Consider the following 48,022-nt stretch of genomic DNA (forward strand, 5'->3'; position numbering starts at 1 on the left):
TCGGCAGCAATTCTCAGCCGACGCCAGACCATCGGACTGACTCCATGAACTGCTATTTTGATGACGTAGATCTTCATAGTCAGCAGGTATTGTTATGAAATGATGGTGGTTATTTTAACCCCTGTAGATGGCATCATTCGATGGCTGCCCCGAGGTTTTTCATGCTCTCCTGATTAAAGGTAACTTGTGCGCAGAAGGTCAGGTGTGTGGTGGTTAGTACAGACTAGTGAATGTTGTAACTAAACTATATTTTTATTAAAGGCCGGAGGTGGTGTTCCTCCGGCCTTAATTACGTTTCCGTGTTCATTAGTCGATGAACTGGCGGATCAGTTCCAGAATGGCAATCAGCGCGTTTGCAAGCGCCGCTACCGCCCTCAGAACGATGATTAACAGGTTAATCATCCGTTTTCTCCATAAATGGAGTAAAGACACCGTGGCTTGCTCTTACACTGCCTGTCACCACGGCTTCTCTTCGTCTTGTCAGTTGTAGAGAGTCTCACTCCTGCCAGAGCACAGATAACCAGCACCACCTGTATTACCTGTCAGGACTTTGAACCTGTTCATGCCGCATTTAGCGGAATGCAGGGAGAGACTCACCACAGAGCTAACCCTCTGATTATACGTTTATCTAGCGTTCAGGCAAACCGTTAACGCACAGTCACTGCCCGTCATATTGCATAATCAGGCTTCACGGATTATCATACTATTGTCAGTTGTAGAGAGTTTCCCTTCCGGGCTGAGTTACCAGCTCGCACCGGAACCGTAAAAAAGCCGACCTCACCAGTCGGTTTTTTTACGTCTGCGGTTTCCCGCTTCGTTTAAATCTATTTTAAATGAATAAATTGTTCTGCGGCAAACCCAACAACATAAGGACGTTAGGGTTGATGGTTGCCGAAATCGCGGTGCGTTACGTGAATTCTGAGGTTTTGCGAGGGGGATTGGGCGCGAGAATTTACGAGAGAGCGCCGGAACAATGCCGGGATCACAAACCATCACCCGTGAAAGAAATCTTCCGGCATTGCCCGGTCAGGTAGTATGACATTCATTGTCAACGGCCATCAATTTATAAGCTGCTTTGCACTTCATAAAAGATCACCACCAGGGCTGCTAAAACAGTACCGATAGCCAGCACGTTAAAAAGTACGTCCTTCATCTTTACGAACGACATACTGATTTGCGTCCTTTCCCTTTTGTCAGCCTTCTCTATCATCCAGCGTTGGTATGAATCACTGTTACTTTTTCTGTCCATGTTCCCCCCAATTCATCAATGAGCACCAGGCGGCCACCAGGCTTCTTGCCAACAAAGTAACGGCCTCGCGGCAGACGTTCGCCAGTCTTCAGCCGTTCGATCCAGTCCTGAAATGCAGGGCGCGGTTTATAGCTGTAGCGGCCAAAATCAGCTAAAGACTGCGTGACCATGACTGTTTGGCAGCCATGCTTTCTCATATCACGAAACGTATTTTCCAGTGCAGCCAGTGTATTCATTTGCACGTTCTCTCTGCTTTTCCCATGAGGATATTAACGACACTCAAAACTAACACCGTTGGCATGATCACGGCAGCATAGCCGACAGCAACGGCCTGATATATGGTCAATGAGTAGTCGGGCTGTTTATACAATACGACTGAAAAAATGCTCCCCAAACAAGCAAGCAGAGTTAAAAACAAGTAATCGACAAATCTGTTTTTATAGATAACCCATGCAACGATGCAGGGATATGACACCAGGCACAGGATAATCGCATTTGTGGTATGCACGTTTCGCTCCTTGTTATTTAAGGGTTGTCAGCCAGATCAAACAGATTGTTCAGGCTGGAACGGAATTGTTTTACCGATGATACCAGCTCCTGACTTCGCGCTTTTTCCTGCGCCAGTTCACGCCGTAGCTGCGCCATCTCGTCTCTGTTACGCTGAAGCTCAAGGATAGCCGTCATAAAGGTTTTGCTGGCTGATGCCTGTCCGGTCGCTTCCTGCGCCTTTTTAATGGCCTGATCTTCGTCGTCATTCGTTCTGATTGTGTAATGCCCCATGATACCCCTCTTTTGCTGTCATTTTTGCGCTGCCGGCGCGAACCCGGGAAGAAACTTTGCTGGCAAAAAACACTGACCAACAGCTGTGACCGGGAAAATTTGCTGGCAATTAATTTTCGATGAAAGCCAGCTCGCAATCGCCGCATTCAATATTCAGTCCGGCTTTGCCCCACACGGCAGCGCCACACCCGCGACACTGATATTTAACTTTATTTCGTTTTGGCTTGTCCTCAAATGCTGCAACTGACAAATCATTGTCATTGCTCCCGGCCATATCATCTGAATGGCTCCCGTTCTGCGGTGACACTGACGGCAGCAGAGCCATAGAAAGCACCGCTTCTATATCAATCCCGGCCTCAGCATTTTGATGCGCCAGAGCAAGCGTTTCGCGCCATTGCTCTATTACGGCGGTCATATCTTTTTGTTGTTCGACCTGGACAGGGAAGCGATCAAACCAGCTCAAAGCAAATTGCCCCTGGAACAGTTCCAGTGTGACGCGCTGGAAGCGGCCACCAGGGATCGGATAGTCATTAATCTTCTGGCCGACTTTCGCACCACCAGGTCTCCCGGTGGAGGAGGGCATAAGTCCGATACTTTCCATTTTTGCCGCCCACTGCGCATTGTGGTACGTCTTACGCGACGGGTTGCCGTAGTGGTACTGCCACATATGGCACTGCTCATGAACCAGCGTTTGCATGACTTCAATAAGCGGGTACACCGGGAAGTATTCAGGATTGAGGGCGATTTCATCAATCATCCTGCCGCTGCCGTCAGCAGCAACAAAGCGCCTGTAACTGAAATAGCCCATTGTGTTCTTGCCGCGCTGGAACGTAATCAGACAGTCAGGGAGTTCGCCGTCAAAAAGGCGCTGGTTATAGAAATCAAACGCCTGTTGTAGCTCGCTGTAAGCGCGTTCCGTGGCTCTTGTCATGCTGAAGTTCGCTTAGCGGCGTTCCGATATTCCTGTAACTCTGCAACAATAGCAGGGAACACATCAGCGCAACGCTGTGCCAGCTTAACCGCCTTTGAACAAACGCCCATACCATGTGCTCTTTTGAGCGCCTCCAACAAATCTGCCAGTTCCTCGTCAGTGATTTTTTCAGTCATCTATTAAGCTTCTCCATTATCTGTATCGTACGATACAGATAATATAAACCACACCTTTGCTAGCGGCAATCTTTTTTGCTGGCAATTTCAAGCCCAAGGCGGGTATCGAGTGAGTAAGATTGCTGGCAAAAATCAACGGCCAAACCGGCTGCAGGAAACTGGTTTGCTGGCAAGCGTGATTTACTGCTGGGCTTGATACCTTGCCATTGAATGACGCTTGTTTTAGTGTCAAAAGAACAACCAGCGCGAGAAGAATAAAGGAAGCAAAAGCAATGGATATCAAACCTAACTCAGTGATCCACCTGGAGCCAGGCGATACATTACCCGGCCATACCAATCTGAAACCCGTACCTGATAAGTATCTCGATGAGTTAAAGGCACTCATAAATAAACTCAATACTCAATCAGGTAATATTTACCTCAAGTTAAAACAGATGTACGCCTTTTTGGATCGTTTTAACAAAGAATTTGTGAGCACGTTTACCTCCTGTCAAAAGGGGTGCTCTTCGTGCTGTAAAATCGATGTTCATTTAACCGCGCTTGAGGCAACACATATTGCACAAGCAAGTAAACTCACTGCCAGAGACAACCCGCTTACGACCGGGCATGAGTCAAAATGTCCGTTTTTGTCTGAGAAGGGAACATGCTCAATCTACAATTACCGCCCGCTGTTATGCAGGACATATCATGTACTCACTCCGCCGGAAATGTGTAACGACCCGGATGCACAAGTCATGCAGTATGGTTCTCAAAGTGCGAACATGGGAAATCACATCTACAAAACAATAGCTGAGTGGATCTATTTTCAGACGTATCACTGCACTGGTAAGTTAGAAACCAAAGATATCAGAGACTACTTCCCTTATCCCCGCGAAGATATCCAAAGATTTCTTCACCATAACCCCCCGCGCCCTTTTTGCTAAAAAAAAGCCTCCGACGCAGTGTCAGAGGCTTGTTAGATTACTGTTCGTCACCAACAGAGCTGGAAGCGTCTTTTTTGATGAGAAACTCATCAAGAGAACGGCCAGCTTTTAATGCTTCGTCGATTGGTTTTGGTGTCCGGCCACGGCCAGACCAGTATTTCGTTTCGCCGTTTTCGTCAAACTGATATTTAGGCGGCGCTTTTGGCAACGTCTTTTTCCGTGTTTTTGGCGCATCTTCGGACAGGCCAAGCAGTTCTTCCGGTGAAAAACCTTCTCCGGCGATCAGCTGGAGCAGCTCCTGGCGCTTTCTTTCGCGTTCTGCGCGTTCTGCTGCCTCACGCTCTGCTTCTTCACGGCGTTCTTCGATCACGGCATTAAGCTTTTCCTGCATTTCCAGCAGTTGTTCAAAGCTGGTTTCTCGCGCAAAAACACGAACAGAGCGAATATTCAGGAGTAGCTTTCGTGTTGCATCAAATGTTTCATTTTCACTCATCGCGTTAATCCTTATTTTTTACTGAACTGAAACCCAAGTTTACCCGTAGCTTTATCCTGCAAAACAATTGCAGCGTCAAACTTTTTCCCGGTTTTATTACTGGTAAAGCCTTTAATCTCTCCGGTTTTACCTTTTTTGATTAATGTTTCAACCTGATTTTGTGTCAGTTTTTTTCCTGACACTTCAGACCAGATTTTAAACTCGCACCCGGAACAGAAAAAGCCTTTAGGCCGGATAATAATTTCTTTACTACATGAAGGGCAGGGGGCTTCGAGCCGGGACATGGAACCTTCTGATCTGGATTTTGCTTCCATATCCGGCTTGCCGTCTTTGTCCGGGAATGTTGTCTTGCATTCAGGATAGCAGGAGCATCCCCAGAAAAAGCCATTTTGCCCCTTACGTTTACGCAGGAAACCGTTGTTACAGACCGGGCAGGACGTGGCATTTGAAGAAATCGAAATTCCGTTCCTGTCCAGCTCGTCGATTAACCCCTGGACATACTCATCATTTTCCTTAATAAACTCCTCAACCGTCAGCTCTCCGGCTTTGATCTGAGACTGCTTTTCAGCCCACAGAGCGGAGATATCCGGTTTAGTGATTTCAGGAGGCAGTGCAGCGCAAAACTCCTGGCCTTGTTTTGTGGTTTTCCATACCAGCTCCGAATACCCCTTTTCTTTTTCGATGGAGATAAGCCCGGTATTTGCCGCCAGTTTCTCAAGAATGCCCGCGCGAGTGGCTTCCGTTCCGATACTGCCACGATCACTGCTGCCCTCGTCTTTCGCTTCCAGCGCCTTTCTGAGAGCCGGATCATCAATGAATTTTGCTGCACTCGTCATGGCGGCCAGTAAGGTTGACTCTGTGAAATAGCGAGGTGGTGTAGTCTTTTTCTTGTCCACGTCTGCCGATTCACACAGGCCGCTGTCATTAAATTTCAGCAATGAAAGATCAAAACCATCCGTTCCGGCATCTTCGGTTTCGTCCTCATCATCACTATCCTTACCTAGCGCCTCCCAGCCCTTTTGTACCAGAACGCTCTGTGTGGCCGTAAAAGTATCCCCCTTAATATCAAAGTGGATTTTCGTCTTGTTGCGGATCGCATCCGGGTAGAACAGCCCGATAAAGTAGACGGACACCAGGTTATAAACGTTCCGCTCTTTTTCATTAAGCTGAATACCGGCTCCGCTTTTTGTCGTCGGGATGATGGCGTGGTGCGCCTCAATCTTGCTGGCATTAAAGGCTTTGTGCTTCTGGCCTTTATCCATATCTGCGATCGCAGACGCCAGTTCGGGTACGGTGGCCGCTATCGCGGCAGCAATATCTCCGGCCTGGTAGTAATGCTCATCTGAAAGATAGCGATTGTCAGAACGTGGATAGGTCAGAAGCTTGTGAGTTTCATACAACCCCTGCATCACATCGAGCGTATCTTTTGCAGAATAACCAAATCGCTTTGCGCATAGCTGCTGTAGCGTGGAAAGGTTAAGCGGCAACGGTGGTTTCGTGTTTTCCGGCTTTGTCGTCGCGATAGTAACAATAGCGTCCTTACCCGTAACCCGCCCGGCAATATGCTCGGCCTGAGCTTCGGAAATCAGGCGTTTTTTCTCGTCTATCTGATCGTCGTCTGTTGTCTGATATTTCGCCTTAATCTGATGCCCGTTCATCGACAGACTGGCAAATACATCGTAATAAAAGCTTTCTGTGTGGTTCTGGTTCGCCAGCGTGCGCATGTTCACCAGGCCAAGAACAGCACTTTGTACCCGACCAACGTTCAGAACGCCGTCATAGCCCTTCTCACGGCCTTTTAATGTACATCCCCGCGTCATGTTATAGCCAAAACCCTGATCACACAGGGAACGCGCCAGGGCGCTTAACGTCATACCGCGAAATTTATCGTTAGGCTGTAAATTAGCCAGCGATTTTTGCACTGGCGCAAGGTTGAGGTCGGCAACAAGCAGCCGCTGGACGGGTTTCTTGTTTCCGGCATAACCTAAAATCTCATCGACCAGCAAACATCCTTCATCATCGGGGTCGCCAGAATGAACGATACTGTCGGCTTTATCGATAAGAGACAAAATGATGCGGGTCTGTACTTCGGATTCTGGCTTGATTTTATACTGAGGCGGGTAAACCGATTTAATCGGTAAATCACCAAAGCTCCACCTGGAATATTTTTCGTCATAATCCTCCGGGTCGTAAAGCTCCAGCATATGACCATAACACCAGGTAACGACATCAGAGCCATGTTCAAAGTAGCCGTTTTTCTTTTCCGTATTTGGGTTACCACCCAGCCCTTCAAAAATCGCTTTTGCTAAAGAGGGTTTTTCTGCAATAAAAAGTCTCATAATTAGCCCTTAGTCAAATCAATAGTGCTTTCAAAAGATGGCAGTCGCTCAAAAAGAGAATGTTGCGTATTTAGTCGCTCTGACTGAATAGTATGCAGTAACAGACTTTCCTCTCTGCTCTTAAGAAAATCACCCCATTCATACTCAATCCACACATCATGGGTATTTTCTCCTGGCTGATTGAGAAATGACTCCATCTTTGGCTGAATTTTCACCGGAGCAAGATTTTCATAAGCTGAATGAACCCGACGATCCCATGAATCAAAACCGCCATTTAACATTATATCGTGTGAGACCATATCAAAATCGTTATCTTCGATGTAGGTTGTCACACGATGATTGATCATACCCATATTTTCTATATTCCACTGGTAATCAGTGGTAAACCACTTAAGATGCTTATCAGTCTTTAGTAAAAGTCCATTTATGGCTTTTCTGCCTTTCCTCATACCAACCCAGATATTTTTATTCGGGTAGGGTCTTCCCGTTGACAGTGCATCACCTTCGATTATGAAATCAAGTTCAGGAATGGTTATTGATTCAAGATGGCATTTATTTGCCATCAGATGAAACAATCTTGGAACAAGGTGCAGGTACATGATTACTCTCCAACATCAGAGTTGTGGGTTCCTGGGAAACTAATAAGAAACTCATCCGTTCTTCCTTTACCATGATTGAAGAGAGGTTTTAAAGCATTCTCCCTACCGAATTCAGCAACGAATGATTCAACATCACGAATAAAACATGACATGTACTGATAACTGTCAGTCTGGAACAACTCCTGTAAATCTTCTCCATGCATAACCGCATACTGGCAAAGACGGTCATACAAATTTTGTAAGGATCGATAATCAGAATCAGGAACGACTATATCAACTTCTGCCGCGCTTTCTGTCATAAGAGAAGAAACAAAAATATCTGCACTGACGCGAACTTCCCTTACACTCACTCTGTTATTAAAACGTTCTTTTTCGATTTCGTTAAACATGATAGTTTTCACCACTTATGACTACGTACATATGCCATACAGAGCTGTAACGGAAGATTATGTTTAACCGACATGAACTCTGCACATTGTTCATCATCAAAAACTCGCATGCCATCAGATATTCTAATAAAATGAGGGTTTTCCTTTCTTTCTTTTTCCAGTGTGTTTATATCGAACAACCCACTGGATGTTATATCCACTAAATCCATGTAATGCCATTGAGCCGTTTCTAATTCATCAAGAGTCCTTGCCTGATCTTTCATTTTAGAAAGCAATCTTTCCAGTTCACGCAAAGCCTTTTCTTTATTCATCATTCCCTCGCTCAATCATCATCATAAGTTACAGAGAAAATTTCCTCCATCAACCAAAAATCAATAACGGATTTATCTTTTTCAGCGAGGTGTTTGTATGTCTTTGAATACTTGCGCGCCATTTTCAAAAGATCAGGACTGTTAGCAATAAATTCCTTTTCGTGAAGATTGATTTCACGGAGGACTTTTAAGTATTCGGTATTAGGATGATAAAAGGCATTTTCTCCTAACTCTGCTTCCTCTTGTTTAATCCAGTCACCCAGATTAACGCTAAACTGTTCTGTTTTATCAGGAAGCCAGTCATTCGAATTTAGCTCAATCGGGACTAACGGCTCTGCTCTTTTGTGACATACAAGACAAACATGAATATTTTTATCTTTATCAAAACGCATAGCCTTGCATTTGCCGCAATCACACCATCCATCTAATTGCTCTGGACATTTCATAATGAAAACCCTCTTATTTTTTATGCCGCCATTCCCACGGGGGAACAGGTTGATTATCAGCCCACAGGCCGCGCTTCTGTGTCTGTGCTTCCCGTTGCAGAGCCGGTAATGAGTTATCGGTGTTGTACCTGTCATAAACCCATGCAGCCCCTTTTAGCACTTGCTGGCGGTTAGCCTCAGTGCCGTTCGCTGTTATCACTCGTCCCAGGATTCGCCCGTAGCGATCTGTTTGTGTATAAGAGACGGTAACGGATTGTCCTGCAAGAATGGCTTTAAGTTGATTAGTTGACCAGCGTCCAAAGGGTTGTTTCTTTTCCGGGGCATCGATATTCAGGAGACGAACCCTGACAGGTTGTTGCTCCTGCAATACTTCAATGGTGTCACCATCAAGTACACGAATAACCTTCCCCTGAATCTGAGCAGCACACAATGTAGCTGGCAACAGGGCAACAGCAAAGGAAAGAGCATTAAGAAAATGTCTCATTGCTTTCTTCCCTCCCATATTGATGAGAGTCGTTTAAAAATGGATAAAACGACAATTAAAGCCACTGCGATAACAGCCAGTGAAGGAAGTACATAGCTGTATAACTCAACCATGAAATTAATAAACTCCATGAGCGATTGCGGCTTTAAGGAAGCATCCCACAAAGCGATAACAACACGATAAAGCCCATAGACAATTGCCGGAAACCAGACCATAAACAACAAGATTTCAGTAAAAACAGAAGCGACCGCTTTGGCACTATCGATAATTTCAATTCCGGCGATCCGTACACTTCTTGCATCAGGTGCATTAATAATTTTCATCCTTCCCCCCTGTAAAAAATGTTCGCAAGTTCCAGTATCACCCCTGAAACTTGCGTATTCACATCAGAATTAAACCATAACAGACTTAAAAGTTTTTCAATCGACCAAAGCTTGAAATAATTTTGTTTACTGTACCTGCATCAGCCGAAGGACATTCATTTAGCTTTTTCTTCCTGGCATCTGCCGTGTGATTGGGTAAAAAACCATGTTTATTTTTTTTCCTGATTGACATAAAACTTTTATACATCGGGTCACACTCTGCCGGACTACTTCCGTCAAGTTTTCCGGCAAGGCATAACACCATTGCACATGGATCGTTCGGGTCGGCCTTTTCCTCAGCATGAGCAGTTCCGGCAGCGAACGCACAAAGCAGCACTGCCGTTGTTACGGTCTTTTTCATATACACCTCATGGATAACGGGCAACTAACGCCCTGCGGTTGTTCAACCCCGGCTCAATAAAATTGCAGAAATTTTATTAATCCGGCGTTATCGGGATAAATAAACACTGGTAGTCCGGCAAGAAAGACAGTTCATTTTATAACGATACTGTATGACACCGTTTGCACCATTCGCCCTCAACCAGTTTTTAGCTGTGAAAAAGTCTTTTCCATTACTGGTTTCAACAATCACTGAATCAGAATGTGCAACAGAATAAAAAACAGCATCATCATAAAGGCGGTTTTCAGGTCTGAAATCATGGATAACCTTAACCCACGATGAATTAACCTTATCTGATTTAATGACTGAATATGTCGGTTGCCAGTCCATTAATTGTGCATTCACCGTTTCGGGATTCTGTTTCCAGTCAACCTGTGGCGGTTCCGGTGGAGAGGAACAGGCAGAGAGAAAAAGGACACTGACCATTAACATTTTTTTCATAGTAAAACCTCTGACTCCAGCTCACCGACGGAGAGCATTTTTTCTTTAGAAGGATATTTAAGCCCTTTAACACCCAATACTTTTTTAGTCTTATTCAGGGAGGCGGTTAACTCGGTAAGTTTAGGGCTTACCATCATCAGCCTGTCCATAAAATACGGGTCGAGGAAGTAGAGAGCTTTCTCTGCTTTAACCGGGTTTTCACCTTTAAGAATGATAAATTCTTCTTTAAAATCCAGCGTTCCCAGCTCCTGCGGGAGCACAAGGGCGCGCTGCGCCTCACTTTCTGAACTACTTTTCGACGTCGAGCGTCCGCTTGTCTTACTTGATCCCGTCGATTTAGTGGTGATATAGCCCAGCTTTTCCGAAATCTTTTTAGCGTCATCTTCTTCACTGACAGCATAGATAATCCGGCAGGGATGCGCACTCATCAGCGTTTTGGCACCTTCAACACCATAGATTTCATTAAGCTGACTGATATTCTGATAAATCGTCAGAAGTTTGAGTTTAAACCCGGCAATATAACCCGAACCTTTTTTAATGATTGGCATGTAACCAATAGACGGAAACTCATCCAGGAACATCAGACAGTCATGTTTCAGGGTCGGGTCAAAGTCAGGGTTTTCACGTAACGTGACTTCCACAACGAAATTAAAGAACAGGTTGAGGAAGTCATAGGCCAGTGACATATCTTCAGCATTAACGCCAACATAAACAGTGATATCTTCCCGGCGCAACTGGCGAAGGTCAAAATCATTTCCGTCTGTGCATTTACGGACAGTCGGAAGATAAAACAGACTCATTTTCTTACGAAACGAACCATCAATACTCGAACGTTGTTCATCCTCTGTTTCGTGATACTCCCTGATTTTGGTCAGTGCATCGCGCAGATGATACAGTGCGTTTTCATCAAGTCCTTTCGTTCCCTCCAGGTCTTCTCGCTTACTGAGTATCAGTTCCCGGTCAATGTTGCTGTACAAATCGACTACAGAACCAATTGAGAAAACAGGTTTAAGCCCGAACTCACCAAGCCAGGAAGGGTCGTAGTTAATAAAGAAATGAAGCAGTTTTGCCAGCCCCGTCCAGTACTGCCCCGCGAGGTTATTAAAGTGAGCTTCCGCTCCGGTCAGACCGTAAGACGGGAACAGGATCTCAATCAGCTTCAGCAGGTCTTTAGCCCCGCTCTCTGCTTTTAAATCAATATAGAAAAGCGGGTTAAACTGATGCGTTTTACTGTTGAAAGGGTCAAGAAGATAGACTTTATTACCCAGCAGTTTTTCACGTACCTTACTGGTGATTTTCCACAGTTCCTGTTTTGGATCTAATGCAATCAGGGAATGTTTCCTGACCAGCAGGTTTGGAATACCGATTGCAGCCCCTTTACCTGCTCGGGTTCCTGCGCCAAGTGATACAAAATCTGGTGCGGTATACCACAGGTATTTACCTTTATACGCCCCGACCAGAATATCAGTATCGTTTTCTTTCTCCCATTTCAGAAGCTTCGATTTCCTTAAATCATTATCACTGGCAAACTTCGCGTCACCATAAAGAGCAACATCCGTTTTATTCAGTTGCCAGATTATAAAAACAGGCACAAAGAGAGATGAAACCATACCTGATAAAAGAGAGGGGATAGCGGTTAATCTGATATCTGTCCGTATATTACTCTCTGTTATTATCCGCCACAGCAACATGGAATCAAAATTCTTCCATATATAAAGCGGCGTTTTTCCGTTCAGGAAGTAAACAGCAACTGAGCCAGTATAATACGTCACAAGACACATAACCAGACCAATAAAAGCCCACTGGCCTTTATCGGGTAGTTTTAGAGACATAATCACTCCTTCAGCTTTTCAAAGTATTCCTGAAAATGAATATCACGATAGTAAATACCCGATGCAAATCGGCGATCCTCTTCATCAATGTACTTAATACTCATAATCACATCGACGTTGCTTAACACCCTCCGCAATATAATGTTGTAGGGTAAATTCTGACATTCAGGGTTCATATAACACCGCTGAACCAGCCCAAGCACAGCATCTTCAGGAGTGCTCTCATGGACGGTTGTAAGGTTCCCTGCATGGCCTGAACTTGAGCCTTTGAGAAAATCCCAGGCTTCCGCACCGCGAACCTCAGTCATGAGGATTCTGTCCGGGTTCATACGAAAACCAGAACGTAAAAGAGAAGCGGAGCTGACAGTGCTACTTTCCCCTTCTGACGGGTAATACAATTTCACATGATTTTTGTGAAACCTGAACTTTGCTTCATCTGTATCTTCGATTGAAATACATCGTAAATGATGGGGTATGTACTGAAGACAGGCATTTGCAAAGGTTGTTTTACCCGCCCCCGTTCCTGCACAAAAGACCATCGTTTTACCCTTAACCAGACATTCAGGGACAAATCGTTCAAAACAATTATCTTTAAACATTAAAGATAATTCATCTTCTTTATCCCTGAATTCAACACCTTGATTTAGCCTTGAGTAAAACCCCTGTTTAACAAAGGTATCATGGTCGATAAACACACTGGACGGCTTACGAATTGTAATAGACACCGTTTCCCGTTCCGTTGCCGGGGGAATGACTATTTGTACACGCTCCCCTCCGGGGAGCGTAACAGAACGTAAGGGATATTCTGGTGTAACCGACCCACCATCATGATAATCAGAAATCGCTCCTGCAAATGACATACAATCTTTAAAATCCATTTTTAATTCATGCTGCTGCCATTTCCCACTCACTTTAACAAAAAGTTCATCAGGCCGATTTACCGCGATTTCAGTTAAACCATCAACTTCATTAAGCCAGTGGTGGAAGTATTCATCTATTATTTCGTAAACAATATGTCTGTTCTCTGCATCCTTCATAATCCACCTTTTCTTTTAAGATCTTCAATAAAACGCATGACTTCTTCGTAATTAAATCGGTGCGTTTTGAATTGTTTCAGTGGTTTGGGGAAAGGAACGCCATTTATTGGTATGCCCTTACGAATATGATGGTATATTTCGCTTTCCCTTATTCCTGACAGCATTGAAAACTCTTTGATATCCAGCGTTATCAAATTACCTCCGGGAACCCACCATTTTTAATTTGTAGATGCTGGAGAAATCCAGATCCTGACCAACAATCAGAGTAATGATTTCCCCCTGGTTTTTATAAAGCGTTGGCGGGATATTCACACTGTTTGCAAACGCTTCGCGTGCTATATCAGCAAAAGCCTGGCGACTGTTAGCTGTATAATCGGTCTGATTGTCTTTATTACTTTTGGCTGCTCCGCTTGCCGCCTGTGCCACATCGGGGATCATGCCAACCATCATCGCGCCCATAAAGCGATCTGCAAAATGTGTGTCAATCCAGCCTGAAGCCCCGGCCTCACCCAGCGCTCCCGCCGCCTGCGTATCAATCAGCGGAATATCAATGAAAGGTTCCTTGCGTGTTCTCAGCTTCGTAGCAGCGATAAACACGGCTCCCTGACCATGATTGAACGTTCCCGTTTTATACATCAGATATGCGGCAGTTCCCTTTTCAATTAGTTTTACATTCCTGTTTGCACTGTATACGTCCTCATTAATCGTACAGACCAGCTTGCCAGCCAGATCAGAGATAAATCGTCTGTCCAGCGAGCACTTAATCGCGGTATTTTCAGGAATGAAAAGGTTAGGGTCATAAGGAACGCGTGTAATTTTTGAAAGCTGCGCGGGTTGCCCTGAGTTAACAGGCTGAACCTCGGCCTGTTTGTCACTGCCGTTCTCCTCGTTCCTTGTATTGCTGGCCGATGAAGAACTCCCACCGGAACCTGAGGAAGCAGAGCTGCTTCCTCCATAGGCCACATCCAGCGCACGACTGAAGTTCTGTTGTACTTTTTCCGTTGGCATTTCCGCTTTGTCGCTGCTTTCCTTCCGCTCATCCGTCTTAGCCGGTTCTGCCCTGGTGTTGAATGGATCAACATCATCGCTGAGACCTGTCGCGCGTTTTACTGAACCAGTAGATACCGCATTACTGGCTGGCTTTTCGTCACCGCTGGACATTGCACGGATAATCGACGGGATATAGTAGACCGACACCCCGGCGGCCAGCAGAAGAAATGCAGCGATAATAATCACCAGCCCCTTACGCGATTTTTTAAGCTTCTCGATACCCAGGCGTTTAACTGGTTGTCCTTCACTTTCTCCGTTATCCGTTTTATCGTTTTGCTCATTATCTTTCTGAAGTCTCTCCCGTAGTGCCTGTTCAATTTCTACTGCGGTCGGGATTTTATTTTCCTGTTCGCTCACTGGATCACCTCTTTCTCAACGTTCGGGGAAACGGTATCTCCTGCCGGAAGCCGGACTTTGCCAAAGCCCCGGTTTTCAACCCCAACAACCTGATTTCCCATACGCAATACAAAACGCTGGTCTACAGGAACACCAACAACGGTGAAACTGCCGCTGTTTTTGACTACCGGGTTAGTCAGCGTTTCCTGTTCGCCACTCATAACAAAGACGCTGGGGATTTTTTTCAGGGGGCTGAAGCCAAACCAGGTATAGCGGCCATCGTCATACGCATAATCCGGGCTGATTGACTGACTGCCGTCAGCTACCCGCTTCCAGTAATCCCAGTTCCGGGGGGACTTCGCGTTTTCAAGAGAACGGTTGATTGCCTGTTCTTCCTGCCGCTTGTTGAGAGCCTCAATCCGTTTCTTCTCGATTTCGGCCTGTTCCTTCCGGCGTTCCTGCGGGTACTGGTAATTAACAACAAAAGCGATCTTGTCCGGCTGCCGGAACGTTCGGGCGTTCAGCTCCATGCTGTAATTACGTTTTGTTGTGCGAACAAACAGGTTTGTTCGCCAGCGTTCCAGGTCGTTTTCAGGATCAAGAGCAACACTGACCACCTCTGAAGACTGGTTGCCACTGTCATCGGTACTGTTCTTCTGTACTGTCTGTTTGACGGGCTTTACTTCCAGATACACCAGGTTATCTTCTTTGTTCACTTCCCAGCCCTGGGGAAAGCCGGTTCTGGCACTGATTACCGTTTCATCCTCGTCAAATACCAGTGTGGTTGTATAGCCGACCGCACTGTTTATAACAGTCGTGTTTTGCGGGTTATAACTGACAATCTGATTACGGGGGTCGAAACGGCTGGCTGCTGGCGTAACGGCTGCATGGCAGACGTGCGACACCAACAGAAGCGCCACAATTAGCGCTCCTTTATTCATTTTCATAGTTTTCACCCTTTCACTTCTTTATCGCGTACATAGCTCGTTACAACGAATTTAAGCGGGTTATTATTTCGGTCACCCGATGCCATTTCGACCTGTGGTTCAATACGGTAGGTCAGTCTGACGTTCCAGTATTCATAATCATCCTGGCCTGTCGCGACATTTCGAATGGTTAATTTAAACCTGACATATGCCCCCATATCCTTATCATCGCGCCGTGATGACGGACTGATAATCACGGAGGGATTATCCTGAACGGATGCTGTTTTTTCCGCTTTATTATAAATAACCTTTGGTGACTGGTTGCTGTTGATTAAAGCGTTGTAATCCGTCGCAACATTCTCAGCGCTGTATAACAGAACATAATCATAATCATGCTGGAGACTGAAATAGTTATACCCTTCACGACGCTTCACATACTGAGTAATAAAGTATTTCGCCAGTGCTTCATTTTCAGAGAGGTTTTCTTTTTTAACGGAAGTCAGCCTTTCAGCAACACCAGTGACACCATTAATAAGATAAGCTTCGACAACCGTACTCTTTAACGGCAGCGCCCCATTCAGAGCCAGCAGAGACAATACACCTACGGCCATCCCTGCAATACCACCGAATTTATAAATGCGGTTCATTTTCTCCTGCATCAATACATTTTTCTCTTCAAAAGTAGTTGAAGAGTCCGTTACTTCTTTTTTCTTGTTAAAACCAGGCAGTTTTAATTCTGAAAGATTAAACCCCATTGCGCATTACCTCTGCTGAATTAACAGGTTCGCTTTTCCCGGACACCGGGGGTTGTTTATGTGACGCCTGGCATCCGACGAGGCAAAGCGTCACGATAGCCGTGATAAGTAGTTTCATATTGATATTACCTAAACAAAGGAATGAATATATAGTCAGATGCTTGAGATTATCGTAATCAAAAGAAGGATAATAAGAATACACAACCCTGTATTAAGAGCATCCATGTAAATTATCCTCCGTATTTCTTTTTCGCCATATCAATAGCAGCCTGTCGAAGTCTCTTGGCACCAATGTTAACTCCCTGTCCGGTCAGATTCCCCAGCTTGCCAGAAACACCAGGCGACTGGCTAAAACCATTATCCTGACGGCGAACACCTTTCCATGCTCCTATCCCTGCATTTTTACCCATGCCAAGCATATTGCGCCCCATACGGGAAGCACCGAACACGCCAGCACCAATCCCCATTGCGGCTGCCCCCTGCATCGCGCCTTCAACACCTACCCCTGCGAGCTGGGAAGCATAGGTTTTGGCTTGCCAGATAATCCAGGCCATGAATACTCCAGCGACTCCAGCTTGAGCACCTGCTGATATCAAATTCACGATATCAATGTTTGATAGTGAAACAGATAGAACACCATTCAGGAATGTCATCCCCGCTTTGATAGCCAATCCACCAAACAGGAATATGAAGCATGAGCTAAATATTAACTGAAGCCAGCTATTAAACATTTGCCGGAGAAAACCAAAAGACAAACTAACAATAAACAATGGTGCTGTAACAGTAAGTATTTTTAACGTCACCTCTGCTGCAAGATATACAATCGAAGTGACCAGCATCGCTAATATTCCACCTGCATAAGTTAATAAGGCAGCAATAGCACCGTCAGTTTTCACATAAGTTGATGTGTCTTTCGACATGAGGAACTTTGCAACCTGTATTATTTTTGCCCATAGTTGGTCTAACCATTTCCACGGATCACCACCTGCGAATGTTTCCTTTAGACCGTCTATTGCCTGAGTTGCACTATCTAACCACCCTCCCATATTTCTAACAAAAACGAGAATCAGCCAGAATCGACACAAGTTCCATATAAAATCCTGAACTGCCGACTTTTGCTTCCCAACTATTGTGGTATATGCATACCATAATATATAGATGGAAATCCCATATTTACCCAATTGATATGCTATTGAAGAGAAAGAATCAAGCTGACCAGCCAAAGACTGGTCAAGAACATCAATAATCACATCACGGGCTGATTCGAAGAAATCAGAATTAGCCATAAAGACTCCCGCTATTTTTTATCCTTAACAATCCCCTTAAACGCATCTTTAAAGGAAGGTTCAACGGCATGTAACTGTTTATATCTAAACAATCCCTCTTTAGCATTTCTACAATTATCACTATCACTGCCGGAAGCTTTACACTCTGCAACTTTTTTTTCGGCCTCTGCATGATGTTCCTGCCACCAATCGGCAGATTTAACATCCTCGCATCCCGATAAAAGTAATATAGCCCCAGCAATAACAGTAAATTTCACTATTTTCATAAAATCCCTCAATTCATCCGATAGTCATTCATAGAAAATGCTTCCTTAAATGAAGGTTCTTCCGCATTAAGCTGTTTCTCCTGATATGCGGCCTGTAACATTTTCTCCTTGTATTCTGCAAGATCGCGCTGCTTATCGCGATACATTTCATACTGAAATTTGAGCTTGTTAAATTTCAGGCTTGCCAGAGATACAGCGTTTGTCGCGTCCTGCGTGGCTTTCGTGTCCTGGGCGTTCTTCACCTGGTCGATAAGATCGGCCATCTCCTGATTATCTTCACGCAGTTTACTTTCCAGCTTATTGCCGTACTCGATCCCCGCCAGTTGGGACAGGAACGAGGCTTCACAGCCCCGCACAAGGTCACCTGTATAACCAAGTCCTTTACAGGTGTTTGTCACCTTATAATCGGCCAGCAGTGATCTGGCTTGATCAGACAGGGCGGCCTCCGGGTTCTTAATGTAATCATCAATGAAGGAGTTCCCCTGGTCGTAAATCTTCTCCAGCTCCTTACTGACAGATTGCGCAGACTGCACCAGTCCCTGAACATCACGAATGCCCGTTTTGGTCAGCAGCTCCTGCTTATAGGCATTGATCTGTTTCTGGTAGTGGCTCACCGTGTCCTGCCACTGTTTGAGACGTTCTGTCCAGCGCTGCGCTTCGACAGCCCATTCAGGGTTTGCATCAATGGCAACGGGAATACCAGCCTGAGCACCAGAAATAACCGTAACAGAGGCGATAAGTGCCGCAACGATATGCTTTTTCATAGGGATTCCTTAAATCAGGTTTGCACGTTCCAGATAGGTATCAAGCCATTCTTCCGGCTTCATACCCTCTTTCCAGATTTCATCGAACAGTTCAAGCTGGGGTTTCGATGCGCTGAGAACCGGTAGGTAATACGCCGCTTTCCCTAAATCCAGTCTTGCAAAAGCCGCAAAATCATCACTTTCCCCCTTCCTCTGTGGGTTTTTAACGACCAGGAACTGACGAGAGAGCGGGTCAATGGCTTTAATTTTGTCAAAATAAAGCTCTTTGACTTGCAGCTCGTCCACATACTCATTACGTTTCCCTTTGGGGTTCGCCAGATAAATATGTGTTGCGCATTGCTCACGAACGGCAGCCGCGATAGGTGATTTAATGAGTTCATCCGGCGATTGTGTCGCTACGACAAGCACCATATCCAGCTTACGAGCGGTTTTGAGTTTGTTATAAACAAAATCCCTGAACGCTTCGTTGTTAATCCATTGCCAGAACTCATCCATGTAGATAAGGAGTCGGCGGCCATCGGCCAGCATGGTGACACGGTAGATCAGGTAGAATGAAGCAACGCTGGAAAGTACCTTATTATCCAGGAACTCCGTTCCATCAATACCGAACACATCCAGATTATCCACATCAAACGTATCTTCAGGGTTATCGATCACCCAGCCAAATTCCTCTCCCTGAGTCCAGGGCTTCAGACGGGCTTTAAGCCCATGCCGCCGGGTTTCAGTATCATCAGGCTCCAGAATAAGTGGTCGCAACTTACTGATTGGATAAGAGCGATCTGACCTTTGCATAAGGCGCTCAACGGCATCAGAAATCAGGCGGTTCTGGTAGTCGTCAAGCGGCTCACTGTTTAGCGAACAAATTAACCTCACCAGGTCTTTCATAAAGGAAATATTACGTTTAGTGGGGGGCAAAGCCGCAGGGTTCCAGCCTGTCGGCTCTCCTTCTTTTACCCGATAGTAAGCACCTCCCATTGAACGTATACCGGGTTCCGCTGCCCGGTCTTTATCGAACCATACGGTAGTAAGTTTCTTGTGTTTCCTTTCAGGAGGGAAAGACTCCGGCGTACCGAACTGCTGGGCGGCAAAAGCCTTAGCCATCATCACTACCGTTTTACCCACGTTTGACGTACCAAGAATTTCGGTATGCCCCAGCGTGGGGTTTTTACCGAAGTAATTTTGATGCTCGGTAGTCATGTGATAGTTGAGGTGATAAATATCATTGCCTGATCCCCCCAGAGTTAACAGACAATTCCCCCAGGTATTCCCTTTCTCTTTGCCCGTAAAGAAGTTGTGGAAGCTTTCCATTTCGGCAAAGTTCAGACTGCTGATAGGGCTAAGGCGTGGCCGTAACGTATAGTTACCGGGTAGCTGAGCAAAATAAGCCGCGCCAAGACTCATAGTTGAGTAGGTGACGATAAGCCCCAAATCCTCCAGAGTAGTTGTCACGATATTGGTGTCTTTCACCAGGCGTTCTGGCGTGTCAGCGTAGACAATCAGGGTCTGGTGACTTTTACCGAAAGAAATGTAACCACTGGACACCATGTCGAGAGCAACTTTTAAATCAGTCAGTAAGGATTGAGCCGCATCATCCGTCATTTCCAGTTTGTCGATCTGATCATCCAGCGCCTTGATTGCCGACTGTTTGTCTATCGGCGTGAAAGAGGATGTCTGGACATACTCAACAGGGAGATACATCAGGGCGTCAAAAATTCCGGCATCCGTTTCCTGAAAGTAGTCCTTAATCTCGATGCAACGAAAGTACCGGGCATGGTCTGAAGCGGTGATTTGCCCTGCATCGTTACCAAAGAACACATCTTTACCACCCAGGTATGTATAAAACGGGCTATTGGTAACTCTGACTTTCTGCCAGCGGCCGGAAAGCAACTTCTGGAACAATGAGAGCTGGTCAGAGTAAACAACACCATTCTCTTCATATAACCCAAGACGGCGGGAATGGAACCGGGACAGATAGGTGCTCAGTCGTCCGCAGATTTCATTCATATCATTAATGGGTTCTTCGAAGATGTTTTTATTACCTTTTTTACGTGAAAAGAATTGGGTAACTTTATCTTCAGCACTGAACGGTTTATAACATACAGATATGTATAATTTGTTTTCAAAATACTCTGCTTCAGAAAGCGATCTGTAATAATCGTTCATCACCCTGTTAACAAATGGGATTTTACTTTTAAAAGTAGGCTGGACAGACTTTTTCCCCCTTATACGATGATCATAAAAAGTAACGGGCTTACCCTCAAAACTACGAATCAGCGTATTGAGCTGGTCAGTAAGTAATGTCAGATCAGCCTCATCAACACATTCAAAATAAGCCCCGTCAATCTGCCATGTCGCGATTAAATCATGATTTTTGGTAACAACGAGGTTTTCTGTAATATGTGATGAATACGGGATTAACTCTTCAAGAGAAGACTGGTCTTTAAGCTTCATAAAATTGTCCACTTTCGATATATCGACTGCGTCGTACGAACTCCCCGCATAATGGACGGCATTGAAACGCTTGTTTGCCAGAGGATTACCTTTGATCTGCATTCGCAGATAAAGCAGGTCAAAAAAGCGTTCATCTATCTTCGTAACTCGCTTGATGGCATACCAGCCAGGGAGGATGAGGGCATACATAGCCTCATGAATCCAGACACCAAGCAGAACGCAGATAACGCACATTCCAAGAAAGGGGTAGAGCGGAACGCCCAGCCCCCTAATCAAAGCGGGGCGTGTCAGCCCTTTAAAAACGGTACTCATTTTTACGCCCCCTTTTATTACATATTACGCTAACCAGTCAGGCAGATATGGCGCAACAATAAAGATGATAATCCCGATAATTAAAGGCGTAATCCACGCTGCATGCTGGCGTGAGAAGATAGCGATATAGCCAATTACCAGCGCAATGATGGTGATTGCTGGCTTACGGATATCCGTCAGAAAATCGATAATCTTCTGCAAGAAGCCAGTTGTTTTAGTGGATACATCATCAGCAAATGCGGGTTCTGCTACACAAAGCATCAATGCAGCCATAAATACAGAAAGAGTTAAATAACGTTTATTGAGTTTTAACATCGTTTGTTTCCTTTTCATCTAAAACAGTGCCACGCATGGCATATTGGGGATATACGGTAACTTCTTTAGGTTTGATACTCTGCGTTACATTCTCCTTTCTGATTGCATCTTTAACTGAAGGAACCACCCAGTTTTTATTGTTATCAGGCGGATTAAACCCTATACGCTGTATATAACTGGTGTTATTAAAATCTGATTCAGGTTTAGTTCCCGTTTCTGGATTGCCGGAATAATAGCAACTCAGACCACGTAAAATGTCGCCACCACGTTTATAACAATCCACCAAAATTTTCTCTGAAACCTTGAGGTTTTCGCAGGGGTCAAACATTTTCTCAGCGGTTGTATTGAAGTTTGCAAAATTCGTACTCGTTATTTGCATAAGACCGACTGAGTAACGATGATTTCGAGATTCAATTTGATTTACGATCTGGAGTGCAGCCTCCTTAGTTTTGGGAAAGTAGGACACTACGCCTTTGTCACCGGGCTTACGTTCAACCTTCGGTATTATCTCGGCAATAGCATATGGGTTAAAACCAGATTCAACCCTTGCAACTTCATGCGCAGTATCGGGATGAACGCTGGCCGCGCATTGCAAAGCAAGCGCCGCAAAAGCAGTAGTAGATAACATGATTTTCTCCCGGCCAGAACAGCGCGGAAAGTCTAGACTGAATGGTTAGTCATCGAAGTCGTCATCGTCTTCGTTTATCAGCTCCTCAATGGCCTGGCTGGAATATTTTTTAATGAGGTACTGGACAACACCAGAGCTTGAAATACGCCGCCCCCTGCGATAGCCAATCTCCAGAGCAATTTTATCCAGTTCCTCACGAGAAGCTGAGGGCAGGTAGAGTGTATTACGTTGGGGCTTGCGTCTCGTTGCGGTTTTTTTCCGGGTAGCAGTCATTTTTCTTCCGTTTCATTTTGTGGGTTAAGCTTCTCTCTGTGATGTAGTGGATGAAAGCCATACTTCTTTGCTGTGGATTATCCATGAGGAGAATTTCAGCAAATTCGTGTGGAATTGATTTCCTTAAAATATTTGCCTGAGCTGTTGTATGCGATTGTCTGCACAAAAGCTCCGCCATCACATCTTCTGGTACAGGTAAAGGCTCACCGCCAAATGAGATAAAGCGTTGTACGTAAGGGATAGCAGTTATTGTAGTGGAATGAACCTCTTCAAAATCTGCCTGGATAAAAAGATAACCGGGGAAAAGCGGCAAACGTCTTTCTCGATATGAAATTATCTTATCCGGGCGACGATATCTTTCTGTCTCCATAGGGCAGAAGTAAGAAAAGTTCAGGCGTTCGAGATGAGCAAAAACTGCTGCAAATCTCGTAGTGGTGAATTGCAAAGCATACCATTCCATAGTTTTTTCCTTTCAGGCGCTCTCTCGACTCGGATGACCCCGAAGCAGAGAAAAAAAACAAAAGGACAAATTTACATCTCATAAAAACTTTATCAGCTACATGTGCTGCGTTCAACCACACAAGCAGATCTTTAGATCGCATTTACGACATATTTCATTTTGTTTGTGCTGGTTTTTTGGTTATATCCAGATTTAAACACCATTTGATAACAAAAAAGCAGATCGATTGATCGCCTTGCGTTGATTTTATAGTCAAGTTAACTAAATTTTTTAACGCTAGTTACTTTTTACAAAAACTCTGCTAACAAGATAAATAAATCGATCTTAATCAATAAGTTACCGGAGAGTATGAATTATCCTAAACGAATGCCGATTTTCACTTTCTGTTCGCTTTGAATCATCGACTGTTTTATTTGCGAGAAATTTCTCATCTGGAGCTGCTGTTTCTTAATCATCTCCGCACTGTTCAGCACCAGCTCTTTACTGGATGAAGTGGTTCTGTCTATGCCTTTAATCCCCAGGTTCTCTAACTGCCACTCATTCCTGTGGGCAGTCTTCCAGCCATGCTGTACACCGTTCTTATCAAGTGCAGGGATTTTTACCTCCTTTTGTCCTAACTTTTTCAGCTTAACGAGATCACCTTTCTTAACGTTCTCACGAGTGGTTAACTCACCAAAATCAGCCCCCCAATATGTTTTCTCAACGCCCTTGTTCAGTGTCTTAAGCTTTATGAAATGCTGCTTTGGTTTGGTTTTATCGTTCTGATAATGGTCGTATCCAACATCAATGACCTCATAAACGCCTTTCTGTCTTTTTGGCGCTGTTTTGTGAGCATCTTTAATAGACTGGTTAAGTCCATGCTGTTGCTTATGAGTGGCTTTAACGTCATAGCCCTTCAGCTTCAGCTCTTCACAAAAACCTGTACGAATTTCCCGTAAATCTTTTTTCCTGATATCAGCTCGTTTACCGTCGTTATCACGAATACGAAAAACGACATGTACGTGTGGATGTTCTTTTTTGTCGTTATGATAGCCAAGCACAAAGCGATGGTTTGGGTACTTCTTGTGCATCGTTTTCCTGACAGATTCAAGCAGATCTTCAGGTTTTACTTTTGCTGATACAGGCGGTGAAAAAACAATATTTTGGGTTACTTTTTTATTTTCCTTACCTTTATCATCGAAAACATTTTGAGGGTCGTTAGCACGATCTATCATGTGCTCTTTAGCCTCCTGAATCTCATCACCTTTCCATACCTGACCGCTTTCACTCATCACTGGCAGCTCTGACTCCCGGCTCATATAGTCAATACTGTTTCGAACTCCCTGCCGGGTAATTGCACCTCCTGAGATTTTGACAACAACCTCCTTACTGGCACCCTTGCGGTTGATACGTTCCTGAACGTTGCGTTGATAATTATTACCACCATTTTTAACTTTATGGGCGAAAGCAGACTTGCGGCCAGCTTCAGAGGACTTACGCTTTACCCTGAATTCCTTGTCAACATAAACGCCCATGATTACACCTCAACCTTGTTAGAAACAGTTCGCCCTTTGCATAACATAATGTAGTTTTCAAACTCACTTTTGAGACTCATTATCTCTGTACTCAACCGCTCAGCGTCCTGATAGAACCCATCTTTATCAAGTACCCTGGCATTATCATTAACGATAATATAATGAAAGTTCCGCCCGATTTTATCTATTGCATTACGGCAACGATTCATCACCAGAAGTTCCTGATCGAAGAAATCAAGTTCATTTTCAAGTGTCGTCTGGATTCGGTAACGACATTCTCTGGATAAATTCCAGCCATGACGGTGAGCCGCTTTCTCGATTAAAGTTCTTTGTTTCCCTGTCAAATACATTGTGGTTTTGATAAAATCATCATTGTCTTTTGAAACATTAACATCTTCATTTTTAACCTTGCTTTTCAGTAAAGCACTGGCAAGCAGCTTCATTCCTTTTGCCACGGTTAAACCCGGTTCATCTGGATAAAGTGTTTTAAGACAATCAAGTAGATCATCATGTTGGCTTTCTTCAATCCTGAATTGAACTTTTTTCATAAATTTCTCCAACAAGAACCGACTGTAGGTCACCGGGCAAACGTTGCGGAATGGCGTCAGGTACGTCATTTTGCGGCGTTTGCCCTATCCTGCTTCGCAGTAAACTACCTCCACACTCAAATTGTGCTTCAGCGTCCATCGAAATGCAAAGAATGAAAGGCTATCATGGCTGTGATCTGGTACGTCTGCGACCGGAGACAACGGATTTGCGGCTAGCTTGGGTGGAAATAAATTCGCTGCGCGAATGGCCTGGCAGGAGGCGCGAGCGCTGTTTTGCGGAATATACAAAAAAGCACCTCCCGTAAACGGGAGGGCTTCGGCGATTCAGGAACGGGAATTTTATTCTGCCTCTGGAGTGTCGCCTTCCATGCCCTGACGGGCATCATGGAGCCAGCGACGAAAGTTACTCATTCTTTCCCGGTTTGCCCGGCTGGGACTTTTACCCCTGTTACCGCTTAGTATACTCCAGACTCTTAACCCGGCCTCGTTAGTCCAGTGCAATACAATTTCCCCTTTGCTGTTAAATCCCAGCGAAAACCGGACAGCCCCCCGCCTCTGTTCTGCACTGATAAAATCTAAAAATTCCTGTTTTTTCATAGCACCTCCTGTTTTTTTATCAGTGCTTTTGTTTCTTTCTTTTCCAGGGCTTTTCTAAGTAATGCCATGTACTCAGGAAAAGCAGAGAATGGCATCAAGGGAAAAACTGGACGCCCACCCTTTTCAATAGTCTGTATTGCTGATAACATGCGTTCCGACATTTTATATTCCTCGCGAGGGAATTGAGTGTCACGGTATCAGGTTGCCTCCACAACCTGATACCACCCCTAATTAATTAACTCCGCAGTTCTTTTATCGCTTCATTTTTGGCTTCCTCCAGTTCTTTAAGGGTATATGCGAAATTCTTCCAGTTAATTACTTCGTTTATAACCTCAGATTTACTTAAACCACATTCATTAAACCAAAAGTTAATATTTTTCTTGAGGGAATTTTTAGCCGTCAATTCATCATCAAACAATTCACTAACAGACGTGATGGCATAACCACGACCGCGATTTTTATCTTCGAAAGAATGAACGGCAAGGAAGAGAGTTTCTGAATGGACAAAAGCGGAGCAGGTGATTTTTTCTTTCTTAGTGTTTAAAGCCTGGAAAGTGATAACATAAGTGTTCATTTTAGTCTCCCGCCCGTTTGGGCTACTGGATCATGGTAAGGAACTATTCCCGACCTACAAATAAATTATACCATCATATGATGGTAATGCAATTCATTTAGTCACTTTATCCTGATTTTTTTCTCGCTTAACGAGCTGGTAATCTGGATGTTCATCAGCCAGAAGCAAAAGTAATTCATACGTACCAGCGGCTAAACCGCGAGACGTTTTACCGGATGTTTCTTTGGCTTGCCAGGCTGATAACGTAAAACCAAACCTTTCAGCGGCTTCCTGCTGCGTAAAACCAGCTTTGATACGTGCTTGTTTCACCTCTTCAGGTGTTGGTTTAAAACTCATGATTTTGTACCTTCACGATAGTATCTGAATAGAATTGCAATAAAATTGGATCATCAATTTCATCTTTAACGTTACAGAATTCTTCATAATAAAATGATTTTTGGAAAACAACCTTTTTAGTTGTTTTTTTATCCGCTTCTTTAGAGCGTACCTTCATCAGTTTTTCAAGTTCAATAAACAAACGTGTTGCATCTTCAGACACAACAATCCTGTATGTTACATTACCTTTGTTTTTCCTGTCGCTCAGGATCTCATTCATTTTTTGCCTCATAGCTGTTTAATAAACCCCGCTACCTTTATGAGCTGATCCACACTCAGGCCACGAATTACCATTTCATATCCGTCGCCCCGTTCTGATACGTTACCATCTAACCCATTCTCAACTTTAAACCCGGTTAATGTCCCATGCCAGCTTTCAAGACGCACTAAACGAGATAACATTCCTTTCAGGATCTGTTTTTTCTCGCGTTTTCGCTGTAACTGTTGTTCATATTCTCGCGCCATATCTACATTATCTAAAGCATCAGCCAGGATTTTCTTTTCAATATCGGCGGCGATTTCTACAGGGTTACGTACTGGCGATACAGTGCAAGTATGGTAAGGACTTCGCCAGCTTCGACTGTCTACACTTCCAATGATAACTAACCTTCCCTTTTCCATTCGAATATGTATAGAGTAATTTTTATACTGAGGCGAGGTTAGCTTTATCCTGTACTGGCAATCATCGAGCAGGTTTACACGCCAGCCGTTCCCCAGGATTCGACAAACGATTTCAAACACAGGGTGATACCGTTCAAAGAAATTTTTCTGTTCTTTCATCTGATTCAGCCTTTTGAACTCAAAAAAAAGCCGCAAATCGAATCACGGCAGTTTTAAGACTATTCGTCAAAGTGTCCATCATCACTTGCAGCTTCCTGGGCTTCGCATTCCTGCTGATATGCTTCTTCCTTTGCAAAAAGATGCGCCCATCCTTCTGCGTTTAAGCCACGGTGTAAGACTGAACCATTTTCATTGCATTCTTTGGCTGTAATTTCGATCTCATCCGGGCAAATGTAGGCTCCGTAACTTTCAAAAATGTTTATCAGCTCCGCTTCCGTTATGGTCTTGTTTTTCATCAACGTGTCTCCGTATCAATCTTTGCCATGTTCTAGGGGGCTTTCGCCCCCGTTCCGGTTATGCGCTAGCTTCTACACGTCTCCAGCCTGACGCCTTACGTTTACCCGCTGTACCATACATTTCACGGATTTCTTCAATGCTGTGTTCTTTACGGTTCCAGCGGCTTTTGTGTTCTTCAGGACGGTAAAACCATTGTTTTTTCTTCGATGCCCATTTACAGCCCATTTCCTTTAAAATATCTTTGTGTTCTTTAGTTTCCCCGCTAATCCAGACCCAATTACCAATGACTTCATAGACAATCCCTGTAAGGCCGGAAAGCGTATTCAAAACTTTTTCCAGATCTTCACCGTAGTTGTAACGTGCATTTTCATCAGTGCTTTGAAACTGATTGATTTTATCAATGTTAGCCATGAGAAAATCAAACGCTGCATTTACTGCTTTCATCAGCTCAGCACCCAATGGATTGCGGTCTGGATGATATTTTAAAGCCGCTTTTTTGTATGCCGCCTTGATGTCCTTTTCAGTCAGATCACCGGATAAACCAAAAACGTTTAATGCTTCCTGAATATTCATTTTTCGCTCCCGCCCGTGTGGGCTTCTGGAATCTGGCAGGGAACCATTCCCAACCAACAAATTCATTATACCATCAAATGATGGTATTGCAAGATTATTGTTCAGAAAAAGGGGGATAAAAATCCCCCTGAATATTTATTAAGTTTATGATGTCGCCAAATGTTTTATCAGTTGCAATGCAATCGCGGTATTCTTGATTTCAGAGAATGCCGGATCGTCACTTGCGTTGTTCATAGCCTCATTAAAATGCATTGTCAGCGTGAAACCTTCTGCATACAGTACATTTTTACTGATTTGGCCTTGCTTGAATTTGAACAGCAGTTCCTGAGCTTCGTTTTTGATTTCAGTGATAGTTTTCATTTTTTCTCCCGCCCGTGTGGGCTTCTGGAACCTGGCAGGGAAGCATTCCCAACCAACAAATGTATTATACCATCAAATGATGGTTATAACATCTTTTTTTTGCTTTACATTGTAAAGATTGAGTAAAGACAGGTATTGCTTTACCGTGCTTAAGGGATTACCAAAAGAGGCGCGAACTGTAGTTACATAATGCGCTGTCGTAACATCGCGCCGGAGACGTTCGCCAGGACTGGCGAACCAACAAGCCCGAATGATAGCGATAACCCCCCTCACCCCTGCCAGGCCAATTTCTGACTATCAGGCGACGTTTAGCCTGTCGCAGTTAGCGCGTGAGCTTGCGAACGGTACGCCGGGTCAGTGTGAAACACTGGCGCGGGGCGCTGTATCTGCGCGTTATGAGATGCGTTAGCAGCGAATTACGGGGCGTGTTGCTGAAACCGATTGATGTCTGACAGCAAAAAATGAATCCGGGCGCCAGCTGCAGAACGACAATTGCCAGCAAAAATCCGGTGGCCATCCTCGCCGGTTGTGAAATTTTGCTGGCATCCTGTGCGAGCGGAGATCACCCCCAGGCTAATTTTTGGCTTGTTTCGTAAAACGAGCTGTATGGCGCTCTAAGCGCTTTTTACCCGTTGCGTTGAATCATGACCGGGTAAAAGCCGTTATAACGCCGCTGAGGGCTTCTGATTGCGTTTTAGGATTGGATCGAAAAAGGATCGCGTCTGGATCTTTTCTGAGAGATCACACCGCTCGCCGCAGCCGAACGACAGGGCGAAGCCCGCGAGTGAGCGAGGAAGCGGAATTTCCACGGGATTTCAATAAAGCACTTACGCGCCAAGGTTAATATTTGCTCAATTTTTGGTGGTGCAGTGCTCAGGGAGGCCAGACGGATCTATCCTCTGGATTTATGCTGAGTTATCCACAGCCGCTGTGCATTAAAAAACTTATATTTTCTTTTTTTTTGTTAAAGGACTTAAAAACTTAAAGACTTAGGAGATTGGTAAGGTGCTGATATTTATATTAAATAAAGATTAAACATGATGGTTTAGGTCACTATCCATGATGGTCTGTGTCATTATCCATGATGGTTTAGGTCACTATCCATGATGGTCTGTGTCACTATCCATGATTGTTTAGGTCACTATCCATGATGGTCTGTGTCACTAACCATGATGGTTTAGGTCACATAATTAACCGATTGATTCTTTTACTTCAGATCTTTCGATCTTCAGATGATCAGTTCATGTTTTAAACATGTTTTCACTGTTTAGCTGCTCGCCATAGCATGTCCCCCCTAAAATTGCTGAGTCAAACATGATGGGATTTGTCACTAAACATGATGAATTTTTGTTGAGACATCATGTTTGTTTTGGTATGTTAATTGGACAAACAGTAGGTGAGGATAAAACAATGCCGATAAGAAAGATTTCCGAGAAGACAAAAATTCGACATCGAAATGAAATCAATAAAACTCTTGCTCAGTTACCTCTTTCAGCAAAGAGGGTTTTGTGTCTGGCATTGGTGTCTGTAGATACAAAAAAACCGCTTGAACCTGGTATGATTTTTAAAATTACCGCTGATACCTATGCGTCTATTACGAAAGTAAAACCTTCAGTTGCATATCGTCAACTAAAGGAAGGTGCTGATTTACTTAATACTAGTAAGCTTTCCCTTTCAAGTGATGATATTTTGGCATTATCTAATGAATTAGGTCTACCTGATGCAATGCGCAAGAATTTAGAACGATTGGATATGGGGATTACTGATTATTGCGCATATAGCCCGAATGAGGGGTATGTTGTTCTTAAGTTTACACATACAATACACCCTTACATTTCAAATTTAATTGGTGGTGAAAATAAGTTTACTACTCAATTGCTTACTTCAGCGATGAGATTAAGTGGTCAATACTCATGGGCTTTATATCAGTTGATAAGGAAAAATTATTCCAAATTCAAATCAAAGAATTATTTCACAATACCGCTTAACGAATTAAAAGATGAGTTGATTGCATATACTATAGAAGATGACGAACTGGTTTATAAATATCCTGAGTTTCCTATCTTCAAAAGAGAAGTGATCAACAAAGCAATAAAAGAGATCAAAGAAAAAACAGAGATAGAATTCCTTTCCTGTTTAATAGAAAGTAAAGAAGGTCGTAAAGTTAGTGTTTTACGTTTTGAGTTTCTTATCTCTGAAGATAATTTTACTGGTATTGATAGTGAAACAGATGAATTTATGAATGGTGATGATGCCGCTTTCTTAGCAGAGTTTGATAAAGCGGTTCCCTCTAAAAAGAGTAAGTGAGGCAAAACATGGCTAAAATCTATGAGTTTCCGCTGGGAGCCGAACGAAGTAAGCTGAAAAATGAAATCATCCAGGAACGTAAAAAACGATTGCGAGAAAAGAACGGTAACCCGGTTATCCGGCACGCTAAATGGTTCTGGTTTTATCTGCGTCTTGCAACGGCTGGCGCACTGCATTTAGTCTCAGTTATTACTCTGGCAGTCCTGGGGGCTTTCAGTACAGCTATTTTCTGGATTGGTGGCCTGATGTGTGTTGTTACATGGTTTCACCTTGAGCATCAGTTCTGGACGCCGCAAAATTTCACCATTCCAGTAATCGTAACGCTGTGGAGATTGAGTTTGTTTGCCACTCCCCTGATGGAGCTGCTTAACAAAAAAATGCCGTGGTATTGCCTTCTGGTTCCTGATGCAAAGCATACCAGCACTGAGGCAACCAATGATGACCAGCTGTGAAGCAACAATGTTAGTCCGTAGGCTTGCAGTGCTTCTTTCAGCCTTTTATCATCGGTTTATCATAGCGCACGAGGTGAGTTCTTTTCACTGCGATGCAGGATAGGGCAAACGCCGCAAAATGACGTCTCTGACGCCATTCCGCAACGTTTGCCCGGTGACCTACAGTCGGTTCTTGTTGGAGAGATTTATGAAATATCAGGTTAAAGAGTTTATTGACGAAAAATATTCTAAGGCTGTTAATATTTTAAAGGATAACCTTAAAGAACACTACCATATTTTTTATGGTTTGAGATTAAGTGAGATTCTTTTTCCTGCCAGCGAATACGGCTCTGAAATGTTTTTTCAGGAGTTTGAGGCGATTAACAGTGTAATATTGCCTTTGGTGATTTTTGATTTAATAGACCGAAAGCCGATTATGGTTATCGGCTTCGGTGAAGTATCTGGAGTTGATTCACTTGTTGATTCTGGTATAGAAGTTGTTTCTTTAGACGGTTTAAGCGATCTGCTACTGGTTGAAAAACTGACGCCATTATTTAACTAAACCTCTGGATATCTATCTGTTCAGTTTTCCAGTAAGATTTTTTCTATATCTGAAAGCGTTATTTTTTCAATGCTTTCTATATAGTAATGTTCATTAAAATCTGTCATTCCCGTAAATTTTAGCTCTGCATCATCTTTCGAATAAGCAATAACAATTCTGAAATCATTTTCCCACAAATCCCACCTGTATTTGTCTTTTATACGAACCCTGTATAATCCTTTTTGGATAGTGCCATCTTTTTTCTCTTCCTGTACTTTTTTTATTTTTTCAGTTTGCACCTGTTGTTCAAGCCATGATTTATTCATAAATCCCCCACGGTTAACGTTTTTAGGCTCGGTTTTTACTTAACGAAATCTTCCGGTTTTACACCTGTTTTTACCTTCATATACTTGCCCTCCCCCCTTAGCTTCGGCTGAAGTTCGGTAAAGTACCATCCGGCAACGGTAATAATGCCTAAAAATACAAAAATAGCAGGCTTCAGAACATCAATAGTTGATACAGCGCATAACTCAATATTGAGATTAGTACAAGTTCCCTCATCAGGTGCATAAAACCCCCACAAGCCTATACCTATAAGGAACATCCCCAATATCGGTTGGATGTATAACAAGTAGATATTAATAAGAGCTTTAATATATCTGAATATGAACATTTTTCTTTCCTTAGGTTGCTTTCTATTTTGGATTTCCAATTCTTAACCAATATGATGGTTCGACAATCCATTCTCAGCAGTCATAGGCAACGGCCTTATTATGTCTGTTAGCGAACCAAACTAACCAGGCTAATAATCGCTGATTGCCGCTGTATTTGGTTTTATCTCTAACCATCACAACATATCTCTTTTTCTTAGCCATAACGCTACCCTAATTTTGCAGATTCAAGCAGCCAGTGGTTTTTCAGGTTCTCGTCCAGGTTATCGAATGCGGCCAGCGCTGCCTTTAGAACGGTTGTCTTGCTCTGGCCTGTTCTCTGCGCCTCAGCTTCCAGGATCTCCTCAAAGTACGCTGGCAGTCTGAAGTTCATCAACTTTGGTTTACCCACAACAGGCGCTCTGGTAGCGCCGGAGATAAAACGCGCGGTTTCTGCGTTTGTTGCTGGTTGCTGAGATTCATCGATGTTCGGACGGTTCAGTTTTAAAGCCATGAAAATTTCCTCTTGTACGGTATGCATTTATTGTAAATATCATAGTATCTTTATAGTGTATTTACAATGTAAAGATATCGATGAATCTTGTTGATATTTCTATAAAATGCCAATTTCCTGTGCCACAAGTTCAATCTGTGCTTTCGCTGTTGAAAGGCTCGATGCCCGGCTAACGTCATGTACCCCTGCCCCTTCATTACAGGCGCTTTCATACACATCCAGCTCGGATATCCGGGTTTTCAGAGGTTGAATCCAGATGTTGTCCGAACGCAGTAATTTATCCAGATCAATGGCCGCTTTTCTGTGGCGGGGTTTCGCTGAGTTGATTCTGGTGAACAGCACCCACGGTTCCAGAGCTGCGTTAGCTTTCTGAGCGGTGCGGATTTTCTCTGTAACACTGGTCAGCGTTTCGCTTTCGAAATCAGAGGACGGCTTAACCAGTGTCACCACGATATCTGATACTGTCAGGGCGCTACGGAACTCCTGGCTGTCGTGGCCGGGGCAATCGACAATGAGAACTTCACACAGCTTACTAAGGCGCTTAATTTCGTTGCTGACGTTTCCGTAAGCTGCGTGAACCGGGATAGTGAGTAAGCCGTTATCTGTCCGCTTTTCGTTCCAGCTCAACAGATCGTGGTTTTTATCTGTCTTCAGGATAATTACCGACTTACCTTTGTTGACCAGCATTGAGCCTGTGTTAGCTACGTAGGTGCTTTTGCCTACCCCACCCTTATCTGATACGACAAGCAAGATTTTACCCATTTTCACAACTCCTCTCTTTATGTTGTAAAGCTCATGTAAAGATTTATTTGTCTTTACATCGTGTGTTTTTCGTAAAGATATTTTTGTCTTTACAGTGTCTTTATAATCAAAAAGATTTACCATGTAAAGCACAAATAAAGACAAGCATGTCTTTATTTTATCTTTACGTGGTAAATATAGCTCTGTCTTTACAGGAGGGTTACTTGGTAAAGCGTGGTTTGTCTTTACAATATCTTTATGTTGTAAATCTTTAGTGTGACGTTGTCACTATAGGGTCGGGGGGGGTTGCTGGTTCTTTTTGAGTGTGCCTTCCCTGAACCAACTGAAATGGGTACTGTATGGGTGTGTCTGGTTAACTCAAAATGAACTGGTTCCCTATAATGACTCAAACAGTACCGAAAGGCTTTGTCAGAGCTTACTTACGCGCATCCACGACTGAACAGGATGCAACACGCGCCCTGGACACGATAAATACCTTCGCCATCGAGCGCGGCCTGAGCATCTGTAACTACTACATTGAAAATGAATCAGGTTCTAAGCTTGAACGCCCTGAGTTGTTCCGGCTCCTGAAAGATTGTCAGCAAAACGATATCTTGCTGGTAGAGGATGTGGACAGGCTTTCACGCCTGGTAGGGGAGGACTGGAACACACTGAAGAAAATGATCCGGCAGAAAGATATCCGGGTTGTGGCCGTCAACGTTCCGACAACCTGGCTCGCATCGGGTCACAATGATTTTGACAGCCGAATGTTTTCGGCCATAAACGATATGTTGCTGGATATGCTGGCCGCCGTCGCCAGGCGAGACTATGAACAGCGCCGGGAACGGCAGCAGCAGGGGATCGCCAGGGCGAAAAGGGAAGGGAAGTATAAAGGCCGCCAGGTTAATCAGTCTCGCTATGACGCCATAAACAGGCTGATTGCGAGCGGCAGCTCCTGGAGCCAGATTCAAAAAGTGCTGGGTTGTAGCCGGGCGACTATCAGCAAAGCTGTGAAGCAACAGACCGTTAACAAAATGAACCATGAACCTGAATAGGGAGTAGTTACAACATAATAAACAGTGTGTTGAAGAATAAAACTGAGTCTTTATACTGTATATGTATACAGCTATATTGATCGGAGGTTTTTCATGCCTAGACACTATGAAATAGACTCAGCCTGGCGTGCGAGCATTAAGCGCGAGCCAAACGGCCGTCAGACTGTCACTACAGAAAACTTTGTCAGCCAGTTAGCGCTGATCAATTTCAACTGGAGTTATCGTCAGGCAAACCAGTGGATTGAAACCTACGTGACCGTTTTTAAAGACATTTCCACTCAGGAAGGAGAGAACCGGACATTCATTGGGAGGTCATGGAAGCACCTTCATCTTGAACTGGATTGGACACGCTCGCGCACAAAGCGCGCTGTGACTCGGCGGACGGAGAAGCTCGCGAAGTGCGTTACTCATAGCCACTTGGCCTTCTTGAAGCGCATGAATAGGAGAAGGCAGAACACCGCTATCACTCCGAGCACGACGAAGTAGCCATATGGCGTGTCCAGTTCCGGCATGTGCTTGAAGTTCATGCCATATATTCCGGCGATCGCCGTCGGGACCGCCAAGATCGCCGCCCAGGCCGCGAGCTGGCGAGTGACCACACCGATCCTTTGCGCTTCCAGAAGGCTGCTGGCCTCGAAGACCGTGGACAGGACAAGCAGGAGGCCGTCGACCATGGACTGCACGCGGTGGACATGGTCCGCGACGTCGTGGAAATATGGTGTCATTTCGGCGCTGATGCAGGGAAAGTGGCCGCGAACGAGCTTTCGCACCAGCTCGGCCATAGCCCCGAGCGTGCGCTGGAACCGCGTGAGTTCGGACCTTAGTTCGAAGATTCGCGCCACCTCTTCTGGCTCGAGGAAATCGTGCAGCGACCGTCGCTCCATCGCCAGGACGTCGTCCTCGATCATTTCGAAGATGGGCAGATACTGGTCGACCACTCGGTGCAAGATCGCGTGCAGCACATAGTCGACACCCTTGCCGAACTGCGTCGGCGATGCCTCGAGTTGCTCCCGAAGTTTGCCCAGCGCTCCGGCATTGCCGTGCCGCACGGTGATAAGGTGATTGTGACCGGTGAAGATCGCCATCTTGCCGTAGCTGATCCGGTCGCCGACCAGCTCGGCGGTCTGGGCGACGACGTACAACTCATCGTTGTAGACCTCGAGCTTGGGCGGGCACAGCGGGTGCATGGCGTTGTCGATCGCCAAAGGATGGAGGTTATACGTCGTCTGGATCGCGCTGAGTTCGTCTGCGGTGGGCTCGCTAAGCGCGATCCAGCAGAAGCCCGAGCGATTCTCGTTTAGTTCGACGTGCTCATCGAGCCTGATTTCACGGACTCGCTTACCTTCGTTGTAATAATATGCGGCGATAATGGTCATGCAGGGGTCGTCTCAGAAAACGGAATCTATGGTCACTCCCGTTTTTGCAACACCGATTTTGACGACAAGTTGGCTTGCTTGAATCTATCCGGCGTCTGAATGGGATTTTATTCCCGCGCCTTGATGAGTTCCGCGCCTGATGAACCTCCAGAAAATATACGGCTTCAATGAGCCTTTCCGTTTTACAGGTTCCTCAACAGGCCGGTGGGCCGTTAGTATCATCAATATCAGTATTCGCAAAACCAGATCAGTAATTCTTTAAACCGGTGTATTTCTGCCGTTATGCTACATAAGTTTGGGCACTGTTGCAAATAGTCGGTGGTGATAAACTTATCATCCCCTTTTGCTGATGGAGCTGCACATGAACCCATTCAAAGGCCGGCATTTTCAGCGTGACATCATTCTGTGGGCCGTACGCTGGTACTGCAAATACGGCATCAGTTACCGTGAGCTGCAGGAGATGCTGGCTGAACGCGGAGTGAATGTCGATCACTCCACGATTTACCGCTGGGTTCAGCGTTATGCGCCTGAAATGGAAAAACGGCTGCGCTGGTACTGGCGTAACCCTTCCGATCTTTGCCCGTGGCACATGGATGAAACCTACGTGAAGGTCAATGGCCGCTGGGCGTATCTGTACCGGGCCGTCGACAGCCGGGGCCGCACTGTCGATTTTTATCTCTCCTCCCGTCGTAACAGCAAAGCTGCATACCGGTTTCTGGGTAAAATCCTCAACAACGTGAAGAAGTGGCAGATCCCGCGATTCATCAACACGGATAAAGCGCCCGCCTATGGTCGCGCGCTTGCTCTGCTCAAACGCGAAGGCCGGTGCCCGTCTGACGTTGAACACCGACAGATTAAGTACCGGAACAACGTGATTGAATGCGATCATGGCAAACTGAAACGGATAATCGGCGCCACGCTGGGATTTAAATCCATGAAGACGGCTTACGCCACCATCAAAGGTATTGAGGTGATGCGTGCACTACGCAAAGGCCAGGCCTCAGCATTTTACCAGGAACCTACGTGCGCCCGCACCGACACCCTCACACCTTCGAACTACTGTTGCCATTAAGGGGTCGTTTCGTGGTGCTGAATTTTGACGATCGGGGTACCGTCACCCATCGGGCGATATTGGGGGAAACCTGTACGGTGCTGGAGATGGCCGCAGGAACCTGGCATGCCGTGCTGTCGCTGGATACCGGTGGCATAATTTTTGAAGTAAAACACGGTGGCTATCAACCCGTGGCTGCCGATGACTATGCGCACTGGGCGCCAGCGGAAGGAGAACCAGGAACCACGGAGCTTATGGCCTGGTATGCGCAAGCGCAGGTGGGCGACAGCGCTTTTGCCGTCTAAGGCGATAAACAAAAACGGAATGAGTTTCCCCATTCCGTTTCCGCTATTACAAACCGTTGGTGACGATTTTAGCCGCCGACGCTAATACATCGCGACGGCTTTCTGCCTTAGGTTGAGGCTGGGTGAAGTAAGTGACCAGAATCAGCGGCGCACGATCTTTTGGCCAGATCACCGCGATATCGTTGGTGGTGCCATAGTCACCGCTGCCGGTTTTATCCCCCACAACCCAGGAAGCAGGCAGTCCAGCCTGAATGCTCGCTGCACCGGTGGTATTGCCTTTCATCCATGTCACCAGCTGCGCCCGTTGGCTGTCACCCAATGCTTTACCCAGCGTCAGATTACGCAGAGTTTGCGCCATTGCCCGAGGTGAAGTGGTATCACGCGGATCGCCCGGAATGGCGGTGTTTAACGTCGGCTCGGTACGGTCGAGACGGAACGTTTCGTCTCCCAGCTGTCGGGCGAACGCGGTGACGCTAGCCGGGCCGCCAACGTGAGAAATCAGCTTATTCATCGCCACGTTATCGCTGTACTGTAGCGCGGCCGCGCTAAGCTCAGCCAGTGACATCGTCCCATCGACGTGCTTTTCCGCAATCGGATTATAGTTAACCAAGTCAGATTTTTTGATCTCAACTCGCTGATTTAACAGATTCGGTTCGCTTTCACTTTTCTTCAGCACCGCGGCCGCGGCCATCACTTTACTGGTGCTGCACATCGCAAAGCGCTCATCAGCACGATAAAGTATTTGCGAATTATCTGCTGTGTTAATCAATGCCACACCCAGTCTTCCTCCCGACTGCCGCTCTAATTCGGCAAGTTTTTGCTGTACGTCCGCCGTTTGCGCATACAGCGGCACACTTCCTAACAACAGCGTGACGGTTGCCGTCGCCATCAGCGTGAACTGACGCAGTGATTTTTTAACCATGGGATTCCTTATTCTGGAAGAGACGAATTAACAACAACATGAATAGTCCCTAAATTCCACGTGTGTTTTTTATTAGCTTCAAAAATCACTATTTCACGAAGAATTTAGACTGCTTCTCACACATTGTAACATTATTTACAACCACCTTTCAATCATTTTTGATAAATCATTGATTTCATCTTTGCTGCAATGATACTTAATAAACTCTGCAAGTTATCCACAGAGCAACACTCAATTTTATTGATGATATTCTTATTATACCAGACATTTTTCATACACTCCCTTGTACGGATAGTTTTCCGACAACTTCATGATTACATATCTTGCGGTTTTGATTATTTTTGCTGCAAGAAATACATACTTCAAACGAAAGGTCTTTATTTGCTGTCTGTATTCTGAAGAGTCCAAGGAATCAAACTTGAACAACAAAAATAGGTTATATGAAAGCATCATCATTTGAAACACGGCTTCATTCGCCCAAAATGACTTTAGCAAGAGATGACCCACCGCCATGTCGTATTTGGCTTCTTTGATATAGTTTTCAGCATTACCACGCTTTTCATAGTATATAACTACTTTTTCAGAAAGCAAGGTAGTATTTGTTACAAAGAAAAAGTAGTCGTATTCGGAACCTTCTAAAAGTGATAATTGTGCTCTTTCTTTTTCTGGTTTCAGTACGCGAGATACGACAAATCTTCTGTCTTTTTCCCATTTAACTAATTTTGTATACAGTTCTGTAGTTTCTCTACCTTCTTCTCCTTTAACGAATACAATTGATGAATTCGTTGCTTGTGAGGTGAGTGTAGAATAACTTTTGGCTTTAATTAAATATTTGCATCCAAGAGATTCTATCGTTTCGATAATTTTTTCATCAAAGTAGCCACTATCCATTCGAAATAAAATTTCTAAATCGTCTGATTTGATGTTAGCAACAATTTCTTTGATCATTTCCGCAGCACCGTTTGCAGTGTAAGTATTGCCACTTCTTACAAATCCGGTAACATATGCTTTTAATTCGTCGCAAAATGCAAATTGGATATTGTAGCATCGGTTTCCCAGTTTCTTAGGATTATATCCTTTTGACGCACCTTCTTGATGACCTTCTACGTTAATTACACTACTATCAATATCAATCGTAATGGATGTCAATTTACTTTTAGTGAGCAGTTTTTTAAAGACTTTAAAATTAATGTCTCTAAACATTTGGGTTGTCTTGAAGTTGAAGTTTCCTAGAAACCGTGACACTGTTTCAGGTTCTTTTACGGAAATATCAAACTCGTTGACGAGGGGATCATTTTGAAGTAGCTTTAGACGTTCTAACTTATCAATGCCAATGAAGTGACCGCAGAGCATGGTCTTTATATGATTCATCTTGATTTTATTTGTTGAGTCATTATCAAATACGAGGTCATTTTCAATAAAATCAAAAATCCCATTGCTTTTTGCATTCTCAAGGAGCAGAAAAAGACCTGCATTTGATGTTAGATTCTTAGCTTTGAAATCAATTTTATTAATCATAATTAGAACCCCTTTTTACTACTTTTCTTACTATTATTTTACCATATATCGAGTCATAAAAGCTGATAATTTAACATATTTTTGAGCACTTTTCTTTCACCCAATGGGTGAAAGCTGAATTTCGAAGGAATGCATATTTATCAAGGCTTTGATTATGCTTTTTGAAGTACTGACGTAGAATCTAGGTTTTATTATGGTGATCCCCTGGGCGAAATGCGCCTGGTAAGCAGAGTTTTTGAAATGTAAGGCCTTTGAATAAGACAAAAGGCTGCCTCATCGCTAACTTTGCAACAGTGCCCTTTCGACTACCTCCCCTCAAAGCCATATCACGTACGTTAATCCTGACTTCATTAAAATCAGTGGTTTCACTGAGGAAGAACTATTAGGCCAGCCTCACAACATCGTAAGACACCCAGATATGCCGCCTGCTGCATTTGAGCATATGTGGAGTACATTAAAATCTGGCCGCTCATGGATGGGGCTAGTAAAAAATCGCTGTAAAAATGGCGACCACTATTGGGTAAGTGCTTATGTAACGCCAATAGCTAAGAATGGTTCGATTGTTGAATACCAGTCTGTAAGGACCAAGCCTGAACCTGAGCAGGTTTTGGCTGCGGAAAAATTATATGCTCAATTGAGAAGCGGGAAGGCCGCGAGGCCGAAATTGGCTGCTAGCTTTTCCGTGAAAATACTCTTGCTCATATGGGGTAGTATTATATCAAGCGCAATGGCTGCCGGCATGCTTACTGATACATCAATAAGCAGCTTATTGTTAGCCACTTTAATGTCAGGAAGCTTAAGCTCTGTTAGTGTTTTGGCTATTCTCTCTCCTCTTGGAAGACTGGTTGAAAGAGCCAGGAATATTTCCAATAACCCATTAAGTCAATCCCTCTACACTGGGCGCACCGATGAGTTTGGCCAAATAGAGTTTGCTTTACGAATGATGCAAGCTGAAACAGGCGCCATAGTAGGTCGCATAGGTGATGCATCAAATCGGCTTAGCGAACACACCCGAGGCCTACTAAAGGATATTGAGTCAAGCAATGTACTTACAGTTGAGCAGCAGGCAGAGACAGATCAAATAGCAACGGCAGTAAACCAAATGGTGGCAAGCATTCAAGAGGTTGCGAGCAATGCACAGCATGCTGCAGATGCGGCCGGAAGAGCAGACACTGAGACGGCATCTGGCCAGCGTCTGGTAGCCCACACAAGCCAGTCAATCACTGCCCTTGAAGGTGAAATTAGGCAAGCCACTCAGGTTATTCATGAGCTTGAAGGTCAAAGTAACGAGATATCAAAAGTTCTTGACGTTATACGAGGGATCGCCGAGCAAACGAATTTGTTGGCACTCAACGCAGCAATTGAGGCCGCGCGTGCTGGTGAGCAGGGGCGTGGTTTTGCTGTTGTCGCCGATGAGGTTCGCAGTCTTGCTGCTCGCACACAGCAATCGACAACGGATATTCAAAGCATGATCAGCGCTCTACAAGAGCGAGCGCAATCCGCTGTTACAGTCATGGAGCAAAGTAGTCGGCAAGCGCACACGAGTGTAGCTCACGCAGAGGAAGCAGCTACAGCTCTTGATGGAATTGGCCAACGCGTTAACGAAATTACCGACATGAACGCGCAAATAGCGACTGCGGTCGAGCAGCAGGGAGCAGTAAGTGAAGACATAAACCGCAGTATTATCAATATACGCGATGCTGCTGATACCAATGTACAGACCGGGCAGAATAATTTGCAAAGTGCGAAATCTGTCGCTCAGTTAACTAGCGCTCTGAGCGAACTGGCAAAACAGTTTTGGGAAAAACGAGGATAACGCTTTTCAGTATCTCGACAGGGATAACTTACTTTACCATCGGTTATCCCTTTTAGCCGCACAAATTTTAGCCATGGCTTTTCAGGAAGTCAGGGCTATCAGAATGGCCTTAGAAAGCCTAGTCAAAGAGCTGTCACGAGAACACCGTTAGCTTAGCGTACGATTTTTTCCGAATTCTGCGGTTCCCCCTAATATTGCTTGCGCCATTTGAATATCTGGTTTGCATTGATGCCATGCAGGCGCGCGACATGAGACACGGTCATACCGGGCTCCATAGTCTGCTGAATAATGGCAATTTTTTCCTGCGGTGTACGACGCCGACGCCGCTCAGGTCCTGATAACACTTCAACCATCTTATCGTTCTGACTGGTATTAAACATAGTTCCAAGACTACCTCTTATTTTAAGAGAGTCGAAGTGTCTGGTGATCTATGGGGCCAGTCTAGCCCTCTTCCAAGTGTAGGGAGATATAGTCAAAGTTTGCTTCTCCGCCGATGAGTCCGCCCTGCGTCGGATAGTCCGATTTTTTACCGGCGAAGCACGGCTCTCCTAACCCTATCTAAAGCGAATAACTTTTTTCAACAGGGCCGCGTGCCAATGCAAGAGCGATAGGCGCTCTACGCGCCAATTTGACCACTTAAAACAGGTAAATTGAGGGGTTGTAATGTGTTGATGTAACAGGCTTTTATTTTAATGTCTTGGCATATGTATAATGGTAGTCTAGCCCTCCTTTCAACAAGGAGTACTCATGGAAACCTACAATCATACATATCGGCACCACAACTTTTCACATAAAGACTTAAGTGATCTCACCTTCACCGCTTGCACATTCATTCGCAGCGACTTTCGACGTGCTAACTTGCGTGATACGACATTCGTCAACTGCAAGTTCATTGAACAGGGTGATATCGAAGGCTGCCACTTTGATGTCGCAGATCTTCGTGATGCAAGTTTCCAACAATGCCAACTTGCGATGGCAAACTTCAGTAATGCCAATTGCTACGGTATAGAGTTCCGTGCGTGTGATTTAAAAGGTGCCAACTTTTCCCGAACAAACTTTGCCCATCAAGTGAGTAATCGTATGTACTTTTGCTCAGCATTTATTTCTGGATGTAATCTTTCCTATGCCAATATGGAGAGGGTTTGTTTAGAAAAATGTGAGTTGTTTGAAAATCGCTGGATAGGAACGAACCTAGCGGGTGCATCACTGAAAGAGTCAGACTTAAGTCGAGGTGTTTTTTCCGAAGATGTCTGGGGGCAATTTAGCCTACAGGGTGCCAATTTATGCCACGCCGAACTCGACGGTTTAGATCCCCGCAAAGTCGATACATCAGGTATCAAAATTGCAGCCTGGCAGCAAGAACTGATTCTCGAAGCACTGGGTATTGTTGTTTATCCTGACTAATTGCTTTGATGTGTGATTTTAAACGCTCAAATTTATAAAACGAATAATATTGTCAACCTTGCAATAATAGACATAGGGACAACCATGTATAAATTTTTACCCTCAGGCGTCTTCACAATAGAGCCATATAGCAGTGGGTCACTTAGTGGGCTTAATTTTTCCATTAAAGATAATATTAATATTGCTCAGTATAAAACATCATATGGTAGCCCATCTTGGCAAGTAAACATAAGGCTGCCATTTATAAGGCACTGTTGCAAAAATGTGGAGGTGATAGGGGTACTACGCCGGAACCCCAGATTTTTCCGTCCGTTCAAATTATCCACGGTTGAGCAGCTTGATCCCGTCCGCCCGCAGTTGACCAACAGGGGAAATATGCCTGTACAAAGTTTGCCGGGTTATCCCAAGTTCCTGGCATAGCGTACTGACCTTTGTTTCTGATTGTCCCATTGATGCCATTGCCAGTCGCAGTTTGACTGGCGTCATTTTATAAGGTCGGCCGCCGTTCCGCCCACGGGCTCTTGCTGATGCCAGACCTGCAGTCGTTCTTTCAGCAATCAGTTCGCGCTCAAACTCCGCCAGTGCGGCAAAGATACCGAAGACAAGCTTGCCAGCGGCCGTTGTTGTGTCGATAGTCGCCCCGTGACCGGTCAGCACTTTCAGACCGGTCCCCCTCGCGGTCAGGTCGTGCACTGTATTAATGAGATGACGAAGATCACGACCGAGGCGGTCCAGCTTCCATACGACCGAGAGCATAAAAAATATTGGGGCAGCGTGAGCTATGCTGCCATCGCTGGTCCCTTCCCGTCACTTTGAAAACCCGGATACCAGCAGACAAATTTATCCTGCAGTTCGTTATTCAAAACGGCGGTCCGGGTCTGTAACAAATAATGAGCCCCTTTTCTGCTCCACTGCATCTGCTGCTTTTTGGCCATTCGTCTGGCGATCACTTCATTGATCGTGGATTCCACAAACGCGGTTGATACCGGCTCTCCGTACCGACGCATTTCGCCGTAGTTTGGGATCATCATCTTATTATTCCGGATGTAGGTATACATTTCATCCAGATGTTTTTGCAGGGATTTCAGGCTAGGATAGCTGAGTTCAGGGTCATCGCAATACATAACGCAATTATCAATATGTTCCAGCGCAGCGACAACATTGCCATGCCAGAGATATCGTTTAATGCTTTCCAGCAGTGCCAGAACTTTACTCCCCGCCTCTGGATCTGATACCAGCAGTCCCCGGGCATATTGCATGAGCACCTTCAGCCTCATGGTGATATGAAACCAGTCCAGCACATGCGTTGACTCAGGGTACATACCGAACTGGAGGTCCCTGAGATTATCCGCGCCGTCGGACAGAAAAAATATCTGCTGGTTGGCCTGCATTCCCTGCGCTGAAAGGTGGGTCATGAGCCTGCGTTCCGGATGACAGTCATCCTTCTGAACAAAACCGAAGCGGCGGGTGTCAGCAGGCGCACCAACGGAAAAAGACTTCCCGGCAATAATTTCAAAATTACGCTTTTTGTCATCCCGATCGCGAACATAACCACCATCTATACCCACCACAAGCGGTTTTCCTGGCCTGGGCAGGTTCCCCCAGTCGCGGGGGCAGCCGGAAAGAAAACCTGAATGAGCTTCAGCCTCAGCGTCAAGACGCTGCGCCACCTGGCATAAATGATTCCTCACCGTTGAGGCATTCAGGCTGTGGCCCACCGGCAGAATATCTTTCAGCAGACGAGTCGTCATTTCATAGGAGATCATCGAGGCCCAGCGGGTTTCAATATATTTCAGTGCCGGGTGAGAATAATCGCCGGCCCAGTCGCTGAGCAAACTGACTGTCTTTGTATCACTCTCTTCACAACGGCACCGGTACACCCGAAGCCCGGATACCGGAATAACGCCAAACAGCGTCCGGTACCGTATTTTCTGTTTGCCTTTGATTCTGCGCGCAGCAAGGCAGTGAGGGCACCGGATATGGTGTTGAGTATATTCGTCTGCCTGCAGCTGGACCACCGACTGCTGGACCGTATTCAGCAACAGCTTGGATTCTGACACCGATAATCCGATGTCGTTCCGGGTCTCCCCTGATTTCTGGATTGTCATCAGTTCCTCCGTTCGACTGGAGCCTGATTCATCGGTGATGACTATCTGGAGCGTCAGTTGCATCATTGCCTCCTGCTGTGGTGGATGACTATCTCCCGGCTACTGGTTGTTCATCTGGTGACGAAGCTTATAATATGTGGAAACGCCAAGGCCCGCATGGTCGCAGGCGATCCTGAGCCTGACCCCTCTGCTTCTGAGTGCGTCAATTTCCTGGATCTTTTTGATATCGGCGCCGGGGCGCCCTGTTTTTTCACCCCGTGCTTTTTTCGCGGCGATGCCGTCGGCCTGCCTTTCCTTCAGTAAGGCTCGTTCAAACTGGCTGAATGCCGACATCATGTGCAGCTGCAGTTCCTGCATCGGATTGTTTGTGCCGGCGCTGAACGTCAGCTGCTCTTTCAGAAAAATAAGGGTAACGCCCTGGTCACGAAGCCGGGTGGTGACAGCGCACATATCCGACATATTCCGGCAAAGGCGATCGATGGAATGAACCAGAAGCGTATCACCAGGGCGTAATTGCCCCAGGAGTTCCTGTAACCCCGGGCGGTTTGTGTCCTTCGCGCTGGCATGCTCAACACAAATTTTATCAGGCTGAAAACCCGCCTTTGACAATGCCTCTTCCTGACGGGCCGTATTCTGATCGGCCGAGCTTACCCTGATGTAGGCATATTGCACGCAAAACCTCCGGAAGGTCTTTAAACATCATAGAGATTTAAAGAATAATCCATAAACACTGATTTAGGGAGGTTTATAGACATTTTTTCGGGGATCTGAGAGGCATGCTGAAAACGTATACCTTTATAGACATCAGTCAGCGACGACGGCCCAGCCAGATAACTTCAGGCTCCAGTACCGGAGATGCAAGGTCGAGCCTGCTCAGTTGCCGGTTGATTTTGTGGCGGTTGAACCTGACAGCATCCAGGTCGTCAGCAAAAGGGCGGATCTCGCCGACCGTTGTTTCATCATCCGCATTAACGATAGCTTCAAGAAACGCCAGGGTTTTATCGAACTCATCCGCAGCTGTGGCTCCGGGCATACCATGGCCGCTTATACAAAACGGCGCTTTCAGCGTAGAGTTTTCATAAATGGCCTCAACACGAATGTCATGAAGCCAGTGCTCAAAGAAATTGTATTCATAGGTAAAGCGATCGCCAGCATCAAAAGCAAAATCATCAATCACGACCCGGAACGGATTATCGACAAAACCGATGCCTCCTTCGTAGGAGATACCGTAATCTTTGCCATAAATGTGAAATTGATGGAGATGGTCGTCCCCCCAGCCCTGCACTATCTGGAAAATGAAGTGAAGCGCGGCCAGTGATGTAGCCCCCTGAAACTCCAGACAGTAGCTGTATCTCCAGATAAGAGATAGGCTTGAATATATGTCTAACACTAACGCCAATTTTGAGATGACCGGGATCCTGTTAGGGCAAGAAGTCCGTAAACGTAAAACTCCTCAGGAGAAGATCGCCATTATCCAGCAGACGATGGAGCCGGGCATGAATGTCTCCCATGTCGCCCGCCTGCATGGCATCCAGCCCAGCCTGCTGTTTAAGTGGAAGAAGCAATATCAGGAAGGCAGCCTCACCGCCGTTGCGGCCGGGGAAGAAGTTGTTCCAGCTTCTGAGCTTACTGCTGCTCTGAAGCAGGTCCGGGAGCTTCAGCGCCTGCTGGGCAAGAAGACGATGGAAGTTGAGATCCTGAAAGAAGCCGTGGAGTACGCTCAGTCGCGAAAATGGATAGCGCACGCGCCCTTGTTGCCAAAGGACGGGGAATAGCCCTGGTCAGCCGCACCATGGGCGTGTCGCGTGCGCAGCTGTCACTGCGAATTAACCGTTCTGCCGACTGGCAGGACAGGCGCTGTAACCGGCGTGATGACGAAGCAGACGCTGAAATACTGTCAGAGATCCTCGATATCATCAGCGATATGCCCAGTTACGGCTATCGCCGTGTGTGGGGCATCCTGCGTACGCAACGTCGTACAGAGGGACTGCCCCCCGTGAACGCCAAACGGCTTTACCGGCTTATGAGCGAGCATAATCTGCTGTTACTGCATGACAAACCAGAGCGGTCGAAGCGTGAACATAAGGGCAAAATCGCGGTGGCAGAAAGCGATATGCGCTGGTGTTCAGATGGCTTCGAGTTCGGCTGCGACAACGGTGAGAAGCTGCGGGTCACGTTCGCGCTGGACTGCTGCGACAGAGAAGCCATAGACTGGGCAGCGAGCACAGGAGGCTACGACAGTTCGACGGTGCAGGATGTGATGCTGAGGTCGGTGGAAAAGCGCTTCGGCGACGGGCTGCCGACCACACCGGTTCAATGGCTGACGGATAACGGTTCAGCATATACCGCGCATGAAACGCGGAGGTTCGCCAGAGAGCTGAATCTGGAGCCGTGTACAACAGCGGTGAGCAGCCCGCAGAGCAATGGCATGGCCGAACGGTTCGTGAAGACGATGAAGGAAGACTATATCGCGTTCATGCCAAAACCAGATGTGAGAACAGCCCTGCGAAACCTTGCAGCAGCGTTCACACATTACAATGAAAACCACCCGCACAGCGCGCTGGGATATCACTCCCCGAGGGAATATCGGCGGCAGCGGACATCGTTAACTTAAGATACAAAAGCTGTCCGGAGATGGCGGGTCAAGATCA

Annotated in this window: 58 protein-coding genes and 5 pseudogenes; 11 read left to right on the forward strand and 52 right to left on the reverse strand. The window is 45.4% G+C overall.

Annotation, left to right across the window (positions count from 1 at the left end):
- Positions 1–306: 306 nt before the first annotated feature.
- The 6 genes from dqlB to ACQG19_RS27055 all read right to left on the reverse strand — a co-directional run bounded on the left by dqlB (position 307) and on the right by ACQG19_RS27055 (position 3,136).
- Positions 307–402: a DinQ-like type I toxin DqlB gene (gene dqlB, locus ACQG19_RS27030; RefSeq protein ID WP_000609145.1), complete on the reverse strand. Its 96-nt coding sequence runs from the start codon at positions 400–402 to the stop codon at positions 307–309.
- Between the two features lie 804 nt (positions 403–1,206).
- The gene (locus ACQG19_RS27035; protein ID WP_001093608.1) at positions 1,207–1,485 is read right to left on the reverse strand and encodes a hypothetical protein; all 279 of its coding nucleotides are present in this window, start codon (positions 1,483–1,485) and stop codon (positions 1,207–1,209) included.
- Positions 1,482–1,757: a hypothetical protein gene (locus ACQG19_RS27040; protein WP_025756643.1), complete on the reverse strand. Its 276-nt coding sequence runs from the start codon at positions 1,755–1,757 to the stop codon at positions 1,482–1,484. The genes ACQG19_RS27035 and ACQG19_RS27040 overlap by 4 nt, the downstream gene beginning before the upstream one ends.
- Positions 1,758–1,774: 17 nt before the next feature.
- Entirely contained in the window at positions 1,775–2,029 is a 255-nt protein-coding gene (locus ACQG19_RS27045; RefSeq protein ID WP_000510385.1) for a hypothetical protein, read from the reverse strand.
- 109 nt (positions 2,030–2,138) lie between these two features.
- Positions 2,139–2,960, reverse strand: coding sequence for a SprT-like domain-containing protein (locus ACQG19_RS27050; protein WP_000196235.1), 822 nt, complete (start codon positions 2,958–2,960; stop codon positions 2,139–2,141).
- A complete protein-coding gene (locus ACQG19_RS27055; RefSeq protein ID WP_000136657.1) occupies positions 2,957–3,136 on the reverse strand; it encodes a hypothetical protein in 180 nt (59 codons plus the stop codon). The genes ACQG19_RS27050 and ACQG19_RS27055 overlap by 4 nt, the downstream gene beginning before the upstream one ends.
- Positions 3,137–3,408: 272 nt before the next feature.
- Between ACQG19_RS27055 and ACQG19_RS27060 the strand changes: the two genes are divergently transcribed.
- On the forward strand, positions 3,409–4,059 hold the full coding sequence (locus ACQG19_RS27060; RefSeq protein ID WP_001549939.1) for a YkgJ family cysteine cluster protein: 651 nt from the start codon (positions 3,409–3,411) through the stop codon (positions 4,057–4,059).
- 37 nt (positions 4,060–4,096) lie between these two features.
- Here the strand turns inward: ACQG19_RS27060 and ACQG19_RS27065 are convergent, their stop codons facing one another.
- From ACQG19_RS27065 to ACQG19_RS27230, 34 genes are all read right to left on the reverse strand, one after another.
- Positions 4,097–4,552, reverse strand: a complete 456-nt coding sequence (locus ACQG19_RS27065; protein WP_001549938.1) for an H-NS family nucleoid-associated regulatory protein — start codon at positions 4,550–4,552, stop codon at positions 4,097–4,099.
- Positions 4,553–4,563: 11 nt separating this feature from the next.
- Complete coding sequence (locus ACQG19_RS27070; RefSeq protein ID WP_001549937.1) at positions 4,564–6,891, reverse strand: type IA DNA topoisomerase; 2,328 nt, start codon at positions 6,889–6,891, stop codon at positions 4,564–4,566.
- A 2-nt stretch (positions 6,892–6,893) separates the two neighbouring features.
- Positions 6,894–7,490, reverse strand: coding sequence for a DUF6012 family protein (locus ACQG19_RS27075; RefSeq protein ID WP_025756645.1), 597 nt, complete (start codon positions 7,488–7,490; stop codon positions 6,894–6,896).
- Between the two features lie 2 nt (positions 7,491–7,492).
- A complete protein-coding gene (locus ACQG19_RS27080; protein ID WP_001549933.1) occupies positions 7,493–7,879 on the reverse strand; it encodes a hypothetical protein in 387 nt (128 codons plus the stop codon).
- 8 nt (positions 7,880–7,887) lie between these two features.
- A complete protein-coding gene (locus ACQG19_RS27085) occupies positions 7,888–8,193 on the reverse strand; it encodes a hypothetical protein (RefSeq protein WP_015059068.1) in 306 nt (101 codons plus the stop codon).
- Between the two features lie 8 nt (positions 8,194–8,201).
- On the reverse strand, positions 8,202–8,636 hold the full coding sequence (locus ACQG19_RS27090; protein ID WP_233590803.1) for a hypothetical protein: 435 nt from the start codon (positions 8,634–8,636) through the stop codon (positions 8,202–8,204).
- A 13-nt stretch (positions 8,637–8,649) separates the two neighbouring features.
- Positions 8,650–9,120, reverse strand: coding sequence for a thermonuclease family protein (locus ACQG19_RS27095; protein ID WP_001549930.1), 471 nt, complete (start codon positions 9,118–9,120; stop codon positions 8,650–8,652).
- Positions 9,117–9,443 carry a hypothetical protein gene (locus ACQG19_RS27100; RefSeq protein WP_015059071.1) on the reverse strand — a complete coding sequence of 109 codons (327 nt, stop codon included), beginning with the start codon at positions 9,441–9,443 and terminating at the stop codon, positions 9,117–9,119. The genes ACQG19_RS27095 and ACQG19_RS27100 overlap by 4 nt, the downstream gene beginning before the upstream one ends.
- A gap of 85 nt (positions 9,444–9,528) precedes the next feature.
- The gene (locus tag ACQG19_RS27105; RefSeq protein WP_001549928.1) at positions 9,529–9,843 is read right to left on the reverse strand and encodes a TrbM/KikA/MpfK family conjugal transfer protein; all 315 of its coding nucleotides are present in this window, start codon (positions 9,841–9,843) and stop codon (positions 9,529–9,531) included.
- An 87-nt stretch (positions 9,844–9,930) separates the two neighbouring features.
- Positions 9,931–10,323 carry a cag pathogenicity island Cag12 family protein gene (locus tag ACQG19_RS27110; RefSeq protein WP_001549927.1) on the reverse strand — a complete coding sequence of 131 codons (393 nt, stop codon included), beginning with the start codon at positions 10,321–10,323 and terminating at the stop codon, positions 9,931–9,933.
- Positions 10,320–12,155, reverse strand: a complete 1,836-nt coding sequence (locus tag ACQG19_RS27115; RefSeq protein ID WP_025759938.1) for a type IV secretory system conjugative DNA transfer family protein — start codon at positions 12,153–12,155, stop codon at positions 10,320–10,322. The genes ACQG19_RS27110 and ACQG19_RS27115 overlap by 4 nt, the downstream gene beginning before the upstream one ends.
- 2 nt (positions 12,156–12,157) lie before the next feature.
- Positions 12,158–13,192: a P-type DNA transfer ATPase VirB11 gene (gene virB11, locus ACQG19_RS27120; protein WP_001549925.1), complete on the reverse strand. Its 1,035-nt coding sequence runs from the start codon at positions 13,190–13,192 to the stop codon at positions 12,158–12,160.
- Positions 13,189–13,386, reverse strand: coding sequence for a hypothetical protein (locus ACQG19_RS27125; RefSeq protein WP_032672681.1), 198 nt, complete (start codon positions 13,384–13,386; stop codon positions 13,189–13,191). The genes virB11 and ACQG19_RS27125 overlap by 4 nt, the downstream gene beginning before the upstream one ends.
- A gap of 1 nt (position 13,387) precedes the next feature.
- Positions 13,388–14,599, reverse strand: coding sequence for a VirB10/TraB/TrbI family type IV secretion system protein (gene virB10 / locus ACQG19_RS27130; protein WP_025759936.1), 1,212 nt, complete (start codon positions 14,597–14,599; stop codon positions 13,388–13,390).
- Positions 14,596–15,525 carry a TrbG/VirB9 family P-type conjugative transfer protein gene (locus ACQG19_RS27135; RefSeq protein WP_021542862.1) on the reverse strand — a complete coding sequence of 310 codons (930 nt, stop codon included), beginning with the start codon at positions 15,523–15,525 and terminating at the stop codon, positions 14,596–14,598. Before ACQG19_RS27135 ends, virB10 begins: the two co-directional genes overlap by 4 nt.
- A 5-nt stretch (positions 15,526–15,530) precedes the next feature.
- On the reverse strand, positions 15,531–16,259 hold the full coding sequence (locus tag ACQG19_RS27140) for a virB8 family protein (protein WP_001549920.1): 729 nt from the start codon (positions 16,257–16,259) through the stop codon (positions 15,531–15,533).
- Between the two features lie 230 nt (positions 16,260–16,489).
- A complete protein-coding gene (locus tag ACQG19_RS27145) occupies positions 16,490–17,545 on the reverse strand; it encodes a type IV secretion system protein (RefSeq protein ID WP_015059076.1) in 1,056 nt (351 codons plus the stop codon).
- An 11-nt stretch (positions 17,546–17,556) separates the two neighbouring features.
- Positions 17,557–17,811 (reverse strand): EexN family lipoprotein, encoded by a 255-nt coding sequence (locus ACQG19_RS27150; RefSeq protein WP_060937454.1) that lies wholly within the window; start codon positions 17,809–17,811, stop codon positions 17,557–17,559.
- Between the two features lie 8 nt (positions 17,812–17,819).
- Positions 17,820–18,575: a type IV secretion system protein gene (locus ACQG19_RS27155; protein WP_025759931.1), complete on the reverse strand. Its 756-nt coding sequence runs from the start codon at positions 18,573–18,575 to the stop codon at positions 17,820–17,822.
- A 9-nt stretch (positions 18,576–18,584) separates the two neighbouring features.
- On the reverse strand, positions 18,585–21,338 hold the full coding sequence (locus ACQG19_RS27160; protein ID WP_032672680.1) for a VirB3 family type IV secretion system protein: 2,754 nt from the start codon (positions 21,336–21,338) through the stop codon (positions 18,585–18,587).
- 24 nt (positions 21,339–21,362) lie between these two features.
- On the reverse strand, positions 21,363–21,653 hold the full coding sequence (locus tag ACQG19_RS27165) for a TrbC/VirB2 family protein (RefSeq protein ID WP_000916156.1): 291 nt from the start codon (positions 21,651–21,653) through the stop codon (positions 21,363–21,365).
- Positions 21,637–22,281 carry a lytic transglycosylase domain-containing protein gene (locus ACQG19_RS27170; RefSeq protein WP_025759929.1) on the reverse strand — a complete coding sequence of 215 codons (645 nt, stop codon included), beginning with the start codon at positions 22,279–22,281 and terminating at the stop codon, positions 21,637–21,639. Before ACQG19_RS27170 ends, ACQG19_RS27165 begins: the two co-directional genes overlap by 17 nt.
- Before the next feature lie 223 nt (positions 22,282–22,504).
- On the reverse strand, positions 22,505–23,014 hold the full coding sequence (locus tag ACQG19_RS27175; protein WP_426726011.1) for a transcription termination/antitermination NusG family protein: 510 nt from the start codon (positions 23,012–23,014) through the stop codon (positions 22,505–22,507).
- A 353-nt stretch (positions 23,015–23,367) separates the two neighbouring features.
- Positions 23,368–24,528, reverse strand: coding sequence for a MobP1 family relaxase (gene mobP1 / locus ACQG19_RS27180; RefSeq protein ID WP_426726012.1), 1,161 nt, complete (start codon positions 24,526–24,528; stop codon positions 23,368–23,370).
- Between the two features lie 2 nt (positions 24,529–24,530).
- Positions 24,531–25,076 (reverse strand): DNA distortion polypeptide 1, encoded by a 546-nt coding sequence (gene ddp1, locus ACQG19_RS27185; RefSeq protein ID WP_001549911.1) that lies wholly within the window; start codon positions 25,074–25,076, stop codon positions 24,531–24,533.
- Positions 25,077–25,415: 339 nt separating this feature from the next.
- Positions 25,416–25,673 carry a hypothetical protein gene (locus tag ACQG19_RS27190; RefSeq protein ID WP_001549910.1) on the reverse strand — a complete coding sequence of 86 codons (258 nt, stop codon included), beginning with the start codon at positions 25,671–25,673 and terminating at the stop codon, positions 25,416–25,418.
- A complete protein-coding gene (locus ACQG19_RS27195; protein WP_001549909.1) occupies positions 25,670–25,834 on the reverse strand; it encodes a hypothetical protein in 165 nt (54 codons plus the stop codon). The genes ACQG19_RS27190 and ACQG19_RS27195 overlap by 4 nt, the downstream gene beginning before the upstream one ends.
- 74 nt (positions 25,835–25,908) lie before the next feature.
- Positions 25,909–26,247, reverse strand: coding sequence for a hypothetical protein (locus ACQG19_RS27200; protein ID WP_001549908.1), 339 nt, complete (start codon positions 26,245–26,247; stop codon positions 25,909–25,911).
- Positions 26,248–26,340: 93 nt separating this feature from the next.
- The gene (locus ACQG19_RS27205; RefSeq protein WP_000008707.1) at positions 26,341–26,583 is read right to left on the reverse strand and encodes a hypothetical protein; all 243 of its coding nucleotides are present in this window, start codon (positions 26,581–26,583) and stop codon (positions 26,341–26,343) included.
- Entirely contained in the window at positions 26,573–26,785 is a 213-nt protein-coding gene (locus ACQG19_RS27210; protein ID WP_024194852.1) for a hypothetical protein, read from the reverse strand. Before ACQG19_RS27210 ends, ACQG19_RS27205 begins: the two co-directional genes overlap by 11 nt.
- Positions 26,786–26,850: 65 nt before the next feature.
- Positions 26,851–27,402: a hypothetical protein gene (locus tag ACQG19_RS27215; RefSeq protein WP_001549906.1), complete on the reverse strand. Its 552-nt coding sequence runs from the start codon at positions 27,400–27,402 to the stop codon at positions 26,851–26,853.
- Positions 27,403–27,461: 59 nt separating this feature from the next.
- Positions 27,462–27,698 carry a hypothetical protein gene (locus ACQG19_RS27220; protein ID WP_001549905.1) on the reverse strand — a complete coding sequence of 79 codons (237 nt, stop codon included), beginning with the start codon at positions 27,696–27,698 and terminating at the stop codon, positions 27,462–27,464.
- A gap of 58 nt (positions 27,699–27,756) precedes the next feature.
- Complete coding sequence (locus tag ACQG19_RS27225) at positions 27,757–28,272, reverse strand: DnaJ domain-containing protein (protein WP_001549904.1); 516 nt, start codon at positions 28,270–28,272, stop codon at positions 27,757–27,759.
- A gap of 144 nt (positions 28,273–28,416) precedes the next feature.
- Positions 28,417–28,632 carry a hypothetical protein gene (locus ACQG19_RS27230; RefSeq protein WP_001549903.1) on the reverse strand — a complete coding sequence of 72 codons (216 nt, stop codon included), beginning with the start codon at positions 28,630–28,632 and terminating at the stop codon, positions 28,417–28,419.
- Between the two features lie 1,314 nt (positions 28,633–29,946).
- On the opposite strand from ACQG19_RS27230, the gene ACQG19_RS27235 reads away from it, so the two are divergent.
- From ACQG19_RS27235 to ddp1 (ACQG19_RS27245), 3 genes are all read left to right on the forward strand, one after another.
- Positions 29,947–30,939: a replication initiation protein gene (locus ACQG19_RS27235; RefSeq protein ID WP_426726013.1), complete on the forward strand. Its 993-nt coding sequence runs from the start codon at positions 29,947–29,949 to the stop codon at positions 30,937–30,939.
- Between the two features lie 8 nt (positions 30,940–30,947).
- Positions 30,948–31,391 (forward strand): hypothetical protein, encoded by a 444-nt coding sequence (locus tag ACQG19_RS27240; RefSeq protein WP_426726014.1) that lies wholly within the window; start codon positions 30,948–30,950, stop codon positions 31,389–31,391.
- A 187-nt stretch (positions 31,392–31,578) separates the two neighbouring features.
- Entirely contained in the window at positions 31,579–31,932 is a 354-nt protein-coding gene (ddp1, locus tag ACQG19_RS27245) for a DNA distortion polypeptide 3 (RefSeq protein WP_233595464.1), read from the forward strand.
- Positions 31,933–31,952: 20 nt separating this feature from the next.
- On the opposite strand, the gene ACQG19_RS27250 is transcribed toward ddp1 (ACQG19_RS27245), so the two are convergent.
- The 4 genes from ACQG19_RS27250 to ACQG19_RS27265 all read right to left on the reverse strand — a co-directional run bounded on the left by ACQG19_RS27250 (position 31,953) and on the right by ACQG19_RS27265 (position 33,837).
- Positions 31,953–32,237 (reverse strand): hypothetical protein, encoded by a 285-nt coding sequence (locus tag ACQG19_RS27250; protein WP_015059054.1) that lies wholly within the window; start codon positions 32,235–32,237, stop codon positions 31,953–31,955.
- Positions 32,238–32,272: 35 nt separating this feature from the next.
- Positions 32,273–32,584, reverse strand: coding sequence for a hypothetical protein (locus ACQG19_RS27255; RefSeq protein ID WP_025760344.1), 312 nt, complete (start codon positions 32,582–32,584; stop codon positions 32,273–32,275).
- A gap of 206 nt (positions 32,585–32,790) precedes the next feature.
- Positions 32,791–33,075, reverse strand: coding sequence for a hypothetical protein (locus tag ACQG19_RS27260; protein WP_001549894.1), 285 nt, complete (start codon positions 33,073–33,075; stop codon positions 32,791–32,793).
- Between the two features lie 99 nt (positions 33,076–33,174).
- On the reverse strand, positions 33,175–33,837 hold the full coding sequence (locus ACQG19_RS27265; RefSeq protein WP_000516402.1) for a division plane positioning ATPase MipZ: 663 nt from the start codon (positions 33,835–33,837) through the stop codon (positions 33,175–33,177).
- 380 nt (positions 33,838–34,217) lie between these two features.
- Here ACQG19_RS27265 and ACQG19_RS27270 point away from each other — a divergent pair, with 380 nt between their 5' ends.
- Both ACQG19_RS27270 and ACQG19_RS27275 read left to right on the forward strand, forming a co-directional pair.
- Positions 34,218–34,871 (forward strand): recombinase family protein, encoded by a 654-nt coding sequence (locus tag ACQG19_RS27270; protein WP_025760343.1) that lies wholly within the window; start codon positions 34,218–34,220, stop codon positions 34,869–34,871.
- 93 nt (positions 34,872–34,964) lie between these two features.
- Positions 34,965–35,174: pseudogene (locus ACQG19_RS27275) on the forward strand (DNA polymerase V); the annotation flags it as partial.
- Between the two features lie 104 nt (positions 35,175–35,278).
- Here ACQG19_RS27275 and ACQG19_RS27280 read toward each other — a convergent pair.
- Positions 35,279–36,247: a magnesium and cobalt transport protein CorA gene (locus ACQG19_RS27280; protein ID WP_032640602.1), complete on the reverse strand. Its 969-nt coding sequence runs from the start codon at positions 36,245–36,247 to the stop codon at positions 35,279–35,281.
- Positions 36,248–36,608: 361 nt separating this feature from the next.
- On the opposite strand from ACQG19_RS27280, the gene ACQG19_RS27285 reads away from it, so the two are divergent.
- Together ACQG19_RS27285 and ACQG19_RS27290 are read left to right on the forward strand one after the other, a co-directional pair.
- Positions 36,609–37,319: an IS6 family transposase gene (locus tag ACQG19_RS27285; RefSeq protein ID WP_426726015.1), complete on the forward strand. Its 711-nt coding sequence runs from the start codon at positions 36,609–36,611 to the stop codon at positions 37,317–37,319.
- Positions 37,256–37,603: pseudogene (locus tag ACQG19_RS27290) on the forward strand (WbuC family cupin fold metalloprotein); the annotation flags it as partial. The gene ACQG19_RS27285 and the pseudogene ACQG19_RS27290, both read left to right, overlap by 64 nt.
- Positions 37,604–37,649: 46 nt before the next feature.
- Here ACQG19_RS27290 and ACQG19_RS27295 read toward each other — a convergent pair.
- Both ACQG19_RS27295 and ACQG19_RS27300 read right to left on the reverse strand, forming a co-directional pair.
- Complete coding sequence (locus tag ACQG19_RS27295; protein WP_063860047.1) at positions 37,650–38,525, reverse strand: extended-spectrum class A beta-lactamase CTX-M-36; 876 nt, start codon at positions 38,523–38,525, stop codon at positions 37,650–37,652.
- 255 nt (positions 38,526–38,780) lie between these two features.
- Complete coding sequence (locus ACQG19_RS27300; RefSeq protein WP_000608644.1) at positions 38,781–40,043, reverse strand: IS1380-like element ISEcp1 family transposase; 1,263 nt, start codon at positions 40,041–40,043, stop codon at positions 38,781–38,783.
- A gap of 298 nt (positions 40,044–40,341) precedes the next feature.
- Here ACQG19_RS27300 and ACQG19_RS27305 point away from each other — a divergent pair.
- Positions 40,342–41,859: pseudogene (locus ACQG19_RS27305) on the forward strand (methyl-accepting chemotaxis protein); the annotation flags it as partial.
- Between the two features lie 191 nt (positions 41,860–42,050).
- Here ACQG19_RS27305 and ACQG19_RS27310 read toward each other — a convergent pair.
- Positions 42,051–42,212 (reverse strand): annotated as a pseudogene (locus tag ACQG19_RS27310) (transposase); the annotation flags it as partial.
- A gap of 394 nt (positions 42,213–42,606) precedes the next feature.
- Here ACQG19_RS27310 and ACQG19_RS27315 point away from each other — a divergent pair.
- Positions 42,607–43,263 (forward strand): quinolone resistance pentapeptide repeat protein QnrS1, encoded by a 657-nt coding sequence (locus ACQG19_RS27315; RefSeq protein ID WP_001516695.1) that lies wholly within the window; start codon positions 42,607–42,609, stop codon positions 43,261–43,263.
- 318 nt (positions 43,264–43,581) lie between these two features.
- On the opposite strand, the pseudogene ACQG19_RS27320 reads toward ACQG19_RS27315, so the two are convergent.
- The 4 genes and pseudogenes from ACQG19_RS27320 to ACQG19_RS27335 form a co-directional block, all read right to left on the reverse strand.
- Positions 43,582–44,010: pseudogene (locus tag ACQG19_RS27320) on the reverse strand (recombinase family protein); the annotation flags it as partial.
- 32 nt (positions 44,011–44,042) lie between these two features.
- Positions 44,043–45,434: an ISKra4-like element ISKpn19 family transposase gene (locus ACQG19_RS27325; protein WP_001493761.1), complete on the reverse strand. Its 1,392-nt coding sequence runs from the start codon at positions 45,432–45,434 to the stop codon at positions 44,043–44,045.
- A gap of 36 nt (positions 45,435–45,470) precedes the next feature.
- Complete coding sequence (locus ACQG19_RS27330) at positions 45,471–46,043, reverse strand: recombinase family protein (protein ID WP_001493762.1); 573 nt, start codon at positions 46,041–46,043, stop codon at positions 45,471–45,473.
- Between the two features lie 136 nt (positions 46,044–46,179).
- Positions 46,180–46,752 carry a plasmid pRiA4b ORF-3 family protein gene (locus ACQG19_RS27335; protein WP_426726016.1) on the reverse strand — a complete coding sequence of 191 codons (573 nt, stop codon included), beginning with the start codon at positions 46,750–46,752 and terminating at the stop codon, positions 46,180–46,182.
- A 25-nt stretch (positions 46,753–46,777) separates the two neighbouring features.
- On the opposite strand from ACQG19_RS27335, the gene ACQG19_RS27340 reads away from it, so the two are divergent.
- A protein-coding gene (locus ACQG19_RS27340; protein ID WP_109455549.1) for an IS3 family transposase occupies positions 46,778–47,985 on the forward strand; the annotation gives its coding sequence in 2 pieces (ribosomal slippage) (positions 46,778–47,099 and positions 47,099–47,985; 1,209 coding nt in all).
- Positions 47,986–48,022: the final 37 nt, after the last annotated feature.

Source organism: Enterobacter cloacae complex sp. 277I4 (assembly GCF_050031465.1).
In the GTDB taxonomy this organism is placed as follows: domain Bacteria; phylum Pseudomonadota; class Gammaproteobacteria; order Enterobacterales; family Enterobacteriaceae; genus Enterobacter; species Enterobacter cloacae.

Excerpts from the sequence above, each read along its gene's own strand:
- ACQG19_RS27105 (WP_001549928.1), bottom strand. The coding sequence starts at position 9,843 with ATGAAAAAGACCGTAACAACGGCAGTGCTGCTTTGTGCGTTCGCTGCC.
- mobP1 (WP_426726012.1), bottom strand. The coding sequence starts at position 24,528 with ATGGGCGTTTATGTTGACAAGGAATTCAGGGTAAAGCGTAAGTCCTCT.
- ACQG19_RS27175 (WP_426726011.1), bottom strand. The coding sequence starts at position 23,014 with ATGGAATGGTATGCTTTGCAATTCACCACTACGAGATTTGCAGCAGTT.
- ACQG19_RS27215 (WP_001549906.1), bottom strand. The coding sequence starts at position 27,402 with ATGAAAGAACAGAAAAATTTCTTTGAACGGTATCACCCTGTGTTTGAA.
- ACQG19_RS27110 (WP_001549927.1), bottom strand. The coding sequence starts at position 10,323 with ATGAAAAAAATGTTAATGGTCAGTGTCCTTTTTCTCTCTGCCTGTTCC.
- ACQG19_RS27095 (WP_001549930.1), bottom strand. The coding sequence starts at position 9,120 with ATGAGACATTTTCTTAATGCTCTTTCCTTTGCTGTTGCCCTGTTGCCA.
- ACQG19_RS27115 (WP_025759938.1), bottom strand. The coding sequence starts at position 12,155 with ATGTCTCTAAAACTACCCGATAAAGGCCAGTGGGCTTTTATTGGTCTG.
- ACQG19_RS27075 (WP_025756645.1), bottom strand. The coding sequence starts at position 7,490 with ATGTACCTGCACCTTGTTCCAAGATTGTTTCATCTGATGGCAAATAAA.
- ACQG19_RS27255 (WP_025760344.1), bottom strand. The coding sequence starts at position 32,584 with ATGTTCATATTCAGATATATTAAAGCTCTTATTAATATCTACTTGTTA.
- ACQG19_RS27135 (WP_021542862.1), bottom strand. The coding sequence starts at position 15,525 with ATGAAAATGAATAAAGGAGCGCTAATTGTGGCGCTTCTGTTGGTGTCG.
- ACQG19_RS27260 (WP_001549894.1), bottom strand. The coding sequence starts at position 33,075 with ATGGCTTTAAAACTGAACCGTCCGAACATCGATGAATCTCAGCAACCA.
- virB11 (WP_001549925.1), bottom strand. The coding sequence starts at position 13,192 with ATGAAGGATGCAGAGAACAGACATATTGTTTACGAAATAATAGATGAA.
- ACQG19_RS27055 (WP_000136657.1), bottom strand. The coding sequence starts at position 3,136 with ATGACTGAAAAAATCACTGACGAGGAACTGGCAGATTTGTTGGAGGCG.
- ACQG19_RS27235 (WP_426726013.1), top strand. The coding sequence starts at position 29,947 with ATGATGGGATTTGTCACTAAACATGATGAATTTTTGTTGAGACATCAT.
- ACQG19_RS27085 (WP_015059068.1), bottom strand. The coding sequence starts at position 8,193 with ATGATGAATAAAGAAAAGGCTTTGCGTGAACTGGAAAGATTGCTTTCT.
- ACQG19_RS27170 (WP_025759929.1), bottom strand. The coding sequence starts at position 22,281 with ATGTTATCTACTACTGCTTTTGCGGCGCTTGCTTTGCAATGCGCGGCC.
- ACQG19_RS27240 (WP_426726014.1), top strand. The coding sequence starts at position 30,948 with ATGGCTAAAATCTATGAGTTTCCGCTGGGAGCCGAACGAAGTAAGCTG.
- ACQG19_RS27300 (WP_000608644.1), bottom strand. The coding sequence starts at position 40,043 with ATGATTAATAAAATTGATTTCAAAGCTAAGAATCTAACATCAAATGCA.
- ACQG19_RS27140 (WP_001549920.1), bottom strand. The coding sequence starts at position 16,259 with ATGGGGTTTAATCTTTCAGAATTAAAACTGCCTGGTTTTAACAAGAAA.
- ACQG19_RS27035 (WP_001093608.1), bottom strand. The coding sequence starts at position 1,485 with ATGAATACACTGGCTGCACTGGAAAATACGTTTCGTGATATGAGAAAG.
- ACQG19_RS27070 (WP_001549937.1), bottom strand. The coding sequence starts at position 6,891 with ATGAGACTTTTTATTGCAGAAAAACCCTCTTTAGCAAAAGCGATTTTT.
- ACQG19_RS27230 (WP_001549903.1), bottom strand. The coding sequence starts at position 28,632 with ATGAAAACTATCACTGAAATCAAAAACGAAGCTCAGGAACTGCTGTTC.
- ACQG19_RS27325 (WP_001493761.1), bottom strand. The coding sequence starts at position 45,434 with ATGCAACTGACGCTCCAGATAGTCATCACCGATGAATCAGGCTCCAGT.
- ACQG19_RS27150 (WP_060937454.1), bottom strand. The coding sequence starts at position 17,811 with ATGAAAATAGTGAAATTTACTGTTATTGCTGGGGCTATATTACTTTTA.
- dqlB (WP_000609145.1), bottom strand. The coding sequence starts at position 402 with ATGATTAACCTGTTAATCATCGTTCTGAGGGCGGTAGCGGCGCTTGCA.
- ACQG19_RS27195 (WP_001549909.1), bottom strand. The coding sequence starts at position 25,834 with ATGTCGGAACGCATGTTATCAGCAATACAGACTATTGAAAAGGGTGGG.
- ACQG19_RS27050 (WP_000196235.1), bottom strand. The coding sequence starts at position 2,960 with ATGACAAGAGCCACGGAACGCGCTTACAGCGAGCTACAACAGGCGTTT.
- ACQG19_RS27285 (WP_426726015.1), top strand. The coding sequence starts at position 36,609 with ATGAACCCATTCAAAGGCCGGCATTTTCAGCGTGACATCATTCTGTGG.
- ACQG19_RS27190 (WP_001549910.1), bottom strand. The coding sequence starts at position 25,673 with ATGAAAAAACAGGAATTTTTAGATTTTATCAGTGCAGAACAGAGGCGG.
- ACQG19_RS27090 (WP_233590803.1), bottom strand. The coding sequence starts at position 8,636 with ATGAAATGTCCAGAGCAATTAGATGGATGGTGTGATTGCGGCAAATGC.
- ACQG19_RS27100 (WP_015059071.1), bottom strand. The coding sequence starts at position 9,443 with ATGAAAATTATTAATGCACCTGATGCAAGAAGTGTACGGATCGCCGGA.
- ACQG19_RS27280 (WP_032640602.1), bottom strand. The coding sequence starts at position 36,247 with ATGACCATTATCGCCGCATATTATTACAACGAAGGTAAGCGAGTCCGT.
- ACQG19_RS27165 (WP_000916156.1), bottom strand. The coding sequence starts at position 21,653 with ATGTTAAAACTCAATAAACGTTATTTAACTCTTTCTGTATTTATGGCT.
- ACQG19_RS27060 (WP_001549939.1), top strand. The coding sequence starts at position 3,409 with ATGGATATCAAACCTAACTCAGTGATCCACCTGGAGCCAGGCGATACA.
- ACQG19_RS27080 (WP_001549933.1), bottom strand. The coding sequence starts at position 7,879 with ATGTTTAACGAAATCGAAAAAGAACGTTTTAATAACAGAGTGAGTGTA.
- ACQG19_RS27045 (WP_000510385.1), bottom strand. The coding sequence starts at position 2,029 with ATGGGGCATTACACAATCAGAACGAATGACGACGAAGATCAGGCCATT.
- ACQG19_RS27225 (WP_001549904.1), bottom strand. The coding sequence starts at position 28,272 with ATGAATATTCAGGAAGCATTAAACGTTTTTGGTTTATCCGGTGATCTG.
- ddp1 (WP_001549911.1), bottom strand. The coding sequence starts at position 25,076 with ATGAAAAAAGTTCAATTCAGGATTGAAGAAAGCCAACATGATGATCTA.
- ACQG19_RS27270 (WP_025760343.1), top strand. The coding sequence starts at position 34,218 with ATGACTCAAACAGTACCGAAAGGCTTTGTCAGAGCTTACTTACGCGCA.
- ACQG19_RS27200 (WP_001549908.1), bottom strand. The coding sequence starts at position 26,247 with ATGAACACTTATGTTATCACTTTCCAGGCTTTAAACACTAAGAAAGAA.
- ACQG19_RS27220 (WP_001549905.1), bottom strand. The coding sequence starts at position 27,698 with ATGAAAAACAAGACCATAACGGAAGCGGAGCTGATAAACATTTTTGAA.
- ACQG19_RS27155 (WP_025759931.1), bottom strand. The coding sequence starts at position 18,575 with ATGAAAAAGCATATCGTTGCGGCACTTATCGCCTCTGTTACGGTTATT.
- ACQG19_RS27160 (WP_032672680.1), bottom strand. The coding sequence starts at position 21,338 with ATGAGTACCGTTTTTAAAGGGCTGACACGCCCCGCTTTGATTAGGGGG.
- ACQG19_RS27145 (WP_015059076.1), bottom strand. The coding sequence starts at position 17,545 with ATGGCTAATTCTGATTTCTTCGAATCAGCCCGTGATGTGATTATTGAT.
- ACQG19_RS27250 (WP_015059054.1), bottom strand. The coding sequence starts at position 32,237 with ATGAATAAATCATGGCTTGAACAACAGGTGCAAACTGAAAAAATAAAA.
- ACQG19_RS27295 (WP_063860047.1), bottom strand. The coding sequence starts at position 38,525 with ATGGTTAAAAAATCACTGCGTCAGTTCACGCTGATGGCGACGGCAACC.
- ACQG19_RS27315 (WP_001516695.1), top strand. The coding sequence starts at position 42,607 with ATGGAAACCTACAATCATACATATCGGCACCACAACTTTTCACATAAA.
- ACQG19_RS27065 (WP_001549938.1), bottom strand. The coding sequence starts at position 4,552 with ATGAGTGAAAATGAAACATTTGATGCAACACGAAAGCTACTCCTGAAT.
- ACQG19_RS27205 (WP_000008707.1), bottom strand. The coding sequence starts at position 26,583 with ATGAGTTTTAAACCAACACCTGAAGAGGTGAAACAAGCACGTATCAAA.
- ddp1 (WP_233595464.1), top strand. The coding sequence starts at position 31,579 with ATGAAATATCAGGTTAAAGAGTTTATTGACGAAAAATATTCTAAGGCT.
- ACQG19_RS27265 (WP_000516402.1), bottom strand. The coding sequence starts at position 33,837 with ATGGGTAAAATCTTGCTTGTCGTATCAGATAAGGGTGGGGTAGGCAAA.